The 57645-nt window shown below is 72.6% G+C and carries 47 protein-coding genes and 3 pseudogenes; 33 read left to right on the top strand and 17 right to left on the bottom strand.

Annotation, left to right across the window (positions count from 1 at the left end; all coding sequences use genetic code 11):
* From ABTY20_RS17735 to ABTY20_RS17705, 7 genes and pseudogenes are all read right to left on the bottom strand, one after another.
* Positions 1-49 (bottom strand): annotated as a pseudogene (locus ABTY20_RS17735) (hypothetical protein); the annotation flags it as partial.
* Positions 50-77: 28 nt separating this feature from the next.
* A complete protein-coding gene (locus ABTY20_RS17730) occupies positions 78-1397 on the bottom strand; it encodes an MATE family efflux transporter (protein ID WP_351997926.1) in 1320 nt (439 codons plus the stop codon).
* Position 1398: 1 nt separating this feature from the next.
* The gene (locus ABTY20_RS17725; protein ID WP_351997925.1) at positions 1399-4992 is read right to left on the bottom strand and encodes an SDR family NAD(P)-dependent oxidoreductase; all 3594 of its coding nucleotides are present in this window, start codon (positions 4990-4992) and stop codon (positions 1399-1401) included.
* Positions 4989-5843, bottom strand: coding sequence for an ACP S-malonyltransferase (locus ABTY20_RS17720; protein WP_351997924.1), 855 nt, complete (start codon positions 5841-5843; stop codon positions 4989-4991). Before ABTY20_RS17720 ends, ABTY20_RS17725 begins: the two co-directional genes overlap by 4 nt.
* 18 nt (positions 5844-5861) lie before the next feature.
* Positions 5862-6902 carry a hypothetical protein gene (locus ABTY20_RS17715; RefSeq protein WP_351997923.1) on the bottom strand — a complete coding sequence of 347 codons (1041 nt, stop codon included), beginning with the start codon at positions 6900-6902 and terminating at the stop codon, positions 5862-5864.
* A gap of 22 nt (positions 6903-6924) precedes the next feature.
* Positions 6925-7935, bottom strand: a complete 1011-nt coding sequence (locus tag ABTY20_RS17710; protein ID WP_351997922.1) for a hypothetical protein — start codon at positions 7933-7935, stop codon at positions 6925-6927.
* 434 nt (positions 7936-8369) lie between these two features.
* The gene (locus ABTY20_RS17705) at positions 8370-9356 is read right to left on the bottom strand and encodes a LysR family transcriptional regulator (RefSeq protein ID WP_351997921.1); all 987 of its coding nucleotides are present in this window, start codon (positions 9354-9356) and stop codon (positions 8370-8372) included.
* A 92-nt stretch (positions 9357-9448) separates the two neighbouring features.
* Between ABTY20_RS17705 and ABTY20_RS17700 the strand changes: the two genes are divergently transcribed.
* From ABTY20_RS17700 to ABTY20_RS17670, 7 genes are all read left to right on the top strand, one after another.
* Complete coding sequence (locus ABTY20_RS17700; protein WP_351997920.1) at positions 9449-10279, top strand: oxidoreductase; 831 nt, start codon at positions 9449-9451, stop codon at positions 10277-10279.
* Positions 10280-10767: 488 nt separating this feature from the next.
* Entirely contained in the window at positions 10768-11520 is a 753-nt protein-coding gene (locus ABTY20_RS17695) for a GntR family transcriptional regulator (RefSeq protein ID WP_351997919.1), read from the top strand.
* A gap of 465 nt (positions 11521-11985) precedes the next feature.
* Positions 11986-12174 (top strand): SPOR domain-containing protein, encoded by a 189-nt coding sequence (locus ABTY20_RS17690; RefSeq protein WP_351997918.1) that lies wholly within the window; start codon positions 11986-11988, stop codon positions 12172-12174.
* Positions 12175-12223: 49 nt separating this feature from the next.
* Positions 12224-12637, top strand: coding sequence for a (deoxy)nucleoside triphosphate pyrophosphohydrolase (locus ABTY20_RS17685; RefSeq protein WP_351997917.1), 414 nt, complete (start codon positions 12224-12226; stop codon positions 12635-12637).
* Between the two features lie 142 nt (positions 12638-12779).
* A complete protein-coding gene (locus ABTY20_RS17680; protein WP_351997916.1) occupies positions 12780-13208 on the top strand; it encodes an ATP-binding protein in 429 nt (142 codons plus the stop codon).
* A 265-nt stretch (positions 13209-13473) separates the two neighbouring features.
* On the top strand, positions 13474-16125 hold the full coding sequence (locus ABTY20_RS17675; protein WP_351997915.1) for a SpoIIE family protein phosphatase: 2652 nt from the start codon (positions 13474-13476) through the stop codon (positions 16123-16125).
* 147 nt (positions 16126-16272) lie between these two features.
* On the top strand, positions 16273-17448 hold the full coding sequence (locus ABTY20_RS17670; protein WP_351997914.1) for a glycoside hydrolase family 18 protein: 1176 nt from the start codon (positions 16273-16275) through the stop codon (positions 17446-17448).
* Here the strand turns inward: ABTY20_RS17670 and ABTY20_RS17665 are convergent.
* From ABTY20_RS17665 to ABTY20_RS17650, 4 genes are read right to left on the bottom strand one after another with little or no spacing between them, the layout of a single operon-like run.
* Positions 17435-18199 carry a succinate dehydrogenase/fumarate reductase iron-sulfur subunit gene (locus ABTY20_RS17665; protein WP_351997913.1) on the bottom strand — a complete coding sequence of 255 codons (765 nt, stop codon included), beginning with the start codon at positions 18197-18199 and terminating at the stop codon, positions 17435-17437. The two genes, ABTY20_RS17670 and ABTY20_RS17665, sit on opposite strands and share 14 nt — an antisense overlap.
* Positions 18196-20130 carry a fumarate reductase/succinate dehydrogenase flavoprotein subunit gene (locus ABTY20_RS17660; protein ID WP_351997912.1) on the bottom strand — a complete coding sequence of 645 codons (1935 nt, stop codon included), beginning with the start codon at positions 20128-20130 and terminating at the stop codon, positions 18196-18198. Before ABTY20_RS17660 ends, ABTY20_RS17665 begins: the two co-directional genes overlap by 4 nt.
* A 16-nt stretch (positions 20131-20146) precedes the next feature.
* Positions 20147-20983: a succinate dehydrogenase subunit SdhC gene (gene sdhC / locus ABTY20_RS17655; protein ID WP_351997911.1), complete on the bottom strand. Its 837-nt coding sequence runs from the start codon at positions 20981-20983 to the stop codon at positions 20147-20149.
* A gap of 45 nt (positions 20984-21028) precedes the next feature.
* Positions 21029-21322 (bottom strand): Rv0250c family protein, encoded by a 294-nt coding sequence (locus ABTY20_RS17650; protein WP_351997910.1) that lies wholly within the window; start codon positions 21320-21322, stop codon positions 21029-21031.
* Positions 21323-21611: 289 nt separating this feature from the next.
* Between ABTY20_RS17650 and ABTY20_RS17645 the strand changes: the two genes are divergently transcribed.
* From ABTY20_RS17645 to ABTY20_RS17585, 13 genes are all read left to right on the top strand, one after another.
* Complete coding sequence (locus tag ABTY20_RS17645) at positions 21612-23792, top strand: ABC transporter family substrate-binding protein (protein WP_351997909.1); 2181 nt, start codon at positions 21612-21614, stop codon at positions 23790-23792.
* A 113-nt stretch (positions 23793-23905) separates the two neighbouring features.
* Positions 23906-24547, top strand: a complete 642-nt coding sequence (locus ABTY20_RS17640; protein ID WP_351997908.1) for a hypothetical protein — start codon at positions 23906-23908, stop codon at positions 24545-24547.
* Positions 24548-24697: 150 nt separating this feature from the next.
* The gene (gene typA / locus ABTY20_RS17635) at positions 24698-26614 is read left to right on the top strand and encodes a translational GTPase TypA (protein WP_351997907.1); all 1917 of its coding nucleotides are present in this window, start codon (positions 24698-24700) and stop codon (positions 26612-26614) included.
* 707 nt (positions 26615-27321) lie between these two features.
* Positions 27322-28938: a peptide ABC transporter substrate-binding protein gene (locus ABTY20_RS17630; RefSeq protein ID WP_351997906.1), complete on the top strand. Its 1617-nt coding sequence runs from the start codon at positions 27322-27324 to the stop codon at positions 28936-28938.
* A gap of 130 nt (positions 28939-29068) precedes the next feature.
* A complete protein-coding gene (locus ABTY20_RS17625; protein WP_351997905.1) occupies positions 29069-29998 on the top strand; it encodes an ABC transporter permease in 930 nt (309 codons plus the stop codon).
* Positions 29991-30953 carry an ABC transporter permease gene (locus ABTY20_RS17620; protein ID WP_351997904.1) on the top strand — a complete coding sequence of 321 codons (963 nt, stop codon included), beginning with the start codon at positions 29991-29993 and terminating at the stop codon, positions 30951-30953. The genes ABTY20_RS17625 and ABTY20_RS17620 overlap by 8 nt, the downstream gene beginning before the upstream one ends.
* Positions 30954-30964: 11 nt before the next feature.
* Positions 30965-32023 carry an ABC transporter ATP-binding protein gene (locus ABTY20_RS17615; RefSeq protein ID WP_351997903.1) on the top strand — a complete coding sequence of 353 codons (1059 nt, stop codon included), beginning with the start codon at positions 30965-30967 and terminating at the stop codon, positions 32021-32023.
* Positions 32016-33164: an ABC transporter ATP-binding protein gene (locus ABTY20_RS17610; protein WP_351997902.1), complete on the top strand. Its 1149-nt coding sequence runs from the start codon at positions 32016-32018 to the stop codon at positions 33162-33164. The genes ABTY20_RS17615 and ABTY20_RS17610 overlap by 8 nt, the downstream gene beginning before the upstream one ends.
* A 199-nt stretch (positions 33165-33363) precedes the next feature.
* Complete coding sequence (locus ABTY20_RS17605; RefSeq protein WP_351997901.1) at positions 33364-34989, top strand: peptide ABC transporter substrate-binding protein; 1626 nt, start codon at positions 33364-33366, stop codon at positions 34987-34989.
* A 6-nt stretch (positions 34990-34995) separates the two neighbouring features.
* Complete coding sequence (locus ABTY20_RS17600; RefSeq protein WP_351997900.1) at positions 34996-35919, top strand: ABC transporter permease; 924 nt, start codon at positions 34996-34998, stop codon at positions 35917-35919.
* On the top strand, positions 35912-36892 hold the full coding sequence (locus ABTY20_RS17595; RefSeq protein ID WP_351997899.1) for an ABC transporter permease: 981 nt from the start codon (positions 35912-35914) through the stop codon (positions 36890-36892). Before ABTY20_RS17600 ends, ABTY20_RS17595 begins: the two co-directional genes overlap by 8 nt.
* A 6-nt stretch (positions 36893-36898) precedes the next feature.
* The gene (locus ABTY20_RS17590; RefSeq protein ID WP_351997898.1) at positions 36899-37873 is read left to right on the top strand and encodes an ABC transporter ATP-binding protein; all 975 of its coding nucleotides are present in this window, start codon (positions 36899-36901) and stop codon (positions 37871-37873) included.
* A complete protein-coding gene (locus ABTY20_RS17585) occupies positions 37866-38888 on the top strand; it encodes an ABC transporter ATP-binding protein (protein ID WP_351997897.1) in 1023 nt (340 codons plus the stop codon). Before ABTY20_RS17590 ends, ABTY20_RS17585 begins: the two co-directional genes overlap by 8 nt.
* 157 nt (positions 38889-39045) lie before the next feature.
* On the opposite strand, the gene ABTY20_RS17580 is transcribed toward ABTY20_RS17585, so the two are convergent.
* Positions 39046-41184, bottom strand: a complete 2139-nt coding sequence (locus ABTY20_RS17580; protein ID WP_351997896.1) for a S9 family peptidase — start codon at positions 41182-41184, stop codon at positions 39046-39048.
* A 185-nt stretch (positions 41185-41369) separates the two neighbouring features.
* Between ABTY20_RS17580 and ABTY20_RS17575 the strand changes: the two genes are divergently transcribed.
* Positions 41370-41564 carry a hypothetical protein gene (locus tag ABTY20_RS17575; protein ID WP_030220198.1) on the top strand — a complete coding sequence of 65 codons (195 nt, stop codon included), beginning with the start codon at positions 41370-41372 and terminating at the stop codon, positions 41562-41564.
* Positions 41565-41844: 280 nt separating this feature from the next.
* A complete protein-coding gene (locus ABTY20_RS17570; RefSeq protein ID WP_351997895.1) occupies positions 41845-43284 on the top strand; it encodes an amidase in 1440 nt (479 codons plus the stop codon).
* Positions 43285-43311: 27 nt separating this feature from the next.
* On the opposite strand, the pseudogene ABTY20_RS35380 reads toward ABTY20_RS17570, so the two are convergent.
* A pseudogene (locus ABTY20_RS35380) lies at positions 43312-43428 on the bottom strand (DUF397 domain-containing protein); the annotation flags it as partial.
* Between ABTY20_RS35380 and ABTY20_RS17560 the strand changes: the two are divergent.
* The 7 genes and pseudogenes from ABTY20_RS17560 to ABTY20_RS17525 all read left to right on the top strand — a co-directional run bounded on the left by ABTY20_RS17560 (position 43390) and on the right by ABTY20_RS17525 (position 50062).
* The gene (locus ABTY20_RS17560) at positions 43390-43815 is read left to right on the top strand and encodes an ATP-binding protein (protein WP_502991829.1); all 426 of its coding nucleotides are present in this window, start codon (positions 43390-43392) and stop codon (positions 43813-43815) included. The pseudogene ABTY20_RS35380 and the gene ABTY20_RS17560 sit on opposite strands and share 39 nt — an antisense overlap.
* A 228-nt stretch (positions 43816-44043) precedes the next feature.
* Positions 44044-44882: pseudogene (locus ABTY20_RS17555) on the top strand (helix-turn-helix domain-containing protein); the annotation flags it as partial.
* Positions 44883-45208: 326 nt separating this feature from the next.
* Positions 45209-45682: a nuclear transport factor 2 family protein gene (locus tag ABTY20_RS17545; RefSeq protein WP_351997894.1), complete on the top strand. Its 474-nt coding sequence runs from the start codon at positions 45209-45211 to the stop codon at positions 45680-45682.
* A 64-nt stretch (positions 45683-45746) separates the two neighbouring features.
* Positions 45747-46292, top strand: a complete 546-nt coding sequence (locus ABTY20_RS17540) for a TetR/AcrR family transcriptional regulator (RefSeq protein WP_351997893.1) — start codon at positions 45747-45749, stop codon at positions 46290-46292.
* Between the two features lie 86 nt (positions 46293-46378).
* Positions 46379-47236, top strand: a complete 858-nt coding sequence (gene mshB / locus ABTY20_RS17535) for an N-acetyl-1-D-myo-inositol-2-amino-2-deoxy-alpha-D-glucopyranoside deacetylase (protein ID WP_351997892.1) — start codon at positions 46379-46381, stop codon at positions 47234-47236.
* Positions 47233-47646, top strand: a complete 414-nt coding sequence (locus tag ABTY20_RS17530) for a DUF6113 family protein (RefSeq protein WP_351997891.1) — start codon at positions 47233-47235, stop codon at positions 47644-47646. Before mshB ends, ABTY20_RS17530 begins: the two co-directional genes overlap by 4 nt.
* Positions 47647-47839: 193 nt before the next feature.
* Positions 47840-50062, top strand: a complete 2223-nt coding sequence (locus tag ABTY20_RS17525) for a hypothetical protein (RefSeq protein ID WP_351997890.1) — start codon at positions 47840-47842, stop codon at positions 50060-50062.
* Positions 50063-50280: 218 nt separating this feature from the next.
* Here ABTY20_RS17525 and ABTY20_RS17520 read toward each other — a convergent pair whose 3' ends face one another.
* Both ABTY20_RS17520 and ABTY20_RS17515 read right to left on the bottom strand, forming a co-directional pair.
* A complete protein-coding gene (locus ABTY20_RS17520) occupies positions 50281-51132 on the bottom strand; it encodes a transglutaminase family protein (protein WP_351997889.1) in 852 nt (283 codons plus the stop codon).
* Between the two features lie 17 nt (positions 51133-51149).
* Positions 51150-52259 (bottom strand): GNAT family N-acetyltransferase, encoded by a 1110-nt coding sequence (locus ABTY20_RS17515; protein WP_351997888.1) that lies wholly within the window; start codon positions 52257-52259, stop codon positions 51150-51152.
* Between the two features lie 140 nt (positions 52260-52399).
* On the opposite strand from ABTY20_RS17515, the gene fdxA reads away from it, so the two are divergent.
* Together fdxA and ABTY20_RS17505 are read left to right on the top strand one after the other, a co-directional pair.
* Positions 52400-52717 (top strand): ferredoxin, encoded by a 318-nt coding sequence (gene fdxA / locus ABTY20_RS17510; protein WP_004926152.1) that lies wholly within the window; start codon positions 52400-52402, stop codon positions 52715-52717.
* Between the two features lie 120 nt (positions 52718-52837).
* Complete coding sequence (locus ABTY20_RS17505; protein WP_351997927.1) at positions 52838-53935, top strand: bifunctional succinyldiaminopimelate transaminase/glutamate-prephenate aminotransferase; 1098 nt, start codon at positions 52838-52840, stop codon at positions 53933-53935.
* A 134-nt stretch (positions 53936-54069) separates the two neighbouring features.
* Here ABTY20_RS17505 and ABTY20_RS17500 read toward each other — a convergent pair whose 3' ends face one another.
* Positions 54070-54372, bottom strand: a complete 303-nt coding sequence (locus ABTY20_RS17500) for an ATP-binding protein (protein ID WP_502991827.1) — start codon at positions 54370-54372, stop codon at positions 54070-54072.
* Positions 54373-54542: 170 nt separating this feature from the next.
* Entirely contained in the window at positions 54543-55526 is a 984-nt protein-coding gene (locus ABTY20_RS17495) for a heavy metal transporter (protein ID WP_351997887.1), read from the bottom strand.
* Between the two features lie 83 nt (positions 55527-55609).
* Here ABTY20_RS17495 and dapE point away from each other — a divergent pair, with 83 nt between their 5' ends.
* Entirely contained in the window at positions 55610-56689 is a 1080-nt protein-coding gene (dapE, locus tag ABTY20_RS17490) for a succinyl-diaminopimelate desuccinylase (protein WP_351997886.1), read from the top strand.
* A 108-nt stretch (positions 56690-56797) separates the two neighbouring features.
* Positions 56798-57556 (top strand): LOG family protein, encoded by a 759-nt coding sequence (locus ABTY20_RS17485; protein ID WP_351997885.1) that lies wholly within the window; start codon positions 56798-56800, stop codon positions 57554-57556.
* The last annotated feature ends 89 nt before the right edge of the window (positions 57557-57645 follow it).

The following is a 57645-nucleotide window of genomic DNA, read 5'->3' as shown; positions in this document are numbered from 1 at the left end:
TCAGCGATTGTTTAACATCATAAACCTGATATTGAATATGATCTCTATAACTGGTCCAGCCTGGGGCAAAATACGCATTACCAACCCGATTCGGGCCGGCCGGCCAGCAGCGTGCAGCCCAGTCCCACGGCCCAGCCGATCACCGTCGCCCACATGATGCCGTCGACCCCCCACGCGTGGCCCAGTACGTACGACAACGGCAGCCGGACCACGCCCAGCGAGGCCACCGTGCAGATCAGCGGTACGACGGTGCGGGCGGTGCCGTTGAACCAGCCGTGCAGCACGACCGTCAGCGTGTAGCACAGGAAGAACGGCGCCGTGATGAGGATGTACCGCTCGGTCACCATCCGGGTCCCGGGGCTGCCGGAGAACAGCGCGGCGATCGGCCCGCGCCCGGCCAGCAGCAGCAGGGACACCACCGCGGTGAGCACGACGCCCAGCCACACGGAGTGACGGACCCCCTCGCGGACCCGCGCGGCCCGGCCGGCGCCGGTGTTCTGCGCGGTGAACACCATCAGCGCGCCGGACAGGTTGAGGAACAGCACGCTGGTCAGCAGCTCCAGCCGGGCGACGACGGTCAGCGCCGCCAGGGCCTCCTCACCGAACGGCGTGATGATCCACACCAGCACCAGCACCCCGACGCCGATCAGCAGGTACTGCACGGCCATCGGCGCGCCGATCCGCAGGCCGCGCCGCACCTCGGCGAGCACCGTGGCAACCGTGACCGCGGCCGCCCCGGACGGCCGTGGCCGGCGCTGCTCGCGCACCAGGCGGGTCAGGCCGACCGCCGCGGTCAGCGCGTTGGAGGCCACCACGGCCAGCGCCGCGCCCGCGATCCCGAGCCGCCAGGGACCCACGAACAGCCAGGCGAACAGCGCGTTCAGCACGCTCGCGGCGATCATCAGGGCGGTGGCCCGGCGGACGTCGCCGCGGCCGGTCAGGACCGCGCACACCGCGCCGAGCGCGTAGACCGCGACCATGCCCGAGCACAGCGTCACCACGAAGGTCCGGGCCTCGGCGGCGACCTCGCCGGTCACGCCGGTCAGCGCCAGCAGCGGTGCCGCGGCCAGGACCGCGACCGCGGCGCAGAGCGCCGACCACACCGCGGTGCAGGCCGCCAGCGCCAGCAGCGCGCTCGGATCGTCACGCCGCCCGGCGCCGGCGAGGTGCCCGAGCCGTACCGTGAACGCGCCGGAGACGCCGGTGAACAGCGAGGTCAGGATCGCGTACAGCGGCTGTGCCGCGCCCAGCGCCGCCAGCCCGGTGACGCCCACGTACCGGCCGACGACCGCGCTGTCGACCAGCAGGTAGCCCTGCTGGAGCAGATTGGCCAGGGCCAGCGGAGCCGCGGTGCCGACGATGCCGGCCAGGACCGGGCCCCGCGTCAGGTCCGGCACGTCACTCCCCGGGCAGGGTCAGCAGCTCGTCGAGCCAGGCGTCGTCGCCGTCGTCGTCGTCCGGCACGCCCGTGTCGTACTTGTTCTCGATGAGCCGGGCGACGGCGGCCACGGTGCGCTCGCTCATCAGGTCGATGGTGTCGAACTGACGGCCGAGGCAGGCGGAGATGCTGTTGCCGATGGTCAGCGCCATGATCGAGTCGGCGCCCAGGTCCCGGAAGTCGGCGTGGACGTCGATCTCCGGGTGACCGAGGGTGTGGGCCAGGCAGCGGCCCACCATCCGTTCCCGGTCGGTGTACCCGTCGTCCGGACGCCCGGTGAGCCGTACCTCGGTGGACTCCACGGCCTCGCGCACGCGGGCGAGGCTTTGCCGGGACCGCTCCTCGAGCGCCGCCAGTCCCGTCTCGATCTTGCTCTCGATGTCCGCGGACAGGGCGACGTGGTACGTCGGCAGTACGCTCATCAGGTCGCTGCCGTAGTTGATCTCGCCGGCGAAGAACCCCGCCCGGTCCCCGCGCAGCGCCGCGTCGATCAGGTCGAGGCCGGTGCGGGTGCGCAGCGACCGGAACACCAGGTCCTCGCTGACGCCGGTGGCGACCGCCATGCCGACCTCCCGCCAGGCCACCCAGCCGACGCTGACCACCCGGTGCTCCGGCGTGTTCAGCGTGCGGGCCAGGTGGTCCAGGTAGAGGTTCGCGGCCGCGTAGTCGGCCTGCCCGAGGGCCGGGAACACCGCGGCCACCGAGGACATGTGCAGCACGAAGTCGGGCCGGTCGTCCCGGGTCAGGTGGTGCAGCAGGAACGCGCCGCGCAGCTTCGGCCGCAGGACGGACGCGAACTCGTCGGCGTCCCGGTAGGCGATGAGGTTGTCGCCGGGCACGCCCGCGGCGTGCACGATGCCGTCCACCCGGCCGTGCGCGGCGCGGATCGCGGCCAGCACGTCCGCCAGCGCGGCCTCGTCGGCGACGTCGGCGGCCACCGGGTGCACGGAGGCGCCGAGCGCGGCGATCTCGCGGACCGCCGTGACGCGCGCCGCGGCGGGATGCTGCGGGTCGGCGGCGACCGCGTCCCACTCGGCCTCGGGCGGCAGGGCGGTGCGGCCGAGGAGGTACAGGTGGACGCCGGGGGCACCGGCCGCGAAGTGCCGGGCCGTCTCCAGGCCGATGCCGCCGAGGCCGCCGGTGATCAGGTACGCGCCGCCGGGCCGCAGGTACGCGTCGCGGACCGCCGGGACCTCGGGCAGCTCGGCGAAGGACTCGCGGTACTTGTCCGTGCCGCGCAGCGCGTACACGCCGGCCTGCGCGGCGAGGATCTCCGTGCGCAGCAGCGCGGCCGGCACCGCGTCGTCGACGTCGAGCAGCCGGACCGTCACGTACGGGTACTCCCGGCCGATCGCCTTGGCCAGCCCGGCGAGCGCCGCGTGTTCCGCGACCACGTCCGTCTCGCCGGGCACGACCGCCAGCGCCCGCCGGGTCAGCACCACGAGGTCGACCGTCGCGCTCGCGTGCATCAGCGCCTTCGCCAGCCGGAAGAGGCCGGTCAGGTGCGCGTCGACGCGGCGGTCCAGTTCCGCGGGACCGTCCGCCGGCGCGTCGTCGAAGGCGAGCGCGTACACCAGGTGGGTGTAGCCCTCGTCGACGAGCTCCTCGGCGAGCCGGTCCGGTCCGGCGTCCGCGGTGTCCTCGGTGTCCGGCGTGCGCAGCACCGCGTCCGGCGGCAGGGCGGCGGCCACGGCGTCGGCCGCGGCCGGGCCCACCAGTGCCAGCACGCGGGCCGACGGGTCACCGGATTCGGCGAGCGGCGCCGGCGCGAACCCCACCTCGTGCGTCACCGGGTGCTCGACCCGCGGCGCGGCCAGCGCGAACCTCTCGCGCCAGGTGTCGGGGAAGTCGACCCAGGCCCGGGTCTCGTCGAACTCGTACGGCGGCAGGTGCACGGTCCGCGGACCCGGCCCGCGGTACTGCGCCCGCAGGTCGAGGTCGGCGCCGCCGGTCCAGGCGCGGGCGGTGTCGGTGCCGGCGGCGTCCGGCACCCCACCGGCCTCGGTGGCCGCCAGCGCCGCCCGCAGCCCGGCCAGGTCGGCGACCGTGTAGGCGAGGCGGTGCCGGTGTCCGGCGCGGGAGACGTTCGACGTCCAGCACACGTCCCGCACGCTGCCGTCGATCCGGCCGTCGTCGATCGCCTCGCGGTAGCGGGTGACCAGCCGGCCGAGCGACGCCGGGCTCTGCGCGCTGAGCGTGAACAGGTAGGGCGGCCGGTCCTCGCCGGACTCCGCCGGCGCCGCGGTGAACTCCTCCAGCACGACGTGGGCGTTGGTCCCGCCGAGGCCGAAGGCGCTCACCCCGGCGCGGCGGGGGCCGTCCCCCTCCGGCCACGCGAGGGCCTCCCGCGGCACGTACACCGGGCCGTCGTCGAGGTCGATCGCGGTGTTCGGCCGCTCGTAGTTCGCCAGGGGCGGGATCACGCGGTGCCGCAGCGCGAGCGCGGCCTTGATCACTCCCATCACGCCCGAGCCCTCGAAGAGGTGGCCGATGTTCGCCTTCACCGTGCCCACCGCGCAGAAGCGCCGGTCGTCGGTCCGGGCGGCGAACGCCCGCCGCAGCCCCTCGAACTCGATCGGGTCGCCGACCTTGGTGGCGGTGCCGTGCACCTCCAGGTAGCCGATCGTGCGGGGGTCGACGCCCGCGTCCCGCCACGCGGTCTCCAGCAGGTCGGCCTGGGCGCGGGAGTCCGGCGCGGTCATCATCTCGGACCTGCCGTCGTGGTTGACCGCGCTGCCCTTGACGACCGCGTACACCTGGTCGCCGTCGGCCAGTGCCCGGTCGAGCCGCTTGAGCACGACCGCCCCGGACCCCTCGCCGAAGCCGGTGCCGTCCGCGCCCTCGTCGAACGTACGGGTCACGCCGTCGGACGACTCGATGCCGATCCGGGTGTGCGGGTGGCGCACCGGCGCCATCACGATCCGGGTGCCGGCCACCACGGCCATCTCGCAGTCGCCCAGCAGCAGCGCGGCCCTGGCCTGGTGCAGCGCCAGCAGCGACGCCGAGCAGGCGCTGTCGATCACCATGCTGGGGCCGCGCAGGTCGAGCAGGTACGAGAGCCGGTTGGCCAGCATCGTGACGATGTTGCCGGTGATGCCGAGCTGTCCCAGCGCGGGGTCGATGCGGCAGAAGTAGTCCAGGTACGACCCGCCGGGGTTGCCGGCGTAGCCGACGTACACGCCGGTGCGGCTGCCGGCCAGCCGCTCGCCGGTGTAGCCGGCGTCCTCCAGCGCGCGGTACATCGTGCGCAGGACCAGCCGCTGGTGCGGGTCGGTGACCGCGGCCTGTTTCGGGGTCATGCCGAAGAAGGCGTGGTCGAACAGGTCCACCCGGTCCAGGAAGCTGCCGTCGTGGAACTCGACCCGTTCCCCGGCGTCCGGCACCAGCGCCGACTCCCAGTGGTAGCGCAGGTACTCCTCGATCTCCCGGCGCCGCCGCGCCGGGAACGGCCGGGTGAGGCTGCGGCCGGTGCGGACGACGTCCCAGAAGGCGTGCTGGTCCGGAGCGTCCGGCACCTCGACGGACAGTCCGACGACAGCGATGTCCGTGGTCATACGAGTTCCTCCGTCGGCTGTGCGGCGATCCGTGAGATGAAGGCGGTGAGGGTGGTGCCGTTGACCTCGTCGAAGTGGTCGACGCCGGCCGCGCGCAGGGCCCGGACCGTGCGCACCCACTCCACCGGGCGGTGGATCTGCCCGCTGAGCAGCCGGACCGCCTGGTCCGGGGTGAACTCCGCGCCGGTGACGCTGGACATCACCGGCGTGTGCCCGGCGTGGAACGCGTACTCGCGCAGGACCGCCGCGAACGCCCGGCCGGCCGGGGCCATGAGGGGGGTGTGGAACGGGCCGCTGACGGACACCGGCAGGACCCGGGCGCCCCGGCCGCGCAGCGCCTTGACCGCGAGCGCCAGTTGCGGCCGGTCCCCGGCCACCGTCACCTGCTGGTCGCTGTTGCGGTTGGCGACGTGCACCAGGTTGAGCCCGGCGCCGTGCAGCACCGCCTCGACCTGTGCCGGGCTCGGCCCGACCACCGCGACCATCGCGCCGCGGGTGACGTCGGCCATCAGCTCGGCGCGGCGCCGGACCAGGGCCAGGCCGTCCATCAGGTCGATGACGCCGGCGGCCATCAGCGCGTTGAACTCGCCCAGGCTGTGCCCGGCGACGTAGTCGTACCGCCGGCCGGCGCGCTCGAGGTCCATCCAGGACAGCGCGTTGACGAGGAAGACGGCCGGTTGCGCGTAGCGGGTGTCGGCGAGCCGGTCGTCGGGGTCGTCGCGGCACAGGTCCGCCACGGAGTAGCCGAGCACCTCGCTCGCGGCCGCGGTCTCCCGCGGATACCGCTCGAACAGTTCCCCTCCCATGCCTCTGCGCTGTACGCCTTGGCCGGGGAAGACCAGACAGTGCATGCGTGGACGCTCCTTCACTCAGGCGGTCGGTGCGGGGACGCTGCGGTAGCGCAGGCCGTGGTGGCCGTCGCGCAGGGTCTCCCGGGTGAACACCCGGGCCGACGGGCCCGGTCCGAAGTCGACGATCTGGTCGGGCCGGCAGTCCTCGACCGCGGCGCGGACCGTGCCGGGCCAGTCCAGCGGGCGGCACACCGCGTGGGCGAGGACGTCCGGCAGCAGGTCACCGCGGTGCTGGAGGTTGACCGGCGCGTCGGCGACGTACACCGGTACGGCCAGCCGGTCGCCGGTGAGCGGGAACGTCATGAAGTGCCGTTCCTCCAGCGTCGCGCGCACCGCCGGCTCCAGGAGCGGCGTGTGGAACGGCGCGGTGCTGCGCAGGTAGGTCCACCCCACCCCCGGCTCGGCCAGTCGCCGCGCGTGCTCCGCCCGGAAGCCGGCGAGGTCGGCCGGGTCCCCGGCCAGCACGTGCGAGCGGCCGGAGTTCGTGAGGGCCAGGTGCACCGGGGAGTCCGCCGCCAGCGCGCGCAGCTCCTCGGCCGGCACGCCCGTCACGGCCGCCATCGGTGTGGCCGCACCCTTCCGCGGCGGTGTCAGCTGATGGCAGCGGATCAGCGCCAGCGCGGTCATCGCGATCAGGTCGTGGCAGAGCGCCGTGTACGGCCGGCGGCCGCTCACCCCCAGTCCCGCGGCCATCGCGCCGATCAGGCCCAGGCTGTGGCCGATGGCGGCCACCGGCGCGGGCCGGTCGCCGTCCGCGCGGCCTACGGCGGGCTGCAGCAGGCACAGTTGGTAGATGTGGGCGCACAGGCCGTCCACGATGGAGTGTTCCAGGGCGCCCGCGTCCGGCGGGTCGCCGCGCAGCCAGGCGGTCAGCGGGATGCCGCCGGGCAGCTCCCGGCGGTAGGCGTCCGGGCCGACGTGGTCGAGCACGCGCGCCACCGCCTCGGTCGCGGCGGTGAAGTACCGCGCGTTCTCCGGCCGGGCGTACAGCGCCCGCAGTGCGGCGAGCGGCGGGCCCTGTACGCCCGCCATGCCGCTGAACAGGTATAACCGTCGCACTTCTCTTCCCCGTGTGAGGCGGTCACCGGCCACGGGCCGGGACCGGCAGGATCTGTGGGAGGGCGGCCGCCTCGTCGACGAGGAGCCGCGCCGCCCGCTGTTCGTGCAGCCGCAGCTGCGTGAGGCCGCGGCGGATCCGGTCCGCCGGCAGGGCGGGCAGCCCGGCCTGGAAGGCGGTGACCCGGTCCGACAGCACGGTGGCCAGCTGCGCGACGCGGGCGTAGGCGGCGCGGACCCGCTCGCTGTGCTCGGTGAGCGCCAGGAACCGGTGGAACAGGGTCCGCGAACCGGCCAGCAGCGCCATGCTGTTGACGCCGGGCGCGCGGTAGGCGGCGGCGACCGACGCGCGCTCCACGACGAGGTTGTCGCCGATGACGTCGTAGAGCTCGAAACCGTCGCGGAAGCCGGCCAGGAACGCGCGGTAGGCGTCCTCGAACCCGTCCCGGTCGGGCTCGGCCACCTGCCGGACGGTGGCGCAGCCGGTGAACCAGCGCTCGGGTTCCCGGGCGTAGCCGTCGCGCAGCACGTCCCATCCCACGGTCAGCGGGAAGTACTCGTGGTCGTCGGCGGTGTTGTCGACCAGCAGGACGTCGGTGCCGCTCGCCCCGCAGACGAGGAAGGAGTGCAGGAGCCGGTGCTCCTCGGGGAGCGTGCCGACCCGGCGCATGAACTCCACCCAGTGCGGGAAGTGGTGCCGGGGCGCGTAGAAGAACACCGGCTGTCCCGCGGCGAGGAGGTCGGTCAGGCCGGACTCGAAGCGGGCCAGGTCCACGGCCCCTGCCGAGAGCACCTCGAACCCGAGCAGGCGCAGGTCGTCGTCGTTCACGTACGGGGCGTCGAACGCCCAGCGGTCCCCGCCGCGCAGGTGGCAGTGGCGGTGGATGGCCGAAGTGGAGCCCAGGGCCCGGTACATCAGCAGGTCGGACCAGGGGGTGCGGCTGCCGACGTACGCGAGGAGCTGGGTCTTGCGGCAGTGCAGGTGGTTGTTGGGGTCCCGGGTGCGGATCCGGTCCAGGCCCGGTAACTCGATCATCTGGTCGACGGACAACAGCGTAAACCTCCGTTCGGCGACGCCTCGCCGCTGCCGGAGCGGGGGTGCCGTGCTCCGGCGGGTTCGGTCCGTCGCGCGGTACGGCGGGGCCGTGGGGGCGCGAGGGACTCGGTCGGGCCGTGCACGACGATGTGCGGATGCTCTTCGCGGCGCGTGCCGGGGATTCCCGCCATTGGGCGATCTCCGGCGAGGCGCGCGGAAACAACGAGCAGACGGATCCTGCGGGACCCGGTCGGCGAAACATTCGAAGTCGATGCGGATGACATTCGACTGCCCGCCCGGCGTGCAACATCATGGCAGGCACCAGATAACGGGTCAATAAAAGTCATATGATTTGACATGTACCGGATGTCACCGCAGGTCAGCACGGTGGAGATGTCGACGCGGGGCCGTCCTCACGGGTGAGGAGGCTGCCGTCAGCCCGGGCGCACGCCGGGACGGAGCGGAAAGTTGCGGACCCTTTCATTCGAAAGTGTCGCCGGTTCCTGCGCATGGGGAAGCCGGGTCACCCCCCGGCACGCCTCCGCGTACCCCCGGACCAACGGCCGGCCGGCGTCCCGCGTCCGCCAGGCCAGGGCGTACCGGCTGGGGGAGAGGTCGCGGACCGGACGGGTGGTGACGCCGCCGAGGGTGATGAGCGGGGCGTTGCCGGTGGCGACGAAGCAGACGCCCAGGCCCGCCACCAGGGCCTCGTACGTCTCCTCCGTGCCGGAGATCTCCGCGCCGACGCGGGGCGGGCCGCCGGGGCGTTCGTCGAGGGCGAGCCAGTGGTCGCGCAGGACGCCCGCGCTCGGGGGCAGGGCCAGGAACGGCTCGTCCGCCAGGTCGGCGAGGGTGAGTTCCGCCCGGGCGGCCAGGGGATGGGCGTCGGGGAGGGCGACCAGGCGCGGCTCCTCGGCGACCACCGTCCAGGCGTAGCGCCCGGGGTCCGGCAGCGGCAGCCAGACGAACGCCACGTCCGTCTCGCCGTCCGCCAGGCCCGCCGTCGGGTCCTCCCAGCTCACCTGCCGCAGCCGGACCACCGCCTCGGGGTGCGCGGCGGTGAAGCGGGAGCGGATCGCCGGGAGCAGACCGCCGCGGCCCGGGCTGGTGCTCATGCCCACCACCAGCGTGCCGCGCCGCGCCGCCCGGGTCCGCTCCACCGCGGCGGCCCCCTCCTCCCACACGGCCAGTACCCGCCGCGCGTGCGGCAGCAGCGCCGCGCCGGCCTCGGTGAGGGCCACGCCCCGCCGGTCCCGGTGGAACAGCTCCACGCCCAACTGCCGCTCCAGCGCCCGCACCTGCTTGCTCAGCGCGGGCTGCGACACGTACAGGCGCTCGGCGGCGCGTGTGAAGTGCAGTTCCTCGGCCACGGTCAGGAAGGAGCGCAGGTCCCTCACGTGCACGTCCGTCGTCATGCCCATCGGTTATCACCGGGGATCTTGGACAGGCAACTCGGCGTGCTGAAAAGGTAGTTCACCTAACCGGCACGGTCAGGCGACGGACGGGAACCGACATGAACAAGGTGTGGCTGATCACGGGCGCGAGCAGCGGGTTCGGACGGGCGATCGCCGAGGCGGCCCTCGCCGACGGCGACGTGGTGGTCGGCGCGGTCCGCCGGCCCGAGGCGCTGGAGGACCTGGTGGCCGCCCACCCCGACCAGGTGGAGGCGCTGCGCCTGGACGTCGCCGACACGGCGGGCGCCGAGGCGGCGGTGCGGGACGTGGTGGCGCGGCACGGGCGGATCGACGTCCTGGTCAACAACGCGGGGCGGACCCACGTCGGGGCCTTCGAGGAGACCTCCGACGACGAGCTGCGCGCGCTGTTCGACGTGCACGTCCTCGGCCCGGCCGCGCTGGTGCGCGCCGTCCTGCCCGGCATGCGCGAGCGGCGCTCGGGGGCGATCGTGCAGATGAGCAGCATGGGCGGCCAGATGTCCTTCGCCGGTTTCGCGGCGTACAGCGGCACCAAGTTCGCGCTGGAGGGCATGTCGGAGGCGCTCGCGGACGAGGTGCGGGACTTCGGCGTCAAGGTGCTGATCGTCGAGCCGGGGGCGTTCCGGACCGGCCTGTTCGAGACGGGCCGGGCCGGGGCCAGCCCGGACAGCGGGCTGTACCCCAAGGTCGCCGAGACCCGTTCCGCCGTGGCCGGCGGCGACGGCTCCCAGCCCGGCGACCCGGCGAAGGCGGCCGCCCTGATCCTGGCCGCCCTCGAGGCGGCGGACGCCCCCCTGCGGCTGCCGCTCGGCGACGACGGCGTCAGCGCGGTCCTCGGCCACCTCGACCAGGTCCGCGAGGAGGTCCTGGCGTGGGAGAAGCGCACCCGCGCCACGGCCTTCGACGACTGACGGCACCGCCGGCGGCACCTGGAAGCCGTGCGCCGGCGACAGCGCGGGGGAGCGCCGGTCGCCGCGCAGGACCTTCGCCCCCGGGGGAGACGTCCGGGAACGGGCCCCGCCGCCCCGCACTCGCGATGCGGCTCGTGTCCGTACCTCCGCCCCCGGCCGTCGGCCCGCCCGGCGGAGGGGAGGTGCGGGCGAGGGCCGCCGGGGCCGCCGGCGCGGACCGGGACGTGACCGATCCTCATATGTCGGTCACCGTGTGCCATGCCCCCGGGGCCGACCGCCACGCCGCCGGAGGGCGGTGAGGAGGCCGGGCGCGACACCGGAGGGGCGAAAGGAAGGTGTGACGGCTGCTATAGCGGGGAGAAAGTGCCTGCGTGAAGCCCTCACCCGGCAGATGTCATCACATCGAGTGATTCTCTGGCCTTTGCTTGCCCGGGACAACCCACGGTTGCCACGCTGTTGCTGTCTGTACAGCCTGATGGGAGCGGCCCGTGACATTCGGTGAGCAGCCGGCGTACCTGCGCGTCGCGGGTGATCTCCGCAAGAAGATCGTCGACGGCCGGCTGCCGCCGCACACCCGGCTCCCCTCCCAGGCGAGGATCCGCGAGGAGTACGGCGTCTCGGACACGGTCGCGCTGGAGGCGCGCAAGGTGCTGATGGCGGAGGGGCTCGTGGAGGGCCGCTCCGGCTCCGGGACGTACGTGCGCGAGCGGCCGGTGCCCCGGCGGATCGCCCGCTCCGGGTTCCGTCCCGAGCGCGGGGCCACGCCGTTCCGCCAGGAGCAGGCCGACGCGGGCGTCCGGGGCACCTGGGAGTCCAGCAGCGAGCGGACCGAGGCCGACGAGGCGGTCGCCGAGCGGCTCGGCATCGAGCCCGGCGACCGTGTGATGCGCACCGAGTACGTCTTCCGGGAGGCCGGGGAGCCGATGATGCTCTCCACCTCCTGGGAGCCGCTCGCCCTCACCGGCCGGACCCCCGTGATGCTGCCCGAGGAGGGGCCGCTCGGCGGCATGGGCGTCGTCGAGCGCATGCGCGCCATCGACGTGATCGTGGACAACGTGACCGAGGAGGTCGGCGCCCGTCCCGGACTCGCCGAGGAGCTGGTGCTGCTGGGCGGCGTCCCCGGACATGTCGTCCTGGTCATCCAGCGCACCTACTTCGCCTCGGGACGGCCGGTCGAGACCGCCGACGTGGTCATCCCGGCCGACCGTTACCGGGCGGCCTACCACCTCCCGGTGAAGTAGCGGGCCCGGAGGCGGGACGGCGGCGCGCCCCCGCGCCCTCGCCGTCCCGTCCCCTCGCCGTTCGCCCTCCCCGGAGTGGCCCGCCGCGCACCCCGCCGCCCCTTCCCGGTGATCCACGCGCCCCTCCGCGGACCCGTCGCGCGCCCTTGAGCGCCCCGGTCCGCCTCCGCTCCGGCGCGCCGTCCGGGGCGCCGCCGCTCCCGCACCGTGGCGATCCGGCCGTTCTCCCAGGTCGCCCACGGAGCGCGACGCATCGCGCCCCCTGCCGCCGACCGGACGCGGCGGTCTCCCCGCACGGCGCGTCCACCCCCGTGCGCCCCCCGCGTTCTGGCTGGTTGTGTGCCTCTTTGTGAAAAGGCGTATTCGCTCAGTGAAGCGAAGGCGTAGGCTCGGGCATATGCGGACTGGGGTTTCCTTATCGGGCGGGGCGCGGCGCCGGTCGTGGACGGGAAGGCAAGGGGAGCGATGAACGACGGCACGGTGACTCTTCCCTGGCTCGTCGTGCGTCAGGACGACAACGGCAATCGCTACCGGGTGGGCAGGTACGCGACCCGCGCCGAGGCCGAGAGGATCGCGGACAGCCTCGACGGGCGCGGGCACAAGCAGCTCTACTGGGTCGAGCGGATCGACCGGAACGGAACGTCCGCGGGCTGACCCGGACCGCCGGCGGGGCCCTGCTCGTGCCTCCCGTAGGCTCCGGCGCATGAGCGAGCGGATCGTGGTGGTCGGTGCGGCCCTGTGGCACGAGGGGCGGCTGCTCGCCGCCCGCCGGAGCGCACCCGCCGAACTGGCCGGGCGCTGGGAGCTGCCCGGCGGCAAGGTCGAACCGGGCGAGGCCCCGGAGGCGGCCGTCGTGCGGGAACTGCGCGAGGAGCTCGGCGTCGACGCCGAGACCGCGGAGCGCGTCCCGGGGGAGTGGCCGCTGCGGACGCCGTACGTGATGCGGGTGTGGATCGCGCGCCTGCGCCCCGGATCGCCCGCCCCCCGGCCCCTGGAGGACCACGACGAGCTGCGCTGGCTCGCCCCCGGCCGGGTCTGGGACGTCGACTGGCTCGACCACGACGTGCCCGCCGTCCGCGGCGTCCTCGCCCGTCTCGGCCTCCCGGAGAGCGGGTGAAGCGCGGGTGCGGCGTACGGGGGCGGGCAGGACGGTGCGTGGGCGCCTTCCCGCGCCGCCCGTGCCACGATGCGCCGTCGCGCGCGGTACTCCGCCCGCCATATCGGGTATATGCCCCTTAACCCCATGAGACCGGACATGGGTGGACTCCCTCGGCGGGGAAGTGATCCGCGTGATCGACACCGACGGCGACCACGCCGCGTGGACCTTCCCGGCAGCCCCGGGAACCGTGCGCGCCGCCCGTGGTGCCGTCCGCGACCAACTGCGCCTGTGGCGCCTCGACAGCATCGGCGATCTCGCGGCCCTGCTGGTCAGCGAACTGGTCACCAACGCCCTGCGGTACGCCACCGGCCCCGTGGGCGTGCGCCTGACCCGCCCCGCGGAGTTCGGCGGTGTCCTCCTGGTGGAGGTCTCCGACACCCTCCCCGAGCCCCCGCACGAACGCGTCGCCCGGCCCGAGGACGAGGGCGGCCGCGGACTGCAGATGCTGGCCTCCGCCTCGCGCCGCTGGGGCACCCGGCCGGGTGCCGCCGGCAAGACCGTGTGGTTCGAACTCGCGGTGCCGAGATGAGGCGTCGCACGCCCGTTCACGGTGTACGCGCCCGCCCTTTCCGTCGAGTGACCGGCCCGGGGGCGCGACGGTTGTCGAAGAAGGGGTTCGACGACGTGTTCGCTGGTTAGAAGACTGGAAGTGTTCTCACGGCGCGGACCGAAAAGCATCGGGACCGTGCTGTGATCGTGAACACCGTGTTGTGCGGCGCCGTAGTGCTGGATACTGCGGGCAGCCGCCCCCGGTGACCGGTGCCGGACGCGGTGAGCTGGAGGGGACGGTTCGCGTGAGCGAGATACCAGCGAAGGCCACGGAGTCCGAGGACCCGTCGGGCGGCGCGAGGAGCGGGGCCGTCGACGGCCTCCTCCCCGGCGACGCTCCGTCCGCCGACGTGATGTGGCAGACCAGCCCGCCCGGCTCCCTGTACGACTACGTCAAGGTCGCCTCCTTCTCCATCGGCCCGGACGGGCTGGTCGACCAGTGGAGCCTGCGCGCCGAGCAGGTCTTCGGCATCCCCGCCGAACGCGCCGTCGGCATGGACCCCATCGAGGCGTTCGTCGAGCCGGTGCGGCGGGAGCGCGGCCAGCGCAAGATGGCCGAGATCCTCGACGGCCGGGAGTGGACCGGAGTGGTGCCCTTCCGGCTGTCGGCCGCCCTGGTGGCGGACGAGCGCGAGCGGGAGGGCCTCGCCGAGGTCTACGTCATGCCGACGCGGACCGAGGAGGGCGAGAAGGCCGCCGTCTGCATCGTCGTGGACGTCCGCACCCTGCGCCGCATCGAGACGGATCTCGCCGCCTCGCAGGCCATATTCGGCCAATCCCCGTTCGGTTTCCTGCTGATCGACGCCGACCTGCGGGTGCGTCGCGCCAACCAGCGGTTCGCGTCCATCTTCGGCGGCGTCCCGGACGACCACCGCGGCAAGGGCGTGCACGACTACCTGCCGCGCGGCGAGGCCGAGCGGGTCGCCGCGACCCTGCGCCGGGTGCTGGAGACCGGCGACTCCATCACGGACATGCACGTCACGGGCTTCGTGCCGGGTTCCGAGGAGCGCCGCCACTGGTCCGTGAACCTCTACCGGGTGCACAGCGGCAGCGGCCGGCCCATCGGCATCGCCTGGCTGGGAACCGACATCACCGCCCGTCGCGCCGCCGCCCGCGAGGCCGCCGCCGCACGGCGCAACCTCGCCCTCCTCAACGAGGCGGGCGCCCGGATCGGCAACTCCCTCGACCTGGAGACCACCGCCCGGGAACTCCTGGACGTCGTCGTCCCCGGCTTCTGCGACCTGGCCACCGTCGACCTGTACCAGGGACTGCTGGTCGGCGACGAGACCCCCCCGGGACTCGCCGACGGCAGTGCGGAGGTGCGCCGCGTCGCCTTCGCCAGTGCCGTGTCCGACGCGCCGTTCAGCGGCGTCGGGGAGCCGGTGAAGCTGGGCGCCGTCCACCACTACCCCTTCAACTCGCCCTGCGCGGACGCCCTGCGCACCGCCCGCCCGCAGAGCGTCCCCGGCGAGGAGGGCGGGCTGGTGCAGTCCACGCTCGCCGTGCCGATGGTCGCCCACGACACCGTGGTGGGCCTCGCCCGGTTCGCCCGCACCAAGGGCAGCGAGCCGTTCGGCGACCGCGACCGCGACCTCGCGGTCGAACTGGCCGCCCGCGCCGCCGTCTGCATCGACAACGCCCGCCTCTACCGGCGCGAGCACGAACGCGCGTTGATACTGCAGCGCTCCCTGCTCCCGCCCGGCGACCCCGAGGCCTCCGGCCTCGACATCGCCTGCCGCTACCTGCCCGGCAACGCGGCCACCGGCCGGACCGGCGAGGTCGGCGGCGACTGGTTCGACGTCATCGAACTCCCCGGCCACCGCACCGCGCTGGTCGTCGGCGACGTCATGGGACGCGGTCTGCGCGCGGCCGTCGCCATGGGCGAACTGCGCACCGCCGTACGGACCCTGGCCCAGCTCGACCTGGAACCCGCCGAGGTCCTGTCCCAGTTGGACGAGATCGCCCGGGGCCTGGGCGCCCCCGGAGGCGTCCAGCAGGCCACCCGGGCCGCCCGCCGCCCCCGCGAGGCCGACCTCTCCGAGGTCTACCTGGCGACCTGTGTCTACGCCGTCTACGACTCGGTGACCAGGCGCTGCACCTTCGCCAACGCGGGCCATCTGCCGCCCGTCCTGGTCGAACCCGGCGAGCCCGCGCTGATGCTGGACGTCCCGCCCGGAATGCCGCTCGGCGTCGGCGGGGAACCCTTCGAGGAGGTGGAGGTCGAACTGCCCGAGGGCGCCCTTCTCGCGCTCTACACGGATGGACTGGTCGAAAGCCGCGACCACCCCCTCGACGAGGGCCTCCAGGCCTTCGTGGGCGCGCTCACGGACCCGTCCCACCCCTCGACGGCGGCGCGGCACGCCGACTCCCACCCGAACCTGGAGGACGTCTGCGACCACGTCCTCAACACCCTCGACACCCACCACGGCGAGGACGACATCGCCCTGCTGATGGCCCGCGTCCAGGGACTGCCCGCCGAGTCCGTCGGCGACTGGACCCTGCCCCGTGAGCCCCGCAGCGTGGGCCGCGCCCGTGAGTACGCCCGCGCACAGCTGACCGGCTGGGGCCTGGAGCCCCTGGTCGACACCACGGAACTCCTGGTCAGCGAGCTGGTCACCAACGCGCTGCGGTACGGCGAGGGAGAGATCAGACTCCGTCTCCTCCTCGACCGCACCCTGGTCTGCGAGGTCTGGGACTCCGGCCTGGTCCAGCCCCGCCGCCGCCGCGCCCGCGACACCGACGAGGGGGGCCGCGGCCTCCAGCTGGTCGGCCTGCTCAGCGCGGCCTGGGGCTCCCGCCGCACCCCCCGGGGCAAGACGGTCTGGTTCGAACTCCCCCTCCCCGGCGCCGACACCGTCCTGACCGACCCGGCGGAGGCGCTGCTGAGCCTGTTCTGACGGCCCGACGGCCACCGGCACGCACGGCGGGCCCCCGCCGTCGGGCGACCGCAACCGGAACACCCGTTCCCCTCGTCCTCCCTTCAACGTCAACGACGCGGTTGCCTGCGGGAGCCTGCGGGAGCCGGCGGGAGAAGGGGAGTCGGCATGGAACGCGCGGAACCGCAGGAGCCGGCGGCCGCGGCGGACGGCCCGCCCCGGGAACCGGCGGACGCGGGCGACGGTGCTTCCCGGCGGGAACCGGCGGGGGGCGCCGACGGCGATTCCTCCGCGGCCCCCGACGGACGGTCCGGCGCACGCCGCAGGCCCTGGGTCCGCCGGGCCCGGCGCACGGCCCTGGCGGTCACGCTCCTCCTGGTCGTCCCCCTCCTCGCCGTCGAGACGGCCCTGCGCGTCACCTACATGGGGGACCCGGCGGACGGCACGTACACCCGCGACCGGGACGCCATGTGGCTCGGGCACGCCTGGGTCGACGGACGGAAGAAGGACGCCGACGTCACCGCCCTGGCCCGCCGCCTCGAGGGCACCGGGATCCGTGACCTGTACGTCCACTCCGGGCCGCTGGAGCACGACGGGACCCTGCCGGAGTCGGCGTACCCGCGTGCCCGCTGGCTGACCGACGCCGTGCACCGGGAGCTGCCGGGCGTCCGCGTCCAGGCCTTCCTCGGGGACGTCCTCGCCAACGGGGGCCCCGACGGCCTGCACCTGGACCGTGCCGCCACCCGCGCCGCCGTCGTGCGCAGCGCCGGCCAGGTCCTGGACGCGGGCTACGACGGCGTCCACCTCGACCTGGAGCCGCTGCACTCCGGTGACCGGGACTACCTCTCCCTCCTGGACGACCTGCGCGCCGTCACCCGCGCCGAGGACGCGCAGCTGTCCGTGGCCGCCCACCAGATCGACCCGCTCCCCGCCCTCCACTCCGTGTTCGGCCTCTTCGCCGAACACCCCAAGTGGTGGTCGCAGGAGTTCTTCGGCCAGGTCGCCCGGCGCGTCGACCAGATCGCCGTGATGACGTACGACACCGCACAGCCCCTGGAGGGCACCTACGGCGGCTACGTGGCCCAGCAGACGTCGCTCGCGCTGGAGGTCACCCCGTCCACCACGCACCTGCTGATCGGGCTGCCCTTCTACCACGAGAGCAACTTCGACCACTGGGGTCACGCCGAGACCGTCGCTGCCGCCGTCCGCGGCGCCCGCCTCGGCCTCTCCCGCACGGACCCCGACCGGAAGCTCTTCGGCGTCGCCCCGTACATCGACTTCGCGGCGACGGAGACGAACCGGAGGGAGTACCGGGAGGGCTGGCTGCGGCCTAACGCCTCCTGATCCTCGACCCCAGCCACACCAGCGGGTCGTACTTGCGGTCCGCCGCCCGTTCCTTCAGCGGGATCAGCGCGTTGTCCGTGATCCTGATCCCCTCGGGGCAGACCTCCGTGCAGCACTTGGTGATGTTGCAGTAGCCGAGGCCGTGGTCCTCCTGGGCCGCGCGCCCGCGGTCCAGGCCGGCCTCCTCGGCCGCGTCCAGCGGGTGCATGTCGAGCTCCGCGACCCGCATCAGGAAGCGCGGACCGGCGAACGCCTGCTTGTTCTCCTCGTGGTCGCGGACCACGTGGCAGGTGTCCTGGCACAGGAAGCACTCGATGCACTTGCGGAACTCCTGCGAGCGGTCCACGTCCTCCTGCGTCATCCGGTACTCGCCCGGCCCGACCCCCTCCGGCGGGACGAAGGCGGGGACCTCCCTGGCCTTGGTGTAGTTGAAGCCGACGTCCGTCACCAGGTCCCGGATCACCGGGAAGGCCCGCAGCGGGGTCACGGTGATCGTCTCGTCCCGCTCGAACACCGACATGCGCGTCATGCACATCAGCCGGGGACGCCCGTTGATCTCCGCCGAACACGAGCCGCACTTGCCGGCCTTGCAGTTCCAGCGCACGGCGAGATCGGGGGCCTGGGTGGCCTGGAGGCGGTGGATGATGTCGAGGACCACCTCGCCGTCGTTCACCTCGACCCCGAAGTCCTCCAGGCCGCCGCCCCGCACGTCCCCGCGCCACACCTTGAAGCGGGCCTCGTAGCTGCTCACTCGTGGAGCTCCTCTTCTGCGAGGTACTTGACCAGCTCCTCCCTCTCGAAGAGGGCGAGCAGGTCGGGACGGATGGGTTCGGTGGTCTCGCGGGTGAGGGTGATCTGCCCGCTCGCCGTGTCGGTGGCCGCGAGACCGCCCGTCGGGTCGGTGAGCGCGCACAGCAGGTTCACGTTGCGCCAGGCGCGCTCCATCCCGGAGTGGTCCTCACGGGTGTGCCCGCCGCGCGACTCGGTGCGCTCCAGCGCCGCCCGGGCCACGCACTCGCTGACCAGCAGCATGTTCCTCAGGTCGAGCGCGAGGTGCCAGCCGGGGTTGAACTGCCGGTGCCCCTCGACGCCGGCCCGGCGGGCTCGCAGGCGCAGCTCGGCGAGCTTCTCCAGGGCCTGCTTCATCTCGTGCCCGCGGCGGATGATGCCGACCAGGTCGTTCATCGTCTGCTGGAGTTCCTGGTGCAGCGTGTAGGGGTTCTCCGGCGGTCCCCCGGCCGGCTCCCCGCCCTCCGCGGAGAACGGGCGCAGGGCCTCCGCGGCGGCCGCGTCGACCTGTGCGTCGTCCACCCGGGGCCGCGCGCCCCCGGTCCCGCTCGCGTACTCGGCCGCGTGCCATCCCGCCCGGCGCCCGAACACCAGCAGGTCGGACAGGGAGTTCCCGCCGAGCCGGTTGGAGCCGTGCATCCCGCCGGCCACCTCACCGGCCGCGAACAGCCCCGGCACCCCGCGCGCCGCCGCCGAGTCGGAGTCGACGGCGATGCCGCCCATCACGTAGTGGCAGGTCGGCCCGACCTCCATCGCCTCCGCCGTGATGTCGACGTCCGCCAGTTCCTTGAACTGGTGGTACATCGACGGCAGCCGCCGCTTGATCACCTCGGCCGGCATCCGGGTGGACACGTCCAGGAAGACCCCGCCGTGCGGGGAGCCGCGGCCGGCCTTCACCTCCGCGTTGATCGCGCGGGCCACCTCGTCGCGGGGGAGCAGCTCGGGCGGGCGCCGGTTGTGGTCCGGGTCGTCGTACCAGCGGTCGCCCTCCTCCTCGGACTCGGCGTACTTGTCCTTGAAGACGTCCGGGACGTAGTCGAACATGAACCGCCTGCCCTCGGAGTTGCGCAGCACCCCGCCGTCCCCGCGCACCGACTCGGTGACGAGGATGCCCTTCACCGACGGCGGCCAGACCATCCCGGTCGGGTGGAACTGCACGAACTCCATGTTCAGCAGCGGGGCCCCGGCCAGCAGCGCCAGCGCGTGCCCGTCACCGGTGTACTCCCACGAGTTCGACGTCACCTTGAACGACTTGCCGATCCCGCCGGTCGCGATCACCACGGCGGGCGCCTCCAGGACGAAGAACCGCCCGGACTCCCGCTCGTACCCGAAGACCCCGGAGACCTTCCCGCCGTCCTTCAGCACGCGGGTGACCGTGCACTCCTGGAAGACCTTCAGCCGGGACTCGTAGTCCCCGGTCTCGCGGAAGTCCTCCTGCTGGAGCGCGACGACCTTCTGCTGGAGGGTGCGGATCAGCTCGAGGCCGGTGCGGTCGCCCACGTGCGCCAGGCGCGGGTACTCGTGGCCGCCGAAGTTGCGCTGGGAGATCCGGCCGTCCTTCGTCCGGTCGAACAGCGCGCCCCAGGTCTCCAGCTCCCACACCCGCTGCGGTGCCTCCCGGGCGTGCAGCTCGGCCATCCGCCACTGGTTGAGGAACTTGCCGCCGCGCATGGTGTCGCGGAAGTGGACCTGCCAGTCGTCCCCGGCGTTGGCGTTGCCCATCGCCGCCGCGATGCCTCCCTCGGCCATCACGGTGTGCGCCTTGCCGAACAGCGACTTGCAGATCACGGCCGTGCGGGCACCCCGCTCGCGCGCCTCCACGGCGGCGCGCAGGCCCGCGCCGCCGGCCCCGACCACGACGACGTCCCACTCCTGTCGGTCGACCACGGACATCAGTCAAAGCCCCCCGTTAGAAGAAGCGCGGATCGTCGAGGACACCGGACGCGACGAGGTAGACGTAGAGGTCGGCGAGGGCCACGCTCAGCAGCGACGCCCAGGCGAGCTGCATGTGCCGGGCGTTCAGCCGGCTCACCCACTGCCACATCCGGTAGCGCACCGGATGCCTGGAGAAGTGCTTCAGCTTCCCGCCGACGATGTGCCGGCAGGAGTGGCAGGAGACCGTGTACGCCCAGATCAGCACGATGTTGACCAGGAACACCAGGGTGCCGAGCCCCATGTGGCCCCACGCGTAGTGCTCGTCGCGGAAGGCGAGCACGGTGTCGTAGGTCAGGATGCCGGCGACCGGGACCGCCGCGTAGAAGAAGTACCGGTGGACGTTCTGCAGGATCAGCGGGAAGCGGGTCTCCCCGGTGTACTTCCCGTGCGGCTCGGCCACCGCGCAGGCCGGCGGGGACGCCCAGAAGCCCCGGTAGTAGGCCTTGCGGTAGTAGTAGCAGGTCAGCCGGAAGCCGAGCGGGAAGATCAGGATGATGATCGCCGGGGAGACGGCCCACCAGGTGCCGAACAGTTCCCAGTTCGGCCCGGACCGCATCGGCTCGCAGTTCTCCGCGAGGCACGGCGAGTAGAACGGCGAGACGTACGGCGCCGCGTAGTAGTCGGCGTTCGAGAAGGCCCGCCACGTCGAGTAGACGACGAAGGCGAGCAGCCCGGCCGCGGTGGCGGCCGGGGCCAGCCACCAGCGGTCGGTCCGCAGGTGCGGGGCGGCGATCGCGGCGCGCGTGCCGGATCTCACACCGCCGCTTCTCGGGCGGGGTTCCGTGGCGGGAGGTTCCGTGCCAGTGGCCACTTGTCCACTCCGGTAGGGGGTCGGGGACGCCGCGATCGGCGGGGATCAGGGGGCGTGACGGCCGCGGGCGCCCAGACCCTCGTCGTCCGTGTCCACCCACAGGGAGGGGTCGTAGGGGGTGTCGGAGATGGTGACGAGGTCGGGCCGCCGCTGCGGGGCCGCGGTGACGGCGGCCGTCTCCCGCAGCAGTGCGAAGCTCTCCCGCAGGTGATCGGCGTCGGTGCGGACGCGGCGCATCTCCAGGCCGCCGCCGCCCAGCTGCTTCTCCAGCCGCCCCACCGACCGGACCAGGTCGTCGAGACAGCGCTGGACGGATGACAGTTCGTCGTGCACGGACATGACGTGACCTCATTTCCACGGGTTCTTCAGGCCCAGGCGGCAACGTTCATGCGCCTGAGAGTGTTGCGCGTCACACCTTGTGCTGTGAAGGGATGTGCATCGATTGGCCGAGGCGCACGGGTGCGGCGGACGGCGTCTTGAGCCGCACGGGTGGGGTTGCCGTCCGTGGTCGCCGTGTCGCCCCGGGTTGCCGAACCCTTTCCTCTTCAGTGGGCCGCATACGTCGGATGAGCTCCAAATACCACCAAAAGTGATCGTAACGCCCGCGGCTTTCCGGAGGTACTCAGAGATGTCCCACGACGGCGGCGGCCCGCGCGCGGCTCTGCGCCAGGTCGCCCTCCTCACCGCCGGCCTGCTCGTGGTGCCCGCACTGGCCGGATGCGGCTCCGACGACCCGGCGGGCAGGCCTCTCGCGGGAGCGGACATCGCCCGTGCCGACCGGGCCCTGATCGCCGACGGGGGCACCCTGCGCTGGGCCGTGGACACCGTCCCGGACACCCTGAACGCCTTCCAGGCGGACGCGGACGCCACCACCACCCGGATCACCCAGGCCGTCCTGCCCTCGATGTACCGGATGGACGGCAGGGGCCGGCCGGTGCGCAACCCCGACTACCTGGAATCCGCCGAGGTCGTCGACACCGAGCCCCGGCAGGTGGTCCTCTACCGGCTCAACCAGCAGGCCGTCTGGAGCGACGGCCGCGAGATCGGCGCCGCCGACTTCGCCGCCCAGTGGCGCGCCCTGTCCGGCAAGGACACCGCCTACTGGACCGCCCGCAACGCCGGCTACGACCGCATCGCGAAGATCGAGCGGGGCGGGAACGACCTCGAGGTCAAGGTCACCTTCAGCCGCCCCTACGCCGACTGGAAATCGCTGTTCACGCCGCTGTACCCGAAGGAGGTCATGGGCACCCCCGACTCCTTCAACGACGGAGCCCGCAGGAAGCTCAAGGTCACCGCCGGGCCCTTCACGGTGAAGAAGGTCGACACCGGGAAGGACGAGGTCACCCTCACCCGCAACGTGCGCTGGTGGGGCGACCCGGCGAAGCTGGAGAGGATCGTGCTGCGGGCCGTGCCCCACGACAAGCGGATCTCCGCGCTCGGCGCCGGAACCGTCGACCTGGCCGAGATCGGCCCGGGCGCCGCCCGCCGCATCACCGCCGCCGCGCTGCCGCGGAGCGGGGACAACCCTCTGGCGGGCCCCGGGGCCGCCCGGTCCGCCGCGGCCGCGCTGCGCTCCTGGGCCGTCGCCCACGGCTCCGACGAGGAGGCCGCCGACGAGGAGGTCTCCGCCCGCGGGAAGCTGCGCGAGAAGGCCGGGAAGCGCGCCCGCCGGCAGAAGGCCCTGGCCGGCTTCGAGGTGCGCGCGTCACTGGAGCCCGCCTACACCCAGCTCGCCCTGAACGGCGCCGACGGCCCCCTCGCCGACGAGCGGGTCCGCCGCGCCGTGGCCCGGGCCCTGGACCGCAGGGCCATCGCCGAGGCGGTCCTGAAACCGCTCGGCCTGCCCGCCGAGCCCCTGGGCAGTCACCTCGCCCTGTCCGGCCAGGCCGTCTACGCCGACCACAGCGGAGCCCTCGGCGAGCAGGACGCCGAGGAGGCGCAGGCGCTGCTCGCGGACGCCGGCTGGGAGCCGGGCGGGCCGGTGAAGGGGAAGAAGGAGAAGGACGAGGGGGAAGGGGAGGAGGCGGCCGGACCGGAGGGAGAGGAGGACGGCGACTCCGAGGAGGACACCGGGTCCGAGGGCGACGACGGCACGTACATCGTCGGGGAGGACGACAAGGCCCCGCACGACTCCGGCACCGGCACCAGGCACCTGCAGCAGGGCGGCGCCCCCGGCGCCTACGCCCCCAGGGGCACCGCCGCCCCGGCCCGGGCCGGCGGCGCCCGCGTCGCCAAGGACGGCAAGGCGCTCACCCTCCGCTTCGTCCTGCCCTCGGGACCGGGCGCGGACGCGCTGCACACCGTGGCCGGCCGGATCGCGAGGATGCTGGAGCGGATCGGCATCGGCACGAAGATCACCAAGGTCGACGACGCCAGCTACTTCAAGGACCACATCGCCTCCGGGAAGTACGACCTCGCCCTGTACTCCTGGCCTGCGACCGCCTACCCCGCCACCGACGCCCGCCCCGTCTACGCCAAACCGGTCCCGGCCGCCGACGGCTCCCTGAACGTGGAGCAGAACTACACCCGCGTCGGCACCGACCAGGTCGACCAGCTCTTCGACCAGGCCCTCACCACCCTCGACGACTCCGAGCGCCGCGCCCTGCTCCGCAAGGCCGACTCCCGCATCTGGGCGGCGGCCGGCTCCATCCCCCTCTACCAGCGCCCCCAGCTCACCGCCGCCCGCAAGGACCTGGTCAACGCCGGCGCGTTCGGATTCCGCACACCGGTGTACGAGGACATGGGCTTCCTGAAGAAGGGCGCGAAGCCGGCGGCGGGCCCGTCGCCCGACGTCCCGTCCGCCGGGTAGCTCAGCACACGCTCAAAGCGCTTGTGGCCCCCCGCCCGGTGCCCGCACCATGGGACCGACAGGATCATGGTGCGGCCGCCGGGCGGCCGCACACGGGGGAAGAGGAGCCGCGGATGCGCGGTGTGGCGCTACGACGTCCGGTGGCGGCGGGGCTGACCGTCGCGGCCCTGGTGGCGGGTCTCGCGGGATGCACGGGGGACCCGGGCGGCGACGGGGAAGGGAAGGCCGCGGCCACGGCGTGCGCGGACGGGGCCTACGCGTGGTCCGGGATCCGGCGGACGCAGGAGCTGACCGCGATGGCCGACCCGATCCGGATCGAGGAGGAGACCGACTCCTACGAGGCCCGCCTCGAGCCCGTCGGCGACCCCGTCCGCCGTCCCTCCGTGACCGGCGCGCCCCGGGGCGTCGGCGCCGCCGGTGTGATCAGGGCGCTGGGCGCCCGCCTGAGGACCGAGGAGCCCCTCGCGGGACCGTCGGAGACCGAGCGCGCGGACGAGGACCACTACTTCGAGGTGGCGACCGGCGACCTGAAGGGCGCGTACTACGCGTGGGGCTGGATCGACCTCGTGGAGGCCGACTTCACGTACACGTGCGGGAGCGCGGAGCCGGTCCGGGGCCGGGTACGGACCTGGGAGGGGACCGGCAGCGGCTTCCTGTCCTGTTCCGAGACCGCCGGCGAGGACGACGTCCCGGCCCGCACCGCCGGCCGCGGGTCCTGCCCGGCCGGATCCGCCGCGGCGGAGGCGGAGATCTGACCTCTGAGCTGCGCCGACACCTTCGTGACCGCCCCAGGGCCGGCGCACCCGTACCATGGGATGAGGCCGAGGCGTGTTCAGCCCGGCAGGGCCCGCACACCACAGACGCTCGTGCGGGACATTCCTCAGCACTCCGGGAGTACGCCTTTTATGGCACCGTCTCTGACACGTCACGACATCCGCAACGTCGCCATCGTCGCCCACGTCGACCACGGCAAGACCACCATCGTCGACGGCATGCTCAAGCAGGCCGGCGCCTTCGCCGCGCACCAGCTCGACTCGGTCGACGACCGCATGATGGACTCGAACGACCTGGAGCGTGAGAAGGGCATCACGATCCTCGCCAAGAACACGGCGGTGAAGTACCACCCCAAGGACGGCGGGGAGCCCATCACGATCAACATCATCGACACCCCCGGCCACGCCGACTTCGGCGGCGAGGTCGAGCGCGGTCTGTCGATGGTCGACGGCGTGGTGCTGCTGGTGGACGCCTCCGAGGGCCCGTTGCCGCAGACCCGCTTCGTGCTGCGCAAGGCGCTGCAGCAGCGGCTGCCGATCATCCTCTGCATCAACAAGACGGACCGCCCGGACGCCCGGATCGACGAGGTCGTCAACGAGACCTACGACCTCTTCCTCGACCTGGACGCCGACGAGGAGCAGATCGAGTTCCCGATCGTCTACGCCTGCGGCCGGGACGGTGTGGCCTCCCTCACCAAGCCCGACGACGGCACGGTCCCGACCGACTCCGACTCGCTGGAGCCGTTCTTCTCCACGATCCTGGAGCACATCCCGGCCCCCACCTACGAGGAGGGTGCCCCGCTCCAGGCCCACGTCACCAACCTCGACGCCGACAACTTCCTCGGCCGCATCGCCCTGCTCCGCGTCCACCAGGGCGAGCTGAGGAAGGGGCAGACGGTCGCCTGGATGAAGCGCGACGGATCCGTCTCCAACGTGCGCATCTCCGAGCTGATGATGACCGAGGCGCTCACCCGCAAGCCCGCCGAGAAGGCCGGCCCCGGTGACATCTGCGCGGTCGCGGGCATCCCGGAGATCATGATCGGCGAGACCCTGGCCGACCAGGAGAACCCGGTCGCGCTGCCGCTGATCACGGTGGACGAGCCGGCGATCTCCATGACCATCGGCACCAACACCTCCCCGCTGGTCGGCCGCGGTGCCACCGGCAAGGGCGCCGACAACAAGGCGGCCGTCAAGGACCGCAAGGTCACCGCCCGCCAGGTCAAGGACCGTCTGGACCGCGAGCTGATCGGCAACGTCTCGCTCCGCGTCCTGGACACCGACCGCCCCGACGCCTGGGAGGTGCAGGGCCGTGGCGAACTGGCGCTGGCCATCCTGGTCGAGCAGATGCGCCGCGAGGGCTACGAGCTCACCGTCGGCAAGCCGCAGGTGGTCACCAAGGACGTCGACGGCAAGGTCCACGAGCCGGTCGAGCGCATGACCATCGACGTCCCCGAGGAGCACATGGGCGCGGTCACGCAGCTCATGGGCGTCCGCAAGGGCCGGATGGACAACATGTCCAACCACGGCTCCGGCTGGGTGCGCATGGAGTTCGTGGTGCCCTCCCGCGGCCTGATCGGCTTCCGCACGGAGTTCCTGACCCAGACCCGCGGCACGGGCATTGCCCACTCCATCCACGAGGGCCACGAGCCCTGGTTCGGCACGCTCACCACCCGTAACAACGGCTCCCTGGTCGCCGACCGCTCCGGCGCGGTCACCGCGTTCGCGATGACCAACCTCCAGGAGCGCGGCGTGCTGTTCGTGGAGCCCGGCACCGAGGTGTACGAGGGCATGATCGTCGGCGAGAACTCCCGTGCCGACGACATGGACGTCAACATCACCAAGGAGAAGAAGCTCACCAACATGCGGTCGTCCTCGGCCGATTCGTTCGAGGCGATCGTGCCGCCGCGCAAGCTCTCGCTGGAGCAGTCCCTGGAGTTCTGCCGCGACGACGAGTGCGTGGAGGTCACCCCGGAGGCCGTGCGCATCCGCAAGGTGAACCTGGACGCCCGCGAGCGCGCCCGCGCCGCGAGCCGCGCCAAGCACGGCTGACGGCCGCGGCAGCGCCCGCGCGAGCGAACGGCGCCGGACACCCCGCACACGGGTGCCCGGCGCCGTTCGCGTGCGGGGCGGGGAGCGACACCGGACACGGCCCGAAGACCAAGCCCGGTGCGAAGGCGGACCGGGGAAAGGAAAAGTGAGGAAAAGGAGGGGGAAAGAGGGGTAGGGAAAACCCTTGATCTGGCCGATGCATGCCGTCGAAACGGCCGGATCGCACTAGCCTCCTTCCGGAGCGACGCGCCTGGTGACCGGCGGATCCGGGTTCCGCGGTCCATGACCAACGGCCCTGCCGGCCAAGGGCGCTGAGCGCGTGGCAGCCCCGAGACGCGCCTTGCACGGCGGGCACGTTACTCGCAATCGGTTTTCCTCTGCGCGACCGTCCGTTATTCGGACACCCGCCCCCGATAGATGTGTAACAAGTCCGTTTCGCAGGGATCTTTCACCAAACGCTTTGTCCGGATTTTGGAAGATGTAGGACCCAGCTGTGATCGAACCGATACCTCGTGGGTGTGGTTCGGTCGTGGCGCATGGCAGATAGTTAGGCGCGTAGAGCTCGGATGAACAGGTCACGCGCTGACGGCGCCGACTTACGAGCGCGGGGGCACCTGATGATCTCCGGCACCGGCGACGGGCGGTGGACGGTGACATGTCGCGTGCTCCTCTTTGCGGTGAACCAATGGACTCATGAGGAGGAACCCATGCGCGGTGCCAGGAGCGCCAAGTGGGTCGCGGGGGCGATAGTGGTCGCCCTGGCCGCCACCGCCTGCGGCGGCGGCGACGGTGACAGTGAGGGCAAGAGCAAGGGTTCCGGCCCTGCGGGGTACGTCTCGATCGACGTCGGCGAGCCGCAGAAGCCGCTGATCCCGGCTGACACCAACGAGTCCAACGGCTCGTACGTCATCCAGTCCCTGTTCACCCAGCTGCTCGACTTCGACGCCAAGGGTGACATCGTCTACACGAACGCCGAGTCGGTCACCACCGAGGACTCGAAGACGTGGACGGTCAAGCTCAAGAAGGGCTGGAAGTTCCACAACGGTGAGGACGTCACCTCCAAGTCGTACATCGACGCCTGGAACTGGTACGCCAACATCAAGAACAACCAGCAGAACTCCTTCTGGTTCCAGGACATCAAGGGTTACGACGACGTCCACCCGGAGAAGGGCGACCCGAAGGCCGAGACCATGTCCGGTCTGAAGGCCGTGGACGACCACACCTTCACCATCGAGCTGAAGTACACGATGCCGTACTTCAACTACAAGCTGGGCTACACCACGTGGGCCCCGCTGCCCAAGGTCTTCTACGACGACCCGAAGGCCTTCGGCCAGAAGCCGGTCGGCAACGGTCCCTACACCTTCGAGAAGTGGGACCACAAGAAGCTCATCCAGGTCAAGGCCTGGGACGAGTACCAGGGCCCGAACAAGGCGAAGAACAAGGGCGTCCAGTTCAAGTCCTACACGACGCTCGAGGCCGCCTACAAGGACGTCGTCTCCGGCAACCTGGACATGATCCGCCAGGTCGGCCCGACGGACCTGCCGAAGTACAAGCAGGACCTGGGCGACGGCGCCATCGAGCAGCCGTACGCGGCCATCCAGACGCTGACCCCGGCGTTCTACTCCAAGACCTTCAAGGACATCGACCCGAAGGTCCTGCAGGGTCTGTCGATGGCGATCGACCGCGACACGATCACCAAGACGGTTCTGAACAACACCCGCACGCCGGCCAAGGGCTTCACCCCGCCGGGCGTCAAGGGCTACCAGAACCTGGACACCGACGTGTTCACGTACGACCCGGCCAAGGCCAAGCAGCTCATCAAGGAGGGTGGCGGCGTCCCGGGCAACAAGTTCACCATCCAGTACAACACCGACGGCGGGCACAAGGAGTGGGTGACCGCGGTCTGCGAGTCCATCCGCAAGGCCACCGGTGTCGACTGCGTGGGCGACCCGAAGCCCGACTTCGCCACGGACCTCGAGGCCCGTGACAACGACCAGGTGAAGGGCATGTACCGCGGCGGCTGGGTCGCCGACTACCCGGTCAACGCCAACTTCATGAAGGAGCTGTACCACACCACCGCCGAGGCCAACAACGGTCGCTTCTCCAACAAGGAGATCGACTCGCTGATGAACAAGGCGGACAAGGCCAAGTCCCTGGAAGAGTCCGTGAAGGCCTTCCAGGAGGTCGAGAAGAAGCTGGTCGAGCACATGCCGGCCATCCCGCTCTGGTACTACCGCATCAACGGCGGCCACGGTAAGAACGTCGACAACGTCAACGTCGACTTCCACGGTGACCTCGAGGTGTGGGCCGTCACCACCAAGTAAGAGGAACCTCAGGGCTCTTCACACTAGGCCGTAAGCCCGCCGCCGCCCAGGCGGCGGTGGGAGGTGCGTGGGGCCGTCTCGTCATCAGGAGACGGCCCCCCACCTGCGTTAACCCCTCACGGAGGCACCTATGGGGCGCTATGTCGCACGACGACTGCTCCAGATGATCCCGGTCTTCATCGGGTCAACCTTGATCATCTTCTGTATGATGTACGCCCTGCCCGGGGACCCCGTCCGGGCGATGATGGGGGATCAGGCGTACGACCCGAGCGTGGTCGCGAGCATCAAGAAGGACCTCGGCCTCGACCAGCCGCTGCTGCAGCAGTACGTCAACTACATGACCGGGCTGTTCCAGGGCGACTTCGGCACCCAGATCGCCAGCAAGCGACCCATCGCGGACGTCATCGCCGACGCGTTCCCGGTGACGATCCGGCTGACGATCTTCGCCTTCACCTTCGTCACGCTCGTGGGCATCGGCCTCGGCGTCGTCGCCGGCCTGCGCCCCGACACGCTGCGGGACCGCGGACTGCTGACGCTGACGCTGTTCCTGGTCTCGATGCCGTCCTTCGTGCTGGGCTTCCTGCTGCAGTACCTGCTCGCGTTCAAGTGGTCCGTCACCACCCCCACGGTGACCGACTCGATGGACTTCGGCCAGCTCGCGCTTCCCGCCATCGTGCTGGCGTCGCTCTCCCTGGCCTACGTGGCCCGGCTGACCCGTACGTCGATCGCGGAGAACCTGCGTTCCGACTACATGCGCACCGCCATCGCCAAGGGGCTGCCGCGCCGCCGCGTCATCGGCGTCCACCTGATGCGCAACTCGCTGATCCCCGTGGTCACCTTCCTCGGCATCGAGCTCGGCAGCCTGATGACCGGCGCCATCGTGACCGAGGGCATCTTCAACGTGCGGGGCATCGGCATCGAGATCTACGAGGCCCTCAGCCGGCGTGAGGGCGCCACGGTCGTGGGCATCGCCTCGCTGATGGTGCTCATCTACCTCGCCGCCAGCCTGATCGTCGACCTGCTTTACGCGGTCCTGGACCCGAGGATCCGGTATGCCTGACAAGACCATCGAAAAGAGGGTCGACGCCCTTCCCGGGGACACCGCGAGCACTGCCGGCGTCGTCGTGACCGACTCCGGGCCGGCCCCCGAGAAGGCGCGCAGCCTGTGGTCCGACGCCTGGCACGACCTGCGGCGCAACCCGCTGTTCCTGATATCGGCCGTGCTGATCCTGTTCCTGCTGATCATGGCGGCCTGGCCGGGGCTGTTCACCAGCGCCTCGCCGCGCGACGCCGACCTGGCCAAGCACTACCTGGGCAAGCCGAACTGGGGCCACCTCTTCGCAGCGGACTGGCTCGGCTACGACGTCCAGGGCCGGTCGATCTACGCCCGGGTCGTCTACGGCGCCCGCGCCTCGATCACCGTCGGTGTGGGCGTCACCCTCGCCGTCACCGTTCTCGGCACGGTCATCGGCATGGTCGCCGGTTACTTCGGCGGCTGGACCGACACGCTGCTCTCGCGGCTGACCGACGTCTTCCTCGGCATCCCGTTCCTGCTCGGCGCCCTGGTGATCCTCAACTCCTTCGACGAGCGCACCGTCTGGGTCGTCATCATGGCCCTCGCCTTCCTCGGCTGGACCCAGATCGCCCGTGTCGCCCGCGGCGCCGTGATCACCATCAAGCAGGCGGACTACGTGGTGGCCGCCAGGGCGCTCGGCGCCTCGACGTCCCGGATCCTGCTCCGGCACATCCTGCCCAACGCGCTCGCCCCCATCATCGTCGTGGCGACCATCGCGCTCGGCGGCTACATCGCGGCCGAGGCCACCCTGTCCTTCCTGGGCGTGGGCCTCGGCGACACGGCCGTCTCCTGGGGCGGCGACGTGGCGCGCGGACGTGAGCAGCTCCGTATCGCCCCCCACACCCTGATCATCCCGTCGGTGATGGTCTCGATCACGGTGCTCTCGTTCCTGATGTTCGGCGATGCGGTGCGCAACGCCCTCGACCCCAAGCTGCGCTGAGGGAGGCGTACGTGACCATCATCGAAGAAACGGCCGGAACCCCCGCGCCGGACGGCTCCGGGACGGCTGAGCGTCCGCTCCTCGAAGTCCGGGACCTGCACGTGGAGTTCCGTACCCGTGACGGGGTCGCCAAGGCCGTCAACGGCGTCAACTACTCCGTCGGCGCGGGCGAGACGCTCGCCGTGCTCGGCGAGTCCGGCTCCGGCAAGTCCGTCACCGCCCAGGCGATCATGGGCATCCTCGACATGCCGCCCGGCAGCATCCCCAAGGGGGAGATCCTCTTCCGCGGCCAGGACATGCTGAAGATGTCCGGCGAGGAGCGCCGGAAGATCCGCGGCAACAAGATCGCGATGATCTTCCAGGACGCGCTGTCCTCGCTGAACCCGGTGCTCTCCGTGGGCTACCAGCTCGGCGAGATGTTCCGGGTCCACCAGGGCCTGTCCAAGAAGGAAGCCAAGGCCAAGTCGATCGAGCTGATGGACCGGGTGAAGATCCCGGCCGCCGCGGCCCGGGTCAACGACTACCCGCACCAGTTCTCGGGCGGTATGCGCCAGCGCATCATGATCGCGATGGCGCTCGCCCTGGAACCGGACCTGATCATCGCCGACGAGCCCACCACGGCCCTCGACGTGACCGTCCAGGCCCAGGTCATGGACCTGCTCGCGGAGCTCCAGCGCGAGTACCACATGGGTCTGATCCTGATCACCCACGACCTCGGCGTCGTCGCCGACGTCGCGGACAAGATCGCGGTGATGTACGCGGGGCGGATCGTGGAGACCGCGCCCGTGCGCGAGCTGTACAAGCGGCCCGCGCACCCCTACACCAAGGGCCTGCTCGACTCGATCCCGCGCCTGGACCAGAAGGGCCAGGAGCTGTACGCGATCAAGGGACTGCCGCCCAACCTGACGCGCATCCCGTCCGGCTGCGCCTTCAACCCGCGGTGTCCCAAGGCGCAGGACGTCTGCCGCACGGACGTCCCGCCGCTGTTCCCCGTCACCGAGCGGGACGGCGGCGAGCTGGCCGGCCGCGGCAGCGCGTGCCACTTCTGGAAGGAGACGATCCATGGCTGAGCTGGAGAAGACGGGCGAGGCCATGGACGCCACCCCCAACGTCGCCGAGGTCGAGACGGTCGACGTCGCGACCGAGGAGGAGGCGGTGGCCGCGCTCGACGCGCCCGTCGAGCGCGGTGAGCCGATCCTCCAGGTGCGCAACCTGGTGAAGCACTTCCCGCTGACCCAGGGCATCCTGTTCAAGCGCCAGGTCGGTGCGGTCAAGGCCGTGGACGGGGTCTCCTTCGACCTCTACCAGGGCGAGACGCTCGGCATCGTGGGCGAGTCCGGCTGCGGCAAGTCCACGGTCGCCAAGCTCCTGATGATGCTGGAGAAGGCGACCGCGGGCGAGGTCTTCTACAAGGGCCAGGACATCACCAAGCTGTCCGGGCGTGCGCTGAAGGCGGTCCGGCGGAACATCCAGATGGTGTTCCAGGACCCGTACACCTCGCTCAACCCCCGCATGACGGTGGGCGACATCATCGGGGAGACCTTCGAGATCCACCCCGAGGTGGCGCCGAAGGGCGACCGCCGCCGCAAGGTCCAGGAACTCCTGGACGTGGTCGGTCTCAACCCCGAGTACATCAACCGCTACCCGCACCAGTTCTCGGGCGGTCAGCGCCAGCGCATCGGCATCGCCCGCGGCCTGGCCCTCAACCCCGAGATCATCATCTGCGACGAGCCGGTCTCCGCGCTGGACGTGTCCGTCCAGGCGCAGGTCGTCAACCTGATGGAGAAGCTGCAGGACGAGTTCAACCTCTCCTACCTCTTCATCGCGCACGACCTGTCCATCGTCCGGCACATCTCGGACCGCGTGGGCGTGATGTACCTCGGCAAGATGGCCGAGATCGGCACGGACACGGAGATCTACGACCACCCGACGCACCCCTACACCCAGGCGCTGCTGTCGGCGGTCCCGGTCCCCGACCCGGAGGCCCGCGAGGGCCGGGAGCGGATCATCCTCACCGGCGACGTGCCGTCGCCGGCCAACCCGCCCTCGGGCTGCCGCTTCCGCACCCGGTGCTGGAAGGCCCAGGACAAGTGCGCCGAGGAGGTCCCGCTGCTGGCGGTCCCCGAGCGCTTCAAGGGCGTGGACTCCCCGGCGGCCCACGAGTCGGCCTGCCACTTCGCCGAGGAGAAGGACGTCGTCCACGCGGCCTGACCCCGGCTCCCGCCCAGGAACCCGGCACCCCGTCACGGGGCGCCGGGTTCCGGCGTGCGGGCGCGGGCCCGCCCGCGTGCGCCGTCCGAGGGCGTGTCACCCCCGTACAGGTGCCGCACATGTGCGCACCGCGCCCTTTGCGCCGATATTGGCGTAAAGGGTCGGCGCACGTACCCGGCGCACCTACGAGGAGGCACCCATGCGCGGAGCCACGCACGCCCGATGGGCCGTCTGTGCGGTGGCGGTCGCCCTCGCCGCGACGGCCTGCGGAGCCGAGGCCAGCGGCAACGGCGACGCCGGTGCCGTGCTGAGCGCCTCCTGGGGCGACCCGCAGAACCCGCTGGAGCCGGCCAACACCAACGAGGTCCAGGGCGGCAAGGTCCTCGACATGATCTTCCGGGGGCTGAAGCGCTACGACCCGGTCACCGGCGAGGCGAAGGACATGCTCGCCGAGAGGATCGAGACCTCCGACTCGCGGAACTTCCGCATCACCGTCAAGGACGGCTGGACCTTCAGCAACGGCGAGAAGGTCACCGCGCGGTCCTTCGTCGACGCCTGGAACTACGGCGCCTCCCTGAGGAACAACCAGCGCAACGCGTACTTCTTCGGCTACATCGAGGGCTACGACCAGGTGCACCCCGAAGGCGGCAGGCAGACCGCCGACACCCTGTCCGGACTGAAGGTCACCGGCGACCGCACCTTCACCGTCGAGCTCACCCAGACGTTCTCGAGCTTCCCCGACACCCTCGGCTACAACGCCTTCGCCCCGCTGCCCCGCGCCTTCTTCGACGACCACGACGCCTGGGTGAGGAAGCCGGTCGGCAACGGCCCGTACCGGGTCGACTCGTACACCCGCGGCTCGCTGATGGCCCTGCGGACGTGGGACGACTACCCCGGCCCCGACAAGGCCCGCAACGGCGGCGTCGACCTCAAGGTCTACACCGACAACAACACCGCCTACACCGACCTGATGGCCGGCAACCTCGACCTCGTCGACGACATCCCCGCCGCCCAGCTGAAGAACGTGAAGGACGACCTCGGCGACCGCTACCTCAACACCCCCGCCGGCATCCTCCAGACCCTCGCCTTCCCCTACTACGACGACGCCTGGAACAAACCCGGCGCGGAGAAGGTCCGCAAGGGCCTGTCCATGGCCATCGACCGCGAGCAGATCACCGACACGCTCTTCCGCGGGACCCGCACCCCCGCCACCGACTGGACCTCCCCGGTCCTCGGCGAGGACGGCGGCTACCGGGACGGCCTGTGCGGCGAGTCGTGCCGGTACGAGCCGGACAAGGCCAAGAAGCTCATCCGGGAGGGCGGCGGGCTGCCCGGCGGCAGGGTGACCCTCACCTACAACGCGGACACCGGATCCCACCGCGCCTGGGTCGACGCCGTCTGCAACTCCATCAACAACGCGCTGGACGACGAGCGCGCCTGCGTCGCCGCGCCGGTCGGCACCTTCGCCGACTACCGCAACCGGATCACCGGCCGCAAGATGAGCGGCCCGTTCCGCGCCGGCTGGCAGATGGACTACCCGCTCATCCAGAACTTCCTCCAGCCGCTCTACTACACGGGCGCCTCCTCCAACGACGGCAAGTGGTCCAACGAGCGGTTCGACGACCTCGTCGACCGGGCCAACCGGGAGACCGACCCGGCCAAGGCCGTCAGCCTGTTCCAGCAGGCCGAGGAGGTCGTCCGCGACCACATGGCCGCCATCCCGCTCTGGTACCAGAACGGCAGCGCCGGCTGGTCCCAGCGGCTCTCCGACGTCGAGCTCAACCCCTTCAGCGTCCCCGTGTACGACCGGATCAAGGTGAGCTGAACCGCCATGGGGCGCTACGTCGTCCAGCGGCTGCTCCAGATGATCCCGGTGTTCGTCGGGGCCACGCTGCTGATCTTCCTGATGGTCAACGTGATGGGCGACCCCGTCGCGGGCCTCTGCGGCGAACGCCGGTGCGACCGGGCGACCGCGGCCCGGCTGCGGCAGGAGTTCGGCCTCGACCGGCCGGTGTGGCAGCAGTACCTGACCTACATGGGGAACGTCTTCACCGGCGACTTCGGCACGGCCTTCAACGGCCAGGAGGTCACCGAGCTGATGTCGACGGCGTTCCCCGTCACCGCCCGGCTCACCCTGATCGCGATCCTCTTCGAGGTCGTCGTCGGCGTCGCCCTCGGCGTGATCACCGGACTGCGCCGGGGCCGCCCCGTCGACACCGGCGTCCTGCTGCTCACCCTCGTCGTCGTCTCCGTGCCCACCTTCGTCACCGGCCTGCTGCTCCAGCTGCTGCTCGGCGTGCGGTGGGGCTGGATCCGGCCCTCGGTCTCCACCGAGGCCCCCTTCGGCGAACTGCTCCTGCCCGGCCTGGTGCTGGCCTCCGTCTCCCTCGCCTACGTCACCCGGCTGACCCGCACCTCCATCGCCGAGAACCGGCGCTCCGACTACGTCCGCACCGCCGTCGCCAAGGGCCTGCCCCGCCGCCGGGTGGTCGTGAGGCACCTGCTGCGCAACTCGCTCATCCCCGTGGTCACCTTCATCGGCGCCGACATCGGCTTCCTGATGGGCGGCGCGATCGTCACCGAGCGGATCTTCAACGTCCACGGCGTCGGCTACCAGCTCTACCAGGGCATCCTGCGGCAGAACACCCAGACCGTCGTCGGCTTCGTCACCGTGCTCGTCCTGGTCTTCTTGGTCGCCAGCCTCGTCGTCGATCTCCTCTACGCCGTACTCGACCCGAGGATCCGCCATGCCTGAGCAGCACTACGAACCCGAGCCCGTCGTCGCGGGGGCCGCCGTCGGCGGCACCGTGGACGTGGACGTCGGGGGAGCCGGGACCCTGGGGGAGCGGCCGAAGGGCCGAGGCGGACCCGGACCGCGGGACCGGCCCCGCTCCCTGTGGTCCGACGCCTGGCGCGACCTGCGCCGCAACCCGGTCTTCCTCGTCTCCGGCCTGGTCATCCTCTTCCTGGTCCTGGTCTCCCTGTGGCCCTCGGCGATCGCCCCCGGCAGCCCCCTCGAGTGCGACCTGGCCAGGGCCCAGGAGGGCCCCCGGCCGGGCCACCCCTTCGGCTTCGACGGCCAGGGCTGCGACGTCTACACCCGCACCGTCCACGGCGCCCGCACGTCCGTCGCGGTCGGCGTCCTCGCCACCCTGGGCGTCGCCGTCCTCGGCAGCGTCCTGGGCGCCCTGGCGGGCTTCTTCGGCGGGGTCTGGGACTCCGTCCTGTCCCGCGTCACCGACGTCTTCTTCGCCATCCCGGTCGTCCTCGGCGGACTGGTGCTGCTGTCGGTCGTCACCAGCAACACCGTCTGGCCCGTCATCGGCTTCATCGTGCTGCTCGGCTGGCCGCAGATCTTCCGCATCGCCCGCGGCTCCGTCATCACCGTCAAGCAGAACGACTACGTCCAGGCCGCGCGGGCGCTCGGCGCCTCCCCCTCCCGGCTGGTGCTGCGGCACATCGCGCCCAACGCCGTCGCCCCGGTCATCGTCGTCGCGACCATCGCGCTCGGCACCTACATCGCCCTGGAGGCCACCCTGTCCTACCTCGGCGTCGGCCTGAAGCCGCCCAGCGTCTCCTGGGGCATCGACATCTCCGCCGCCTCCCCGTACATCCGCAACGCCCCGCACGCCCTGCTGTGGCCCTCCGGGGCCCTGGCGGTCACCGTCCTGGCGTTCATCATGCTCGGCGACGCGGTGCGCGACGCCCTCGACCCGAAACTGAGGTGAGCCGCCGTGCTGCTCGAAGTGCGCGACCTGCGCGTGGAGTTCCGCACCCGGGACGGGGTCGCGAAGGCCGTCGACGGCGTCAGCTACGGCGTGGACGCGGGCGAGACCCTGGCCGTGCTCGGCGAGTCCGGCTCCGGCAAGTCGGTGACCGCGCAGGCGGTCATGGGCATCCTCGACGTCCCGCCCGGCCGGATCACCGGCGGCGAGGTCGTCTTCCGGGGGCGGGACCTGCTGAAGCTCAGGGAGGGCGAACGCCGCAGGGTCCGGGGCGCCGAGATGGCGATGATCTTCCAGGACGCGCTGTCGTCCCTGAACCCCGTGCTCAGCGTCGGCGACCAGCTCGCCGAGATGTTCACCGTGCACCGGGGCATGTCCCGCAGGGACGCGCGGGCCAGGGCGGTCGAGCTGATGGACCGGGTGCGCATCCCCGCCGCCCGGGAGCGGGTCGGACAGTACCCGCACCAGTTCTCCGGCGGCATGCGCCAGCGCATCATGATCGCGATGGCGCTGGCCCTGGAACCGGCCCTGGTCATCGCCGACGAACCCACCACCGCCCTCGACGTCACCGTCCAGGCCCAGGTGATGGAGCTGCTCGCGGAACTCCGGCGCGAGTACCGCATGGGCCTGATCCTGATCACCCACGACCTGGGCGTGGTCGCCGACGTCGCCGACCGCATCGCCGTGATGTACGCGGGCCGGATCGTCGAGTCGGCGCCGGTCCACGACCTCTACGCGGCCCCGGCGCACCCCTACACGCGGGGGCTGCTGGACTCGATCCCGCGCCTGGACCGCAAGGGCCGGGAGCTGTACGCCATCAAGGGACTGCCGCCCGACCTCACGCGCGTCCCGCCGGGCTGCGCCTTCCGTCCCCGCTGTCCACTGGCCCGCGACGTCTGCCGCACCGACGAGCCCCCGCTGTACGAGGTCTCGGCGACGCGGGGGAGCGCCTGCCACTTCTGGAGGGAGTGCCTGGATGGCTGAGCCGGTCCTGGAGGTCAGCGGCCTGGTCAAGCACTACCCGCTGACGCGGGGCGTGGTGTTCAGGAGACGGGTCGGCGCCGTGCGGGCGGTCGACGGCGTGGACTTCGCGCTCGGCCGGGGCGAGACGCTGGGCATCGTCGGCGAGTCCGGCTGCGGCAAGTCCACGGTCGCGAGGATGCTGGTCGGCCTGGAGCGTCCGACGGCCGGTTCGATCCGCTACCGGGGCGAGGACGTCACCGGGCTGTCGGGCCGGGCGCTGAAGGCCGTGCGCCGCAACATCCAGATGGTCTTCCAGGACCCGTACACCTCCCTCAACCCGCGCATGACGGTGGGCGACATCGTCGGGGAGCCGTACGAGATCCACCCCGAGGCGGCGCCCCGGGGCGACCGGCGGCGCAGGGTCCGGGAGCTGCTGGAGGTGGTCGGCCTCGATCCCGCGTACGTCGACCGCTACCCGCACCAGTTCTCCGGCGGCCAGCGCCAGCGCATCGGCATCGCCCGGGGCCTGGCGCTGCGCCCCGAGGTGATCGTCGCCGACGAACCGGTCTCCGCGCTGGACGTCTCGGTGCAGGCCCAGGTCGTCAACCTGATGGACCGGCTGCAGTCCGAGTTCGGTCTGGCGTACGTGTTCATCGCGCACGACCTGTCGGTCGTGCGGCACATCTCCGACCGGGTCGGGGTGATGTACCTGGGGCGGATCGTGGAGACGGGCACGGCCACCGAGATCCACGAGCACCCCACGCACCCCTACACCCAGGCCCTGCTCTCCGCCGTGCCCGTGCCGGACCCCAGGGCCCGGGAGCACCGCGAGCGGATCGTCCTGGCCGGCGACGTCCCCTCGCCGGCGGACGTCCCGTCCGGCTGCCGCTTCCGCACCCGCTGCTGGAAGGCGCGGGAGCGCTGCGCGCGGGAGGTGCCGGCGCTCGCGGTACCCGCCCGGTTCGCCGGAGCGGGCGGCCCGGCGGCGCACGACTCGGCCTGCCACTTCGCGGAGGCCGTGCCGGTCGGGCGCTGACGCGCCGGGGCGCGTGGCGCCGGTGGGGGAAGGGGGAACGGCGACGGGCCGGGACGACATGGCGCGTCCCGGCCCGCTTACGGCACCCGCACGGCCGTACACCGATCAGTGTGCCGTGTCCGTATATCGGTACCGCTTCCACGGGATTGCCCGTGCGTTAACGCGGTCCGTCCCCGTGCGGGAGCCCCAGCGAGCGCTTGAGGAAGCCGAGTTGGAGGCGGAGCAGGTTCTCGGCGACCTCTTCCTGCGGGGTCATGTGGGTGACGCCGGACAGGGGCAGCACCTCGTGCGGGCGGCCGGCCGCCAGCAGGGCGGAGGAGAGGCGCAGTGAGTGGGCGACCACCACGTTGTCGTCCGCGAGGCCGTGGATGATCATCATCGGGCGGTGCGGTCCGGAGGCGTCGACCAGGCCCGTGTCGTCGATCACCGAGTTGCGGCGGTAGACCTCCGGCTGCTCGTCCGGGTGGCCGATGTAGCGCTCCTGGTAGTGGGTGTCGTACAGACGCAGGTCGGTGACCGGGGCGCCCACCACCGCCGCGTGGAAGACGTCGGGGCGGCGCAGCGCGGCGAGGGCCGCCAGGTAGCCGCCGAAGGACCAGCCCCGGACGGCGACCCGGTCCAGGTCGAGCGGGAAGTCGGCGGCGAGCGCCTGAAGGGCGTCCACCTGGTCCTGGACGACGACGGCGGCGATGTCGTCCTTGACGGCCTTCTCCCAGGCGGGCGAGCGGCCCGGCGTCCCGCGCCCGTCCGCGACGATCACCGCGAACCCCTGGTCGGCGAACCACTGCGAGGTCAGGTGCGGGTTGTGGGCGGCGAGCACCCGCTGCCCGTGCGGGCCGCCGTAGGGGTCCATGAGCACCGGCAGGGGGGTGTCACCGGCGTAGTCCCGGGGCATAAGCACGGCGCACGGAATACGGCGTGCGCCCCCCTGTGTCAGCGTCACCCGGGGGGACATACCGGGGTCTTCGGCGTACGAGCGGACAGTGGCCGTCGGTTTCCCGTCACGCAGGACCCGGGCCCGTGAACCTGGCCGGTCCGGGGTGGCGGAGACGAGGACGGTCACGCCCCCGGCGCGCACCGCCGTGTGCACGCCGGGCTCCTGCGAGACGCGCTCCACGCCGAGCTCGTTCACCCGGTAGACGTGCACCTCGCCGATCTCCGGGACGGCCGCCTCCTCGCCCGCCGACGCCGCGACCAGCACGTCGTCGTCGGAGACGTCCAGTACGGCGCGAAGGTGCAACTGCCCTCCGGTGAGCGGTCGTTCACCGACGGCGAGGCGTCGCGCACCCCCCTCGTCCGCGATCCGCACCAGCTGCCCGGAGGGGCTCCAGCACGGCACCCCGGGGAAAAGTTCCAGCCAATTCGGGTCTTCGTCGGCGTGCACCATCCGGGTCGCCCCGGAGTCCGGGTCCACGGCCAGGATCAGTGCGGCGCGCTGGTCGCGCGCCTGGACGAGCAGCAGCGGGGCACCCGCCGCTGACCAGTGCACATGCGCCAGGTACGGGAAGCGCGCACGGTCCCAGGAGACCTCGGTGCGCGTCCCGTCGAGGCCGATCGCGAACAGCCGGACGTCCGCGTTCGGGGTGCCCGCCGCCGGGTACGCCACCCGCTGCGGCTCCCGCTCCGGATGCGCCGGGTCGGAGATCCACCAGCGCCGCACCGGCGTGTCGTCCACGCGCGCCACCAGCAGCCGGTCCGACTCCGGGGCCCACCAGAAGCCCCGTGAGCGGCCCATCTCCTCGGCCGCGACGAACTCGGCCAGACCGTAGGTGACGCCCTCCGACTCCGGGGCCGCCAGCGCCCGGTCGTCCGCCCCCTCGGCCCCCACGACCCGCAGCGCGCCCCGGGAGACGTAGGCGACGTGCCGCCCGTCCGGCGACGGACGCGGGTCGATCACCGGCCCCGAAGCGGGCAGTTCGCGTGCCGTCCCGGCCCGCAGCTCGGCCGTGAAAAGCCGCCCTGACAAGGCGAAAGACGCCAGCTCGACGGCCGCGTCGGTGGCGTAGCCGACGATGCCGGCACCACCCTCGCGGCTCCGCTCGCGCCGCGCCCGCTCCTCGGCGGAGAGCCTCTCCGAGGTCCCGCCCAGAAGGGCGCGCGGATCGGCCGCCACGCGCTCCCCGCCCCCTTCCGTATCGAGGACCCAGAGCGAATTGGCCCGGTCCGTACCGGAACCGGAGCGCAGGAACACGACACGCGAGCCGTCGGGGGCCACGCTGAACGAACGCGGCGCGCCGAGCGTGAAGCGCAGGGTGCGGGCGTGCCGTCGGGGGAAGGAGTCGGTCTCGGTCGTCATGCCCTGACCATATTGGCCATGCGCCCCCTTGTGCGGCTGTGCGCCGACCGATGCGCACGTACGGATAGTTATGATCGTTAGCGCATAGTGGGTATGAACCTGCTGGCTGCTGTCTGGCTCTCCCTGCCCCCATGTTCCTACGTCCCCCTACCCCCGCGCTCTGGGACCTTTGGAGGTGAACCGCCGTGGCACTCTCGATTTCGGCGGTGGTGCTGCTGGCGATCATCGTCTTCCTGCTGATCAAGAAGTCGGGTCTGAAGGCAGGGCACGCGGTCGTGTGCATGCTGCTCGGCTTCTACCTCGCCTCGTCGACGATGGCGCCCACGATCAGCGAGCTGACGACCAACATCGCGGGGATGATCGGCAGCATCAACTTCTGAGCCCCCGTCTTCCGGCCGGGCCCCGAGGCACGTCCCGGGGCCCAGCCGGAGTCCACGTCCCGCCCGTCCTCCCGCGCCGGACTCCACGAGCTCCGGGCCGGCGGCGCCGACGGGCGGACGCGTGCTGCCGTCGCCCGGCCGGTACGGGTGCAGGGGCCGGCCGCCGACGGCCCCGGGGGCGGGTGAACCTCCCGGATCGCGCCGGTCGACCCCTCGCGTGTTACCCGCCGGTAAGCAATGATGGCGGGGCCATTCATCCACGCGCAGGGCGGAGCCGACGGTGACGACTTCCGAGGAACAGAGCGAGGAACGCAGCGAGGCGCGGACGCGGGTGCACGTCTTCCGGGACGACGCCCTCGGCGACCACGACGCGGTCGGCCTCGCCCGTGCGATCCGCCGGGGCGAGGTCGGCGCCGCCGAGGCCGCCCGCGACGCGGCGGCCCGGGTCAGGGCGGTGGAGTCCCGGCTGAACGCCGTCCAGGTCCACCTCGACCTCCCGGCCCACGGCTCCGCGCCCGCCGGCGCCTTCGCCGGGGTGCCGACCTTCGTCAAGGACAACACCGACTACCGGGGGCTGCCCACCGGACACGGCAGCGCCGCCTTCGCGCCCCGGGCGGCCCGCCGGCACGCCCCGTTCACCCGCCAGTTCCTGAGCACCGGCGTCACGGTCCTCGGCAAGACGCGGCTGCCCGAGTTCGGGTTCAGCCCCACCACGGAGTACGAGGGCGCCGAGCCCGTCCGCAACCCGTGGCACACGGACCACTCGGCGGGCGGCTCCTCCGGCGGCAGCGCGGCGCTCGTCGCGGCCGGGGCGGTGCCGATCGCCCACGCCAACGACGGCGGCGGCTCGATCCGCATCCCCGCCGCCGCCTGCGGCCTCGTCGGCCTGAAGCCGACCCGCGGCCGGGTGGTGGCCAACGCGCAGGGCCGCCGGCTCCCCATCGACCTCGTCACCGACGGCGTGGTGAGCCGCTCGGTGCGCGACAGCGCGGCGTTCCTCGCCGCCGCGGAACAGCACTGGCGGAACCCGAAGCTGCCGCCCGTGGGCCTCGTCGAGGGCCCTGCGGACCGCCGTCTGCGCGTCGGCCTCCTGGTGGACTCCCCGAACGGCGTCCGGGTCGACGCCGACACCCGGGCGGCCGTCACGGAGACGGCCGAGCGGCTCGAACGGCTCGGTCACACCGTGGAACCGGTGGGACTCTCCATCGACCCGCACTTCACCGACGACTTCCTCACCTACTGGGGCATGCTGTCGTTCCTGCTCGGCGCCACCGGCAGGACGCTGGGCGCGGACTTCGACCGGCGCCGCATGGACGGCCTGAGCCGGGGCCTGCGCGAGACGTACGTGCGGAAGTGGAAGCGGACGCCGGGCGTGGTGCGCAGGCTGAAGCGCACGCGGGAGGCGTACGCGGCGGGCTTCCGGGGCCTCGACGTGATCCTCTCCCCGGTCCTGGCCCACACCACCCCGCCGATCGGCCACCTCAACCCGGCCGTCCCCTACGCCACGCTGGTCGAGCGCATCCTCGCCTACGTGGCGTTCACCCCGGTCAACAACGTCGTCGGCACCCCGTCGATCTCCGTACCGGCCGCGAGCGCGACGGCGGACGGCCTCCCCATCGGCGTCATGGTCTCCGGCCGCCCCGGCGCGGAGCGCACCCTGCTGGAGCTGGCGTTCGAACTGGAGGCGGACCGGCCGTTCCGCCGGCTCCAGGACGTCTGAGGAGGAGGGGCGGGGTCGGCCCTCGACCGCGTACGGCAGGAAGCCGGCCCACGCGGCGGGGGCGAAGGCCGGCCGGGGGTCCACGACGTTCTTCGAGTCACGGACGTGGACCGCACCGGGTACGGCGGCGACCTCGACGCAGGAGTCGGTGCCCGCCTCGCCCGCCTGCTCGCAGCGGACACGCTCCGGAGCTGGGGACTCCCGCACGAGCGGGCGAGCCACGTCGTCGCCGAACCGGCCGCCAACGCGGCCACCCACGGCCGCCTCCCCGGCCGCAGCTTCCGCCTCACGCTCTACGTGGTCGGCACCACGCTCCGCATCGAGGGCACCGGCACGCGCGGTGACCGGATGCCCGCGCCCCAGGCACCCGACGTCATGGCCGAGTCGGGCCGGGGCCTGCTGCTCGTCGAGGCGCCGGCCGACCGCTGGGGGGTGGCCGAAGGGCGGTTCCCGCGCAAGACCGTCTGGGCCGAACTGGGCTTCACACCACCGGAACCCGCGTCCTCGCGCTCCGGTGCCGTCGGCGACTGAAGGACAAAGAACTCCGGGGGAAAGCACCCCCACCGAACCCCACCCCTCCCGCCCGTGGTCCGCACTCACTCGGGCGGGTGAACATCCTCGAACCGGCTGGATTTCGCGACCCCCGAGGGCCGACGCTCAGCGCAACGCACCACCACAACCGCAGACATGAGACGGCCCCCGCCGGGACGGGCAATCCCAGTGCGAGGGCCTGACCACCGAGGAAGAGGAAGCTTCCCGATGGGTACCCAGAACCCTGGCGTGCCCCCGCACGCCCAGGCCCGCCTTGCGGGCAACAAGCACCCGAACCGGGGCCACCGCGCCACCGGCGGGCTCCAGCACGACACCACCCGCCACACCGCCCGCTTCACGGTGATCGGCAACCACCTCGCCCAGCACCGCGAGCTCTCGCTGCTCGCCATCGGGCTCGCCACGCACCTCCAGTCGCTGCCGAAGGGCGCCCCCGCCGACATCAAGACCCTCGCCGCCCGTTTCCCCGAAGGCGCCACCCGTATCGCCGCCGCCCTGCGCGAACTGGAGACCCACGGCTACCTGCGCCGCGAATGCGTCCGCACCTCCACCGGCCGCATCGTGACCCGCACGATCTCGTGCAACCAGCCGGCGGCGGCCCGCCGCCCCGCCGGGCGCCCTCCCGAACGACAGTCACATCGCAGCTGCAGTTGCAGGAGGTCTGCGAGGAGCGCGCCCCGCGCGGGACGCGTGAGCAACGAGCACCCCGCAAACCCCTCCCCGCCGTGCCCCGCCTCGAGTGCAATGTCCCCGCGTTGTTCCGGGCCGCCGCCGACCTCCTCGCGGACCTCCACCGCCACGAGCCCCGGCTGCTCCTCTCCACCGCCGACACGGCCCACCTGACCCGCGGCGTCGCCGCCTGGCTGGAGCGGGACGTCACCCCCGCCGCCGTGCGCCATGCCCTGACCGCCGACCTGCCGTCCGAGGGTGTACGACGCACTGCTGGGGATCCCGACCTACGCGATCTTCGACCCCCGTACCGGAACCGGCGCCGTCCTCACCGACCTCCACTCGACCCCGGACGGCCCCCGCTACGCGGTGCGCAAGGACTTCGTCTACGGCGAGGACGTCACCATCGGCGAGCGGACCACCTCCACGAGCGGCCTGCCGTGCCTACCAGGACGACGGCGGGGAAGGGGACGAGCCGTGACGGGTCTGCCCTTCCCGAAGGCGTCAGGCATCGCTTGACGCGCCGGATGAAAGTGATCTATTACCTACGTCAAGTCGAGTGTGCTGAGGCCGAGCAGGCGCGGTGCACGAGATGAGCCCTCCATTCGTAGAGGTGGAGGGCCACTTTTTGAGCCAGTGAGTAAGCGGTCAACCGCTTACTTGCTGGCTCGCCCGCTGATCACCACCCCAGAAAGCGACCCCCGTCATGACAGACACCGCTTCCACCCCGCGCAGCGCCGACGCCGTCCGGGCCGCCGCCCGGCAGGCGTTCCTGGACCACCTCGACCTCCTGACCGCCGGCCGGGTCGAGGAATGGGTCGAGCTCTTCACCGAGGACGGGGTGTTGGAGTTCCCGTACGCCCCGAAGGGCTACACCACCCGGCTCGAGGGCAGGGAGGAGATGCTCGCCCACATCAGGAACTTCCCCAAGGCCTTCCGCCTGAAGATGGTCGACGTGCGCATCCACGAGACCGTCGACCCCACGCTGGTCATCGCGGAGCTCAGGTCCGAGGGCGTCGCGCTGGAGACCGGCCGCCCCTACGACCAGTCGTACATCTCGGTGGTCGAGACCGTGGACGGCAGGATCAGCCGCTACGTCGACTACTGGAACCCGCTGATCGCCATGGAGGCCCTCGGCGGCAGCACCGACGACATGGTCGCGGCGTTCGGCAACGGCTGAGCGCGTCCGCGCCGGGCCGCTCCGGTGGTTTGACGCGCTTCCATGTGAGTGGTTGATTGCTTTCATGGAAACCAGGACGCGACAGCGCTCCACCGCCGACGAGCGCCGGGCCACGGTCATGCGCACGGCCATCAAGACGTTCGCCGCGCGGGGCTACTACGGAACCTCGACGACGGACGTCGCCAAGGCCGCGGGCATCTCGCAGGGGTACCTGTACCGGCTGTTCAAGGACAAGGAGACGCTCTTCGTCGCCCTGGTCGACCACTGCTCGGACCGCCTGCGCGAGTCCGTCGCCGCCGCGGCGGCGACGGTGCGGAGCACCGACCCGCAGGCGGTCGTGCGGGCGCTGGCCGCCTCGTACGACGAGGTCATCGCCGACCGGGACGTGCTGATGATCCTCATGCACGCCCAGGGCTGCGCCGGTGAGCCCGGCATCGGCGAGGCCGTGCGCAGGTGCTACGCCCAGCAGGTCGAGTACGTCCGCGCCGTCTCCGGCGCCTCCGAGGAGCAGATCCGCCGCTACTTCGCGGACGCCCTGCTCAGCAACGTCCTGGTGGCGATCGACGCCACCGCCGTCGACGCCCCCTGGGCGCGCACGCTGCGCGGCTAGGGGGTTCGCCCCCTGGGCGCGCGGTGGGTCCGCCGGCCATGGGGTGGCGCGGGCGGGGAGGGGCCCACGCCTCATAGGCTGGCCCCATGACGGAACTCCCCGACCGGCGTCTGCTGCTGGTGCACGCCCACCCGGACGACGAGTCGATCAACAACGGCGCGACCATGGCCCGGTACGCCGCCGAGGGCGCCCACGTGACGCTGGTCACCTGCACGCTCGGCGAGCGGGGCGAGGTCATCCCGCCCGAGCTGAGGCACCTGAGCGGGGCCGCCCTCGGCGGGCACCGGCTCGGGGAGCTGAAGGACGCGATGCGCGCGCTCGGGGTCACGGACTTCCGGCTGCTCGGCGGTGCCGGGCGGTACTGCGACTCCGGGATGACGGGGCTGCCCGACAACGACGACCCCGGCTGCTTCTGGCAGGCCGACGTCGAGCGGGCGGCGGGACTGCTCGCCGAGGTGATCCTGGAGGTCCGGCCGCAGGTCCTCGTCACCTACGACGACGACGGCGGCTACGGCCACCCCGACCACGTCCAGGCCCACCGCGTCGCCATGCGCGCCGTCGAGCTCGCCGCCGGACAGGGCTGGGACGTCCCCAAGGTCTACTGGAACCGGGTGCCCCGCTCCGTCGCCGAGGAGGCCTTCGCGCGCCTCGCCGAAGACCTGCCCGGCCTGCCCTTCGACAAGGCGGCCGGTGTCGGCGACGTACCGGGCGTCGTCGACGACGGTCGGGTCACCACCGCGGTCGACGGCACCGCGTACGCCGCCGCCAAGGCCGCCGCGATGCGGGCGCACGCCACCCAGATCACCGTGGCCGAACCGTACTTCGCGCTCTCCAACGAACTCGCCCAGCCGCTCCTCACCACCGAGTACTACGAGCTGGTCCGCGGCGAACGCCCCGAGGGGCGGGAGGGCGACCTGTTCGCCGGCATCGGGGAGGCGTCGTGAGCGACCGGCCGTCCTCCGCGCTCGCCCAGCCGCTGCGGCCGCCCTCCGCCGGACGGGTCGTGGCCTGCCTCGGGCTGTTCCTGCTCGGCGCCGTGGTCGGGGTGGCCGGGGCGCTGGTGCAGCCCGCCTGGTTCCCCGGCGGGCTGCTGCTCGCCCTGGCCGGTGTGGCCGGCCTGGTCCTGGGGGCCACCCGCGCCCTGCGCAGCCGGGCCGGGGGAGTCTGGGCCGCCGGCGGCTGGATGCTCGTCGTCGTCCTGCTCACCGCCAGCCGTCCGGAGGGCGACTTCATGTTCGCCGCGGGAGGCGGCTCCTACCTCTTCCTCCTCGGCGGCATCACCGTGGCTGTGATCTGCGCCACCCTGGCTCCCCGGCGGCAACCGGACGGCCCTCCCGTCCGACTTGGCAAGTGACGTACTACTTCGCCGTGTCATGGGCGTGCGGGTCCGGTGTGGGTTTCCCCGGCGGTACTGGGATACGGGCCGGATGTGGCCAGTAAGGTGGTGCGCGCCGCCGAGCCTCCCTCGAACCCTCGGCTCGCCCGAGCTGGGAGGACCCCCACCGTGAGGTCGTGACGGGCGGCGGAGCCAACCGGGAGAACCTGCCTTGAGTCGTGAAACTGACACCCCGTCCTCCGGGCCCAACGGGCGCGGCGGAGCCGCCTACCCGTCGGGCACCCCGCCCTACGGGATCCCGGCGATTCCGGACGAGGGAACGGACGCGGGCCGCTCGGCCGCGCGGCCGGAGGAACGCAAGACCGAGACCACGCTGACGACGCGGATCCGCATCAACATCCCCGGGTCCCGGCCCATTCCGCCGGTCGTCGTGCGCAAGCCCGTCACGGACGCGGAGAGCAAGAGCACCACCGACGCCGAGGCGTCGTCCCCGGCTCCGGCCCCGTCCGCCGACGCGGTCGAGCCTCCCGACCGGCCCGAGCGGCCGGCGGCGGAGGAGAAGCCGGCCAGTGACTGGTTCGCGCCGCGCAAGTCGGCCGCGGGCAAGGGCGGTCCGTCCGGCGGCTCCGCCAACGGCGCGGGTGCGCCGGGCGGTTCGGGCCCCGCCGCGGGCGCTGCCCCGCAGGCTCCCGCCGGCGCGCGGCCGGGCGCCGGGCGTCCCGGCGGCGTCGTCGGTTCCATGGGCGCGCCGGGCGCCAAGGGGACCGGGCCCACCGGCGCGACCGGCGGGCCCGTGGCCCCCGGGCACGGTGGCGGCACCGGCTCGTTCGACGTGACCGAGGCGCTGTCCGGCGGGCCGGCGGGCGCCGGAAACCGTCCGGGCGCCGAGCGGGGCGGTGAGCCGCGCCGCGACGACCTGCCGTTCTTCCCGGACGAGGCTCCGGACGGCCGCGACGGGGCGCGACCGGGCCAGGCCCCCCTGCCCGGCCGGCCCGGCCCCGGCGGACGGCCGGGTCCCGCGGGTCCGACCACCGGACCGGCGACCGGCTCGAGCCCGGTCGCCCCCCGGGAGGGCAAGGGCCCCGGCGCTCCCGCCGTTCCCGGTGGTTCCGGCCTCCCCGCCCTCCCGGTGCGTCCCGGCGCCCAGCCGGGCCAGGGCGCTCCCGCGCGCCCCGGCGCCCGGACGGACCAGGGCGCTCCCGGCGGCTTCGCCGGCCAGGGCGGACGGCCCGGCGCCCCCGGCGGCGGTCTGAGCGACGACACCGCGATCCTCACCCCGCAGAAGCCCGCCGCGCCGGGCGCCCCGGGCCACGGTCCCCGTCGCGACAACGTCTCCGGGCACACCGTCACCAGCGGCATCCCGGTCGTCCCGCCGGGCGCGGACTTCACCGCGGGCGACGGCCCGGCCGGCGGCCCGCGGGCGCACACGGCCCCGAAGCTGCCCGAGCCGGTCTCCCCGCCCCCGGCGAGTTCCTCGAAGCCGGCGAAGAAGAAGGGGCGCAACAAGCTCGTCCTGCTCTGCGGCTGCGTGGTCCTCCTCGCCGGTGTCGCCTACGGCGCCGGGCTGCTGATGAACCGCTCCGACGTCCCGAAGGGCACCACCGTGCTCGGCGTCGACATCGGCGGCGGCACCCGCGACGAGGCCGTCAAGAAGCTCGACGCCGCCCTCGACGACCGGCTGGACCAGCCGCTGGAGCTGTCGGTCGACGGCAGGACCGTCGAACTGGAGCCGGAGAACGCGGGCCTGCAGTTCGACACCGACGCCACCGTCGGAGCGGCCACCGGCAGCGACTACAACCCGGTCAACGTCATCGGCTCCCTCATCGGCAACCAGCGCGTCGTCGAGCCGGTCATGCCCGTCGACGAGGAGAAGCTGCAGGCCGCCCTGGAGGACGCCGCCGGCGGCTCCGGCTCGGTCACCGAGGGCTCGATCACCTTCAAGTCCGGCAAGGCCGTCCCGGTCTACCCCGAGGGCGGCCAGGGCATCGACGTGGCCAAGGCGACCGACGTGGTGGCCGAGGCGTACCGCACCCAGGTCGAGACCGGGAAGGCCGCCGCGGTGGAGGTCCCGACCTCCGCCCAGCAGCCGAAGGTCACCAAGGCCGAGGTCGACCGGATGATGAAGGAGTTCGCCGAGCCGGCGATGTCGGCCAACGTGACCGTGCAGACCGACGCGGCGCACTCGGTCCCGATGAGCCCCGAGAACTCGCTGTGGAAGTTCCTCAGGGTGGAGGCCGTCAACGGCAAGCTGGTCGACAAGCCCGACCTGAAGGCCCTGGAAGGGCTCTACGGCCAGGCGTTCGACGGTGTCCTCATCACCCGGGGCAACGGCGAGAAGACGCCGGTCACCCCCCAGGACGTCTACGGCGCCCTCCGCCAGGCGCTGATCAGCAAGACCGACCGGATCGCGGTCATCGAGACCGACCCGAGCTGAGCGCGGGCGCTGCTGCCGGGCCGGGCCCGGCCCGGCGGAAGCGCCGGTGAACGGCCCGGGCCCGCCCCGCGGAACCGGACGGCACCCGTGGGCCCGGGCCCACGGGTGCCGTTCTCACACCGGCCCGCACCGCTGCGGTGAGGAGGCCATGGAGCTCCGGGAACGGCTTCCCGGGAACGCCCCACGGCGCCGACCGCGCGCCCCGGGCCGGCGGGCGTTCAGTTGAGCATCGCGCGAGCGGCGCGGGCCTCCCCCCGCACCTGCGCGGCGGCACCCTCGTCCACCGCCGCGACCACCTCCGCATACGCCTCCAGCTCCCCGGCCCCCGCCGCGAACTCCCCCCGCTGCACCAGCAACCGCGCCCGCTCGTACCGCAACCGCGCCGGATGGGAGGGAAGCAGCAGCGACAGCTCCACCGCCCACAACCCCACCCCCGAGTGCTCGGGCCGCGCCGCCGACCACGCCCGGACGTTGTTGAGCACCCGCAGGACGACGTCCAGGGTGTCGGCCGGCGCCAGCATCGACGTGTCCAGCGGCGCCCCCGTGGCCCCGGCGACCAGCAGCTCCGCGTCGGCCCCGGTCAGCACCCGCCCCCCGTCGAAGGGATCCGCGAGCACCTGCCCCTCCGCCTCCCCGAACCCGACGACGAAGTGCCCCGGCAGGGCCACCCCGTACACCGGCGCGCCCGCCCGGCGGGCCACCTCCAGCCACACCACCGACAGCAGGATCGGCAGCCCGCGCCGCCGCCGCAGCACCTCGTGCAGCAGCGACGACTCCAGCCGCCGGTAGTCGCCGGGAACGCCGTGGAAGCCGTACCGCTCGCCCAGCAGCCCCCGCAGCGCCAGCGCCCACGCGCGCGGCGACCCGGGGCGGTAGGGCAGCTCCCCGGCCAGCCGGTCCAGCTCCACCTGCGCGGCGTCCATGCCCGCCTCGTCCAGCGCACCGTCCGCCGCCGCGCCGACCAGCAGGCACAGCGTGGACAGGTCCGGCCGCTCGCAGCGGGCCTCCTCGGCGAACCGCCGGCGCAGTTCGGCGGAGCGCCCGGGCGGCGGGGGATGCGGAGCGCGCATACCCGGTTCGTGCCCGCTCACGGTGCTCCGTCACCTGCCGGAGCCGACGATTCCGGGGCGCGGTGGTGGTGGTACGCGTGGTGCGCGGCGAAGCCCATGCGGTCGTACAGCGCCCGTGCCCCCGCGTTGTCGTCCTCCACCTGGAGCCAGGCCGCCGAGGCGCCCTCGTCCAGCGCCCGCCGGGCCAGCGCGGCCATCACGGCCGTCGCCAGCCCCTGCCGTCGCCGCGCCGGGTCCACCTCGACCGCCGCGAACCCGGCCCACCGTCCGTCCACGACGCACCGCCCGATCGCGGCCGGCACGCCCGCGTCGCCCGGCACCGTGGCGAACCACACCGAGGGACCGCTCCCCAGCACCCGCAGCGCCACCTCGCCCACGCCCTTGCGCCGGTACCGGGCCAGCCACGCCTCGTCGGCCTCCCGCGCCAGCACGACCCCGGACGGCTCCCCGCCCAGGTCGGCCACCGGCGCCAACGGACCCGTCCACAGTTCGGCGGTCACCTCCCGCACCCAGCCCCGCCGCTCCAGCTCCGCGCAGAGCAGCTCCTGCGTGCCCTCGGCGCCGGTCGCGGTCTGGACGTACGCGGGCAGCCCCCGCGCCGCGTACCAGTCGCGCACGGCCGTCAGCGCCTCGTCCAGCGGCACGCCCGGGTCGCCGAGCGGCAGCACGGAGTTGGCCCGCCGGGTGAAGCCCACCCGGCGTCCGGCCACCGCCTCCCCGGGGCGCTCCCCCGGAGCCGGATGCCCGGGGGGACCCCCCTCGCGCGGCACCTCCCCGACGGCGGCCCGCAGCTCCCACTCGCCCAGCCGCTCGCTCTCCACGGGCCGCCACGCCCGCGCGCAGACCCGCGCCAGCTCCTGGTACGAGGCCGCGGGGCCGCGCCGACGCGCCGGAGCGGGCGGCGCCACCTTGCCCGCGACCAGCGCGGACTCCGCGATGCGGACGCTCTCCCCGCTCTTCCTTGTGATCCGCAGCACACCGCTGTCCCATGATGTGAGAACACCGACCGTGTCGGTGAACTTCTCACCGGAGGGACCATGTGCGATCAAGCTCCGTACGGAGACCCGTTTCCCCACGTCAGCAGTGGTGATGCGGACCTCGAGGCGCCCGGCGGCAGAGATTTCCACAGGTCAGTTCACCCCTCCTGTTCGGATCATGCCCAGGAACGGAGATACTAGGGGCGGGCATCGACGACGCCGCGCTCCCGCGCGCCAGGCGGCGGAGCCTGAGGAGGCCCGCCAGCGCCCTATCGAGGAGGAACGACAGCGTGACCTACGTCATCGCGCAGCCTTGTGTCGACGTGAAGGACAAGGCGTGCATCGAGGAGTGCCCGGTCGACTGCATCTACGAGGGCCAGCGGTCCTTGTACATCCACCCGGACGAATGCGTCGACTGTGGTGCCTGTGAGCCGGTCTGCCCGGTCGAGGCGATCTTCTACGAGGACGACACTCCCGAGGAGTGGAAGGACTACTACAAGGCGAACGTCGAGTTCTTCGACGAGCTCGGCTCGCCCGGCGGCGCCAGCAAGCTCGGCCTGATCGAGCGGGACCACCCGTTCATCGCCGCGCTGCCGCCGCAGGCGTAGCCGCCCCGCCGGAAGCGGCCCCGCCGCATCGACGTGCCGCCCCGGCCCCGTACGGCCCGATCCTCCCGATCGCCGTGCGGGGCCCGGGCGTCCGCCGGACCAGAAAGTGAGCCCGTGCCCGTGTCCGCAGTCTCCGACCGGTTGCCCACCTTCCCCTGGGACAAGCTGGAGCCCTACAAGAAGGCGGCCGCCGCGCACCCCGACGGCATCGTCGACCTCTCGGTCGGCACGCCCGTCGACCCGGTGCCCGAGCCGATCCAGAAGGCCCTGATCGCCGCGGCGGACTCCCCGGGCTACCCCACGGTCTGGGGCACCCCGGAACTGCGCGACGCGCTCACCCGCTGGACGGAGCGCCGGCTGGGCGCCCGCGGGGTCACCCACCACCACGTCCTGCCGGTCGTCGGCTCCAAGGAACTAGTCGCCTGGCTCCCCACCCAGCTCGGACTCGGCCCCGGCGACAAGGTCGCCTTCCCGCGCCTGGCCTACCCGACGTACGAGGTGGGCGCCCGTCTCGCCCGCGCGGACCACGTGGCGTACGACGACCCGACCGAGCTGGACCCCACGGGCCTGAAGCTGCTCTGGCTGAACTCCCCGTCCAACCCGACGGGCCGGGTGCTGTCCAAGGAGGAGCTGACCCGGACCGTCGCCTGGGCCCGCGAGCACGGCGTGCTCGTCCTCTCCGACGAGTGCTACCTCGAGCTCGGCTGGGAGGCCGACCCGGTCTCGGTGCTGCACCCCGACGTCAACGGCGGGTCGTACGACGGCATCGTCTCGGTCCACTCCCTGTCCAAGCGCTCCAACCTGGCCGGCTACCGCGCCGCGTTCCTGGCCGGCGACCCGGCGGTCCTCGGCCCGCTGCTGCAGATCCGCAAGCACGGCGGGATGATGACCTCCGCGCCGACGCAGGCGGCCGTGGTGGCGGCCCTGGGCGACGACGAGCACGTCCGCGTCCAGCGCGAGCGCTACGCGGCCCGCCGCACCGCCCTGCGCGAGGCCCTGCTCGCCCACGGCTTCCGCATCGAGCACAGCGAGGCCAGCCTCTACCTGTGGGCCACGCGGGACGAGTCCTGCTGGGACACGGTCGCCCACCTCGCCGACCGGGGCATCCTGGTCGCCCCCGGCGACTTCTACGGTCCGGCGGGCGGGAACTTCGTCCGCGTGGCGTTCACGGCGACGGACGAACGCGTCCGCGCCGCGGTGACCCGCCTGACCACCTGACCCCGCCCCCCGGCAGGCCACCCCGCCCGCCCCGCCCCCCGGACGGCGGCTCCCGGGCACACGCGAACGCGACGGGGCCCGGGAAAGACCCCGGGCCCCATCGCCGTGACGGAAAGCCGGCCGCAGGCCGGCCCTCAGCCGACCCGCAGCCCCTTCACCGGCGCACCCTTGGCGAGGGACCCGGCGGTCTTCTTCACGGCCTTGTCGGCGCCCGGCGCCATCCTCTCGGCGCCGCCCGTGGCCTTCGTGACGTCCTTCGCCACGTGGTTCGCGGTGCCGCCGGTGGCCCCGTCCAGCGCGGTCGGCCCGCCGACGTTCGGGGCGGCCGGCAGCTCGGGAGCCGCGCTCGCGGAACCGGCCGCACCGATCCCGGCGGCCGCTCCCGCGGCGACGATCAGTGCGGCACGGGCGATCCGACGGGTCAGGGGGAGGGACATGATGCTCCTTCGACGGGAGGGAACGGTGACGCCGTGACTACCGTCCGACCCCCGGGAAGGTTGCGGCGGGGAAACGCAAAGAGTGGGTAATACGTCGCATTATCGGCCGTACATGACGCCTGCGGGTGACCCCCCGCACGCCTGCACGGCCGTGCTCCCGCGCCGCTGCGCTACGGCATGGTCGTGACGGTGACGACCCCCGCGTCGTCGTCCGAGCCCTCGGAGTTCCTGCCGTCCACCGTCCGCCACCGGCTGTCGGTGTGCCCGGCCCTCCACTCCCGCCCCGCGTACGACACCCGCTCTATGTGCAGCCCGGAGGCGTTGGCCACGGCCCAGTGGGCCAGCTGCCAGCCACGCGGACCGGCGTCGGTACCCTCCCCGGCGGTGACCGGGAGCCGCACCGTCCGCCGGTCGGAGGCGCCGGAGCCACCGGACTGTGCCGGGGCGCCCGCCGAGGACGAGGGCGCCGCGTCCACCTCCGCGCCGGCCGGCTCCAGCGCGTCCCGTCCGAAGTCCCGGACCAGCGCCTCGCGCACCGCGTCCGCCCCCGCCCTCGGCGTCGCCGCCGGACGGCCCTCACAGGTGAGCGTCGCCGCCGAACGCCCGGTGAGGGCGGCGGCCAGCAGCGCGGCGTCCGGCTCGTGCTTGGCGTACGCCTGCGGGAAGCCGCTGCGCTGCACCCGCTGCGCGGCGACGGTGAGCGGCAGCCGGGTGTAGCCCGGCACCTCCTCCAGGTGCTCGTAGAACTTCCCCGCCGCGTACGCCGGGTCCATGATCTCCTTCGGCGTGCCCCAGCCCTGCGAGGGACGCTGCTGGAACAGGCCCAGCGAGTCACGGTCGCCGTGGTCGATGTTGCGCAGCGCCGACTCCTGCAGCGCGGTCGCCAGCGCGATCGTCACCGCCCGCTCGGGCAGTTCGCGCGCCGTGCCCACGGCGGTGATCGTCGCCGCGTTCACCGCCTGCTCGGGCGTGAACTCGTACGTCGCCCCGTCGCCCTTGCCGGACACCACCGTGCAGCCGGGGCCGCTCCTGCGGCCGGTGTCGTACTGCACCACCACGTATCCGGCGACCGCGGACAGCACCACGAGGGCCGCACTCCAACGGGCGAGACGGCCACGACGCGTGCGCTTGGAAGGAAGGGACGGCTCTGGCACGCGTACAAGGTACTGGAGAGTACGGTTCCTTGTGACCCGGGTGCGGGCAGTGGGCCGCGGCCCGTGGCGCTAGGGTCGTCGGCATGGCCGACACCCCGCTTGACCTCACACTGGACGCCGCGCGCCTGACCGCACAGCTCGTCGACTTCCCGTCCGAGAGCGGCACCGAGGAGCCGCTCGCGGACGCGATCGAGAACGCGCTGCGCGCCCTGCCGCACCTCACGGTCGACCGGTACGGCAACAACGTCGTGGCCCGGACCCGGCTGGGGCGCCCGGAGCGGGTGATCCTCGCCGGTCACATCGACACGGTCCCGATCGCGGACAACGTCCCCTCCCGGCTCGACGACGACGGCGTGCTCTGGGGCTGCGGCACCTGCGACATGAAGGCGGGCGTGGCCGTCCAGCTGCGCATCGCGGCCACCGTCCCCGAGCCCAACCGCGACCTGACGTTCGTCTTCTACGACAACGAGGAGGTCGCCGCCGACCTCAACGGGCTCAAGCACGTCGCCGAGGCGCACCCCGAATGGCTGGAGGGCGACTTCGCGGTGCTCCTCGAGCCCTCCGACGGGCAGGTGGAGGGCGGCTGCCAGGGCACGCTGCGGGTCCTGCTGAGGACCACGGGCGAGCGCGCCCACTCCGCACGCGGCTGGATGGGCTCCAACGCGATCCACGCGGCCGCCCCGATCCTCGCCCGCCTGGCCGCCTACGAACCGCGCCGCCCGGTGATCGACGGGCTGGAGTACCGCGAGGGCCTGAACGCGGTCGGCGTCTCCGGGGGAGTGGCCGGCAACGTCATCCCCGACGAGTGCGTCGTCACCGTGAACTTCCGCTACGCCCCCGACCGCAGCGAGGAGGAGGCCCTGGCCCACGTCCGCGAGGTCTTCGCCGACTGCGGGGTGAGCGAGTTCGTCGTGGACGACCACAGCGGCGCGGCGCTGCCCGGCCTGTCCCACCCGGCGGCGGCGGCCTTCATCGAGGCGGTGGGCGGCACCCCGCAGCCCAAGTACGGCTGGACGGACGTCGCGCGCTTCTCGTCGCTGGGCGTCCCGGCGGTCAACTACGGCCCCGGCGACCCCCACCTGGCGCACAAGCGGGACGAGCGCGTGGACACCGCGAAGATCCTCGCGGGGGAGGAGCGGCTGCGGTCCTGGCTGACGGAGTGACGCGCACCGGGTTTGCGCCGCTGCGTACCGGACATGCTCAGGTCCCTCGTGCGTAACCCCCGTGGATCTACGCTGAGGCGGTACGACCAGCGAACGGAGGGAGCGCACATGGCTACCGGCAACCCCGTGGGGAAGCAGCAGCCGCCGGAGGAGAAGCGCCTGGGGCCGGTCCTCCGCCGGCGGGGCCAGGTGCAGGCGAGCACCACCGACCAGCGGCTGCTGGACGAGCGGGCGCCCACGGACTGGGTGCACACCGACCCCTGGCGGGTGCTGCGCATCCAGTCGGAGTTCGTCGAGGGCTTCGGCACGCTCGCCGAACTCCCGCCCGCCATCAGCGTCTTCGGATCGGCGCGCACACCGGTGGACTCGTGGGAGTACGAGGCCGGCGTCCGGCTGGGCCGGGGCCTGGTCGAGGCGGGCTTCGCGGTGATCACCGGTGGCGGCCCGGGGGCGATGGAGGCGGCCAACAAGGGCGCGCTCGAGGCGCAGGGCACGTCGGTCGGCCTGGGCATCGAGCTGCCCTTCGAACAGGGGCTGAACCCCTACGTCGACATCGGCCTGAACTTCCGGTACTTCTTCGTCCGCAAGATGATGTTCGTGAAGTACGCCCAGGGCTTCGTGGTCCTGCCCGGCGGACTCGGCACCCTGGACGAACTCTTCGAGGCCCTGACCCTCGTCCAGACCCAGAAGGTCACCCGCTTCCCCATCGTCCTGTTCGGCACGGAGTACTGGGGCGGCCTGGTCGACTGGCTCCGCCACACGGTCATCGCCCAGGGCAAGGCGGCGGAGAAGGACCTCCTCCTGTTCCACGTCACGGACGACGTGGAGGAGGCGGTGGCCCTGGTCTCGAAGGAGGCGGGCCGCTAGGGCCTCTCGTTTGGATCATGTCGGCGTCGCGGGGCTTGGCACGCGCATCTGCCGCGTTGTCGTCAGTTGCCAACGCTCCGCGTTGGCGC

This window comes from Streptomyces sp. NPDC126497 (genome assembly GCF_040302425.1).
Lineage (GTDB): Bacteria > Actinomycetota > Actinomycetes > Streptomycetales > Streptomycetaceae > Streptomyces.
This window is presented reverse-complemented; position numbering and strand designations above follow the sequence as displayed.

What these genes read in the sequence shown, in the direction of transcription:
- ABTY20_RS17610 (WP_351997902.1), top strand. Translation starts at nt 32,016, where the DNA reads ATGGCTGAGCTGGAGAAGACGGGCGAGGCCATGGACGCCACCCCCAAC.
- ABTY20_RS17585 (WP_351997897.1), top strand. Translation starts at nt 37,866, where the DNA reads ATGGCTGAGCCGGTCCTGGAGGTCAGCGGCCTGGTCAAGCACTACCCG.
- ABTY20_RS17545 (WP_351997894.1), top strand. Translation starts at nt 45,209, where the DNA reads ATGACAGACACCGCTTCCACCCCGCGCAGCGCCGACGCCGTCCGGGCC.
- ABTY20_RS17540 (WP_351997893.1), top strand. Translation starts at nt 45,747, where the DNA reads ATGGAAACCAGGACGCGACAGCGCTCCACCGCCGACGAGCGCCGGGCC.
- ABTY20_RS17670 (WP_351997914.1), top strand. Translation starts at nt 16,273, where the DNA reads ATGGAACGCGCGGAACCGCAGGAGCCGGCGGCCGCGGCGGACGGCCCG.
- ABTY20_RS17645 (WP_351997909.1), top strand. Translation starts at nt 21,612, where the DNA reads ATGTCCCACGACGGCGGCGGCCCGCGCGCGGCTCTGCGCCAGGTCGCC.
- ABTY20_RS17640 (WP_351997908.1), top strand. Translation starts at nt 23,906, where the DNA reads ATGCGCGGTGTGGCGCTACGACGTCCGGTGGCGGCGGGGCTGACCGTC.
- ABTY20_RS17620 (WP_351997904.1), top strand. Translation starts at nt 29,991, where the DNA reads ATGCCTGACAAGACCATCGAAAAGAGGGTCGACGCCCTTCCCGGGGAC.
- ABTY20_RS17600 (WP_351997900.1), top strand. Translation starts at nt 34,996, where the DNA reads ATGGGGCGCTACGTCGTCCAGCGGCTGCTCCAGATGATCCCGGTGTTC.
- ABTY20_RS17605 (WP_351997901.1), top strand. Translation starts at nt 33,364, where the DNA reads ATGCGCGGAGCCACGCACGCCCGATGGGCCGTCTGTGCGGTGGCGGTC.
- ABTY20_RS17720 (WP_351997924.1), bottom strand. Translation starts at nt 5,843, where the DNA reads ATGCACTGTCTGGTCTTCCCCGGCCAAGGCGTACAGCGCAGAGGCATG.
- ABTY20_RS17580 (WP_351997896.1), bottom strand. Translation starts at nt 41,184, where the DNA reads ATGACGACCGAGACCGACTCCTTCCCCCGACGGCACGCCCGCACCCTG.
- ABTY20_RS17705 (WP_351997921.1), bottom strand. Translation starts at nt 9,356, where the DNA reads ATGGGCATGACGACGGACGTGCACGTGAGGGACCTGCGCTCCTTCCTG.
- ABTY20_RS17630 (WP_351997906.1), top strand. Translation starts at nt 27,322, where the DNA reads ATGCGCGGTGCCAGGAGCGCCAAGTGGGTCGCGGGGGCGATAGTGGTC.
- ABTY20_RS17660 (WP_351997912.1), bottom strand. Translation starts at nt 20,130, where the DNA reads ATGTCCGTGGTCGACCGACAGGAGTGGGACGTCGTCGTGGTCGGGGCC.
- ABTY20_RS17710 (WP_351997922.1), bottom strand. Translation starts at nt 7,935, where the DNA reads ATGATCGAGTTACCGGGCCTGGACCGGATCCGCACCCGGGACCCCAAC.
- ABTY20_RS17650 (WP_351997910.1), bottom strand. Translation starts at nt 21,322, where the DNA reads ATGTCCGTGCACGACGAACTGTCATCCGTCCAGCGCTGTCTCGACGAC.
- typA (WP_351997907.1), top strand. Translation starts at nt 24,698, where the DNA reads ATGGCACCGTCTCTGACACGTCACGACATCCGCAACGTCGCCATCGTC.
- ABTY20_RS17700 (WP_351997920.1), top strand. Translation starts at nt 9,449, where the DNA reads ATGAACAAGGTGTGGCTGATCACGGGCGCGAGCAGCGGGTTCGGACGG.
- dapE (WP_351997886.1), top strand. Translation starts at nt 55,610, where the DNA reads ATGGCCGACACCCCGCTTGACCTCACACTGGACGCCGCGCGCCTGACC.
- ABTY20_RS17690 (WP_351997918.1), top strand. Translation starts at nt 11,986, where the DNA reads ATGAACGACGGCACGGTGACTCTTCCCTGGCTCGTCGTGCGTCAGGAC.
- ABTY20_RS17685 (WP_351997917.1), top strand. Translation starts at nt 12,224, where the DNA reads ATGAGCGAGCGGATCGTGGTGGTCGGTGCGGCCCTGTGGCACGAGGGG.
- ABTY20_RS17625 (WP_351997905.1), top strand. Translation starts at nt 29,069, where the DNA reads ATGGGGCGCTATGTCGCACGACGACTGCTCCAGATGATCCCGGTCTTC.
- ABTY20_RS17520 (WP_351997889.1), bottom strand. Translation starts at nt 51,132, where the DNA reads ATGCGCGCTCCGCATCCCCCGCCGCCCGGGCGCTCCGCCGAACTGCGC.
- mshB (WP_351997892.1), top strand. Translation starts at nt 46,379, where the DNA reads ATGACGGAACTCCCCGACCGGCGTCTGCTGCTGGTGCACGCCCACCCG.
- ABTY20_RS17595 (WP_351997899.1), top strand. Translation starts at nt 35,912, where the DNA reads ATGCCTGAGCAGCACTACGAACCCGAGCCCGTCGTCGCGGGGGCCGCC.
- ABTY20_RS17485 (WP_351997885.1), top strand. Translation starts at nt 56,798, where the DNA reads ATGGCTACCGGCAACCCCGTGGGGAAGCAGCAGCCGCCGGAGGAGAAG.
- ABTY20_RS17500 (WP_502991827.1), bottom strand. Translation starts at nt 54,372, where the DNA reads ATGTCCCTCCCCCTGACCCGTCGGATCGCCCGTGCCGCACTGATCGTC.
- ABTY20_RS17725 (WP_351997925.1), bottom strand. Translation starts at nt 4,992, where the DNA reads ATGACCACGGACATCGCTGTCGTCGGACTGTCCGTCGAGGTGCCGGAC.